General features: G+C 59.5%; 53 protein-coding genes, 4 tRNA genes and 1 riboswitch (2 of these 58 cut by a window edge). Of the genes, 25 read left to right on the top strand and 32 right to left on the bottom strand.

Annotated elements, in window-relative coordinates; translation table 11 throughout:
- On the top strand, positions 1–126 hold the end of the coding sequence (locus V3W39_RS12430; RefSeq protein WP_177042923.1) for a flagella synthesis protein FlgN. The gene continues 342 nt to the left of window position 1, outside the view; the window shows 126 of its 468 coding nt (coding positions 343–468); its start codon lies off the left edge, out of view; the stop codon is at positions 124–126.
- Positions 127–221: 95 nt separating this feature from the next.
- Positions 222–971, top strand: a complete 750-nt coding sequence (locus V3W39_RS12435) for a flagellar brake protein (protein WP_177042922.1) — start codon at positions 222–224, stop codon at positions 969–971.
- A gap of 60 nt (positions 972–1031) precedes the next feature.
- Here V3W39_RS12435 and V3W39_RS12440 read toward each other — a convergent pair whose 3' ends face one another.
- Both V3W39_RS12440 and V3W39_RS12445 read right to left on the bottom strand, forming a co-directional pair.
- A complete protein-coding gene (locus V3W39_RS12440; RefSeq protein ID WP_177042921.1) occupies positions 1032–2420 on the bottom strand; it encodes an MFS transporter in 1389 nt (462 codons plus the stop codon).
- 342 nt (positions 2421–2762) lie between these two features.
- Positions 2763–2839: transfer RNA gene (locus tag V3W39_RS12445), tRNA-Arg, on the bottom strand.
- Positions 2840–3176: 337 nt separating this feature from the next.
- Here V3W39_RS12445 and V3W39_RS12450 point away from each other — a divergent pair.
- From V3W39_RS12450 to V3W39_RS12460, 3 genes are all read left to right on the top strand, one after another.
- The gene (locus V3W39_RS12450; protein WP_177043106.1) at positions 3177–3404 is read left to right on the top strand and encodes a hypothetical protein; all 228 of its coding nucleotides are present in this window, start codon (positions 3177–3179) and stop codon (positions 3402–3404) included.
- Between the two features lie 20 nt (positions 3405–3424).
- Positions 3425–3604, top strand: a complete 180-nt coding sequence (locus tag V3W39_RS12455; protein WP_330212697.1) for a PA3371 family protein — start codon at positions 3425–3427, stop codon at positions 3602–3604.
- Positions 3605–4038: 434 nt separating this feature from the next.
- Complete coding sequence (locus V3W39_RS12460; protein ID WP_003175643.1) at positions 4039–4365, top strand: Arc family DNA-binding protein; 327 nt, start codon at positions 4039–4041, stop codon at positions 4363–4365.
- A gap of 107 nt (positions 4366–4472) precedes the next feature.
- Here V3W39_RS12460 and mgtE read toward each other — a convergent pair whose 3' ends face one another.
- The 8 genes from mgtE to ltaE form a co-directional block, all read right to left on the bottom strand.
- On the bottom strand, positions 4473–5915 hold the full coding sequence (gene mgtE / locus V3W39_RS12465; RefSeq protein ID WP_177042907.1) for a magnesium transporter: 1443 nt from the start codon (positions 5913–5915) through the stop codon (positions 4473–4475).
- 339 nt (positions 5916–6254) lie between these two features.
- Positions 6255–6331 (bottom strand) — tRNA-Arg (locus tag V3W39_RS12470).
- Positions 6332–6403: 72 nt separating this feature from the next.
- A tRNA-Arg gene (locus tag V3W39_RS12475) sits at positions 6404–6480 on the bottom strand.
- Between the two features lie 108 nt (positions 6481–6588).
- Positions 6589–6679, bottom strand: a tRNA-Ser gene (locus tag V3W39_RS12480).
- A 62-nt stretch (positions 6680–6741) separates the two neighbouring features.
- A complete protein-coding gene (gene csrA, locus V3W39_RS12485) occupies positions 6742–6930 on the bottom strand; it encodes a carbon storage regulator CsrA (protein ID WP_002554426.1) in 189 nt (62 codons plus the stop codon).
- 186 nt (positions 6931–7116) lie between these two features.
- Entirely contained in the window at positions 7117–8358 is a 1242-nt protein-coding gene (locus V3W39_RS12490) for an aspartate kinase (RefSeq protein WP_010165647.1), read from the bottom strand.
- Between the two features lie 95 nt (positions 8359–8453).
- Entirely contained in the window at positions 8454–11072 is a 2619-nt protein-coding gene (gene alaS / locus V3W39_RS12495) for an alanine--tRNA ligase (protein ID WP_177042906.1), read from the bottom strand.
- A 146-nt stretch (positions 11073–11218) separates the two neighbouring features.
- On the bottom strand, positions 11219–12223 hold the full coding sequence (ltaE, locus tag V3W39_RS12500) for a low-specificity L-threonine aldolase (RefSeq protein ID WP_330212698.1): 1005 nt from the start codon (positions 12221–12223) through the stop codon (positions 11219–11221).
- Positions 12224–12413: 190 nt separating this feature from the next.
- A riboswitch (FMN riboswitch) is annotated at positions 12414–12583 on the top strand.
- A gap of 113 nt (positions 12584–12696) precedes the next feature.
- Here ltaE and V3W39_RS12505 point away from each other — a divergent pair.
- Entirely contained in the window at positions 12697–13206 is a 510-nt protein-coding gene (locus V3W39_RS12505; RefSeq protein WP_076015023.1) for a 6,7-dimethyl-8-ribityllumazine synthase, read from the top strand.
- 128 nt (positions 13207–13334) lie between these two features.
- Here the strand turns inward: V3W39_RS12505 and astE are convergent, their stop codons facing one another.
- The 7 genes from astE to V3W39_RS12540 all read right to left on the bottom strand — a co-directional run bounded on the left by astE (position 13335) and on the right by V3W39_RS12540 (position 21225).
- Positions 13335–14339, bottom strand: a complete 1005-nt coding sequence (astE, locus tag V3W39_RS12510; RefSeq protein ID WP_177042904.1) for a succinylglutamate desuccinylase — start codon at positions 14337–14339, stop codon at positions 13335–13337.
- Positions 14340–14350: 11 nt separating this feature from the next.
- A complete protein-coding gene (locus V3W39_RS12515; RefSeq protein WP_003214319.1) occupies positions 14351–14641 on the bottom strand; it encodes a hypothetical protein in 291 nt (96 codons plus the stop codon).
- A 23-nt stretch (positions 14642–14664) separates the two neighbouring features.
- A complete protein-coding gene (astB, locus tag V3W39_RS12520) occupies positions 14665–16011 on the bottom strand; it encodes an N-succinylarginine dihydrolase (RefSeq protein WP_177042903.1) in 1347 nt (448 codons plus the stop codon).
- A gap of 176 nt (positions 16012–16187) precedes the next feature.
- Entirely contained in the window at positions 16188–17657 is a 1470-nt protein-coding gene (astD, locus tag V3W39_RS12525) for a succinylglutamate-semialdehyde dehydrogenase (protein ID WP_177077415.1), read from the bottom strand.
- Positions 17654–18679, bottom strand: coding sequence for an arginine N-succinyltransferase (gene astA, locus V3W39_RS12530; RefSeq protein ID WP_003214325.1), 1026 nt, complete (start codon positions 18677–18679; stop codon positions 17654–17656). Before astA ends, astD begins: the two co-directional genes overlap by 4 nt.
- 49 nt (positions 18680–18728) lie before the next feature.
- A complete protein-coding gene (aruF, locus tag V3W39_RS12535) occupies positions 18729–19748 on the bottom strand; it encodes an arginine/ornithine succinyltransferase subunit alpha (protein WP_177042902.1) in 1020 nt (339 codons plus the stop codon).
- A gap of 256 nt (positions 19749–20004) precedes the next feature.
- Positions 20005–21225 (bottom strand): aspartate aminotransferase family protein, encoded by a 1221-nt coding sequence (locus V3W39_RS12540; RefSeq protein WP_177077400.1) that lies wholly within the window; start codon positions 21223–21225, stop codon positions 20005–20007.
- 299 nt (positions 21226–21524) lie between these two features.
- Between V3W39_RS12540 and V3W39_RS12545 the strand changes: the two genes are divergently transcribed.
- Positions 21525–26480 (top strand): dermonecrotic toxin domain-containing protein, encoded by a 4956-nt coding sequence (locus V3W39_RS12545; protein WP_330212699.1) that lies wholly within the window; start codon positions 21525–21527, stop codon positions 26478–26480.
- A gap of 1 nt (position 26481) precedes the next feature.
- Here V3W39_RS12545 and V3W39_RS12550 read toward each other — a convergent pair whose 3' ends face one another.
- From V3W39_RS12550 to acs, 7 genes are all read right to left on the bottom strand, one after another.
- A complete protein-coding gene (locus tag V3W39_RS12550) occupies positions 26482–27462 on the bottom strand; it encodes a GlxA family transcriptional regulator (protein WP_008435259.1) in 981 nt (326 codons plus the stop codon).
- Between the two features lie 246 nt (positions 27463–27708).
- Entirely contained in the window at positions 27709–28473 is a 765-nt protein-coding gene (locus tag V3W39_RS12555) for an ABC transporter ATP-binding protein (RefSeq protein WP_003214336.1), read from the bottom strand.
- Positions 28474–28500: 27 nt separating this feature from the next.
- On the bottom strand, positions 28501–29613 hold the full coding sequence (locus tag V3W39_RS12560; protein WP_330212700.1) for a succinylglutamate desuccinylase/aspartoacylase family protein: 1113 nt from the start codon (positions 29611–29613) through the stop codon (positions 28501–28503).
- 1 nt (position 29614) lies between these two features.
- Positions 29615–30313 carry an ABC transporter permease gene (locus V3W39_RS12565; RefSeq protein WP_010165618.1) on the bottom strand — a complete coding sequence of 233 codons (699 nt, stop codon included), beginning with the start codon at positions 30311–30313 and terminating at the stop codon, positions 29615–29617.
- Positions 30310–30999, bottom strand: coding sequence for an ABC transporter permease (locus V3W39_RS12570; protein WP_003214341.1), 690 nt, complete (start codon positions 30997–30999; stop codon positions 30310–30312). The genes V3W39_RS12565 and V3W39_RS12570 overlap by 4 nt, the downstream gene beginning before the upstream one ends.
- Positions 31000–31090: 91 nt before the next feature.
- Complete coding sequence (locus tag V3W39_RS12575) at positions 31091–31876, bottom strand: ABC transporter substrate-binding protein (protein WP_017475899.1); 786 nt, start codon at positions 31874–31876, stop codon at positions 31091–31093.
- Positions 31877–32543: 667 nt separating this feature from the next.
- Positions 32544–34499, bottom strand: a complete 1956-nt coding sequence (gene acs, locus V3W39_RS12580) for an acetate--CoA ligase (RefSeq protein ID WP_177042898.1) — start codon at positions 34497–34499, stop codon at positions 32544–32546.
- Between the two features lie 395 nt (positions 34500–34894).
- Here acs and V3W39_RS12585 point away from each other — a divergent pair, with 395 nt between their 5' ends.
- From V3W39_RS12585 to V3W39_RS12605, 5 genes are all read left to right on the top strand, one after another.
- A complete protein-coding gene (locus V3W39_RS12585) occupies positions 34895–35164 on the top strand; it encodes a DUF2790 domain-containing protein (protein WP_177042897.1) in 270 nt (89 codons plus the stop codon).
- A 484-nt stretch (positions 35165–35648) separates the two neighbouring features.
- The gene (locus V3W39_RS12590) at positions 35649–36899 is read left to right on the top strand and encodes a ribonucleotide-diphosphate reductase subunit beta (protein WP_023659243.1); all 1251 of its coding nucleotides are present in this window, start codon (positions 35649–35651) and stop codon (positions 36897–36899) included.
- Between the two features lie 311 nt (positions 36900–37210).
- Complete coding sequence (locus tag V3W39_RS12595; protein WP_330212701.1) at positions 37211–37789, top strand: BRO-N domain-containing protein; 579 nt, start codon at positions 37211–37213, stop codon at positions 37787–37789.
- 99 nt (positions 37790–37888) lie between these two features.
- On the top strand, positions 37889–38602 hold the full coding sequence (locus tag V3W39_RS12600; protein ID WP_177121622.1) for an HNH endonuclease: 714 nt from the start codon (positions 37889–37891) through the stop codon (positions 38600–38602).
- A gap of 73 nt (positions 38603–38675) precedes the next feature.
- Positions 38676–39317 (top strand): HAD-IB family hydrolase, encoded by a 642-nt coding sequence (locus tag V3W39_RS12605; RefSeq protein WP_330212702.1) that lies wholly within the window; start codon positions 38676–38678, stop codon positions 39315–39317.
- 41 nt (positions 39318–39358) lie between these two features.
- Here the strand turns inward: V3W39_RS12605 and vapC are convergent, their stop codons facing one another.
- The 3 genes from vapC to V3W39_RS12620 all read right to left on the bottom strand — a co-directional run bounded on the left by vapC (position 39359) and on the right by V3W39_RS12620 (position 41249).
- On the bottom strand, positions 39359–39763 hold the full coding sequence (gene vapC / locus V3W39_RS12610) for a type II toxin-antitoxin system tRNA(fMet)-specific endonuclease VapC (protein ID WP_330212703.1): 405 nt from the start codon (positions 39761–39763) through the stop codon (positions 39359–39361).
- The gene (vapB, locus tag V3W39_RS12615) at positions 39756–39995 is read right to left on the bottom strand and encodes a type II toxin-antitoxin system VapB family antitoxin (protein ID WP_008432930.1); all 240 of its coding nucleotides are present in this window, start codon (positions 39993–39995) and stop codon (positions 39756–39758) included. The genes vapC and vapB overlap by 8 nt, the downstream gene beginning before the upstream one ends.
- 294 nt (positions 39996–40289) lie before the next feature.
- Positions 40290–41249 carry a LysR family transcriptional regulator gene (locus V3W39_RS12620; protein ID WP_177042893.1) on the bottom strand — a complete coding sequence of 320 codons (960 nt, stop codon included), beginning with the start codon at positions 41247–41249 and terminating at the stop codon, positions 40290–40292.
- A gap of 261 nt (positions 41250–41510) precedes the next feature.
- On the opposite strand from V3W39_RS12620, the gene argH reads away from it, so the two are divergent.
- The 6 genes from argH (at position 41511) to V3W39_RS12650 (ending at position 47919) form a co-directional block, all read left to right on the top strand.
- On the top strand, positions 41511–42938 hold the full coding sequence (gene argH, locus V3W39_RS12625) for an argininosuccinate lyase (RefSeq protein ID WP_330212704.1): 1428 nt from the start codon (positions 41511–41513) through the stop codon (positions 42936–42938).
- 120 nt (positions 42939–43058) lie between these two features.
- The gene (locus V3W39_RS12630) at positions 43059–43937 is read left to right on the top strand and encodes an amino acid ABC transporter permease (RefSeq protein ID WP_003211504.1); all 879 of its coding nucleotides are present in this window, start codon (positions 43059–43061) and stop codon (positions 43935–43937) included.
- 23 nt (positions 43938–43960) lie between these two features.
- Positions 43961–44725 (top strand): amino acid ABC transporter ATP-binding protein, encoded by a 765-nt coding sequence (locus V3W39_RS12635; RefSeq protein WP_003211502.1) that lies wholly within the window; start codon positions 43961–43963, stop codon positions 44723–44725.
- 25 nt (positions 44726–44750) lie between these two features.
- Complete coding sequence (locus tag V3W39_RS12640; protein WP_177042891.1) at positions 44751–45572, top strand: ABC transporter substrate-binding protein; 822 nt, start codon at positions 44751–44753, stop codon at positions 45570–45572.
- Between the two features lie 165 nt (positions 45573–45737).
- A complete protein-coding gene (locus V3W39_RS12645; RefSeq protein ID WP_093207053.1) occupies positions 45738–46907 on the top strand; it encodes an MFS transporter in 1170 nt (389 codons plus the stop codon).
- Positions 46908–46971: 64 nt separating this feature from the next.
- Entirely contained in the window at positions 46972–47919 is a 948-nt protein-coding gene (locus V3W39_RS12650) for a hypothetical protein (RefSeq protein ID WP_330212705.1), read from the top strand.
- Here V3W39_RS12650 and V3W39_RS12655 read toward each other — a convergent pair.
- The gene (locus tag V3W39_RS12655; protein WP_330212706.1) at positions 47916–48722 is read right to left on the bottom strand and encodes a sulfite exporter TauE/SafE family protein; all 807 of its coding nucleotides are present in this window, start codon (positions 48720–48722) and stop codon (positions 47916–47918) included. The genes V3W39_RS12650 and V3W39_RS12655 overlap by 4 nt on opposite strands.
- Positions 48723–48837: 115 nt before the next feature.
- On the opposite strand from V3W39_RS12655, the gene V3W39_RS12660 reads away from it, so the two are divergent.
- From V3W39_RS12660 to V3W39_RS12675, 4 genes are all read left to right on the top strand, one after another.
- The gene (locus tag V3W39_RS12660) at positions 48838–49608 is read left to right on the top strand and encodes an AraC family transcriptional regulator (RefSeq protein ID WP_259200481.1); all 771 of its coding nucleotides are present in this window, start codon (positions 48838–48840) and stop codon (positions 49606–49608) included.
- A 104-nt stretch (positions 49609–49712) separates the two neighbouring features.
- Positions 49713–50033 carry a helix-turn-helix domain-containing protein gene (locus tag V3W39_RS12665; protein ID WP_330212707.1) on the top strand — a complete coding sequence of 107 codons (321 nt, stop codon included), beginning with the start codon at positions 49713–49715 and terminating at the stop codon, positions 50031–50033.
- Between the two features lie 47 nt (positions 50034–50080).
- Entirely contained in the window at positions 50081–50443 is a 363-nt protein-coding gene (locus V3W39_RS12670) for a type II toxin-antitoxin system RelE/ParE family toxin (protein WP_259200510.1), read from the top strand.
- A complete protein-coding gene (locus tag V3W39_RS12675; protein WP_259200513.1) occupies positions 50418–50756 on the top strand; it encodes a helix-turn-helix domain-containing protein in 339 nt (112 codons plus the stop codon). Before V3W39_RS12670 ends, V3W39_RS12675 begins: the two co-directional genes overlap by 26 nt.
- 26 nt (positions 50757–50782) lie before the next feature.
- Here V3W39_RS12675 and V3W39_RS12680 read toward each other — a convergent pair whose 3' ends face one another.
- A complete protein-coding gene (locus V3W39_RS12680) occupies positions 50783–51721 on the bottom strand; it encodes a GlxA family transcriptional regulator (protein ID WP_330212708.1) in 939 nt (312 codons plus the stop codon).
- 115 nt (positions 51722–51836) lie between these two features.
- On the opposite strand from V3W39_RS12680, the gene V3W39_RS12685 reads away from it, so the two are divergent.
- Positions 51837–52631: an SDR family NAD(P)-dependent oxidoreductase gene (locus V3W39_RS12685; protein WP_177042884.1), complete on the top strand. Its 795-nt coding sequence runs from the start codon at positions 51837–51839 to the stop codon at positions 52629–52631.
- On the opposite strand, the gene V3W39_RS12690 is transcribed toward V3W39_RS12685, so the two are convergent.
- From V3W39_RS12690 to V3W39_RS12700, 3 genes are all read right to left on the bottom strand, one after another.
- Positions 52628–54022, bottom strand: a complete 1395-nt coding sequence (locus V3W39_RS12690) for an amidase family protein (RefSeq protein WP_442968401.1) — start codon at positions 54020–54022, stop codon at positions 52628–52630. The genes V3W39_RS12685 and V3W39_RS12690 overlap by 4 nt on opposite strands.
- Before the next feature lie 201 nt (positions 54023–54223).
- Entirely contained in the window at positions 54224–54772 is a 549-nt protein-coding gene (locus tag V3W39_RS12695; RefSeq protein ID WP_330212710.1) for a hypothetical protein, read from the bottom strand.
- A gap of 363 nt (positions 54773–55135) precedes the next feature.
- Positions 55136–56194 (bottom strand): MBL fold metallo-hydrolase, encoded by a 1059-nt coding sequence (locus V3W39_RS12700; protein WP_177121629.1) that lies wholly within the window; start codon positions 56192–56194, stop codon positions 55136–55138.
- Positions 56195–56317: 123 nt separating this feature from the next.
- On the opposite strand from V3W39_RS12700, the gene V3W39_RS12705 reads away from it, so the two are divergent.
- Positions 56318–56938, top strand: a complete 621-nt coding sequence (locus V3W39_RS12705) for a TetR/AcrR family transcriptional regulator (protein ID WP_177042881.1) — start codon at positions 56318–56320, stop codon at positions 56936–56938.
- Positions 56939–57127: 189 nt separating this feature from the next.
- Positions 57128–57671 carry the 5' portion of a diguanylate cyclase gene (locus V3W39_RS12710; protein WP_177078630.1) on the top strand. It continues 515 nt past the right edge of the window, so only the first 544 of its 1059 coding nucleotides appear in the window; the start codon lies at positions 57128–57130; the stop codon falls past the right edge of the window.

The raw sequence follows: 57671 nt of genomic DNA on the forward strand, positions 1-57671 counted from the left end.
CAGCTTCAACAAGCCACGACCGCCAATCAGTTGCGTATCCTCCACGGCGGCGAGCCTCCGGCCCTCTACAACGCTCAAGGCTCCACCTCACGCCTGGCCAAGCCAAGCACCCGCAGCCAAGCCTGAAACCAGTTTGAGCGCGCCCTATCCAAGGCGCGCCACATACTGGCAAAATGACAGCACTTGCGTGTAGTCGTATTTTGTCTGGAGATGGAAGAACCGTGTTCAACACCCTTAACGCGGAAGATGCTCCGCAGCCACCCAAGGTACTCACCACGCCGCTGGAAATCGCGGGCACCTTGCGGATGCTGCAAGAGAGCCACGACCCGCTGATCATCACCTTCCACGAACGCAACCAGCGCTTTCAAAGCTACCTGGTCGAGGTCGACCGGGACAGCAAGTCGCTGGCCCTGGACGAAATGATCCCGCGTGACGGCGAACGCTACCTTGAGAATGGCGAAGCTTTCCGTATCGAAGGTTTTCACGATGGCGTGCGGGTGGCCTGGGAAAGCAACGGCACCCTGACCCTCGACGAAGCCGGCGGCCACCGCATTTACCGCGGCAGCATGCCCGACGAAGTGATCTACCATCAGCGCCGCAATGCATTCCGCGCCGCCCTGAAGCTGGCTCAACTGGTAGGCGTCGAGCTGGGTGGCGATAAACTCAAGGCGCCCATCAGCGGCAAGCTGCTGGATATTTCCGCCACCGGCTGCAAATTGCGCTTCGAAGGGGATATTTCCGAGCGCCTGCAACTGGGCCAGGTCTACGACCGTTTCATCGCGGCGCTGCCGTTTGGCAGCATGACCACGTCGGTGGAACTGCGTTACCTGCACTTTGAAGAAAGGATCAACACCACGTTCGCCGGCGTGCGCTTTCACAACATGAGCGGCCTGGTGCAGCGTCAGGTCGAGCGGTTTGTTTACCAACTGCAGCGTGAAGCGCGCCGGTTTGACAAGGACGACGATCTTTAAGCAGTAAAGGTCGCGACAAAAAAACGGGCAGTTCCTCAAGGGAACTGCCCGTTTTTGCTTTCAGGGGCGCGCCCTGCTCAGGTCATGGGGGTGATCATCCGGGTCGGGATGCTCCGGGGGTTCGGTGACCGGTGCCGGCTCATCCTCCACCGGCTCGGGACCTGCCTCGGGCCCAGGGTCTGGAACGGCGGTCTGCATCTGCTCCTGCACCACCTGCTCGTCCACACGTGGGTCGAGGCACGCCACCAGCGGCGAGCTGGACATGCTGTCGGGCATCGCCACGTGGTGCAGCGGTGCGTCGTCCACCTGATGCAGGTTGGTGACCGCCTTGGGCCGGATGCGCCAGACCAGGATCAACGCACACAGGCTGAAAAACGCATACAGCATGTGACTGCCAAACAGCTTCATCACCACACCGGCCAACAGCGGGCCGATACTGGCGCCAACACCGTAAGTGACCAGCAGCATGGCCGTGAGCGACACCCGGCGATCACCCTCGACGTGGTCGTTGGAAAACGCCACGGCCAACGGATACAGGCAGAACTGCACCAGGGAACACAGAAAGCCGGCAACAAACAGCACTTCCAGCGGCACCTGGCTCATGATCGCTAACGGCAACGCGGCCACCGCCAGGCACAGGGCGAAGCAGCGAATCAACAGCGCGCGGTCATAGCGGTCAGACAACCAGCCCAGCGGCCACTGCACCAGCAGCCCGGCAAAAATGCAGCTACCCATGAACAGACCGACCTGCTCGGTGGTCAGCCCCTGCTGGGACGCGTAGAGCGGCGCCAGACCATAGAACGAACCCACGATCAGCCCGGCGCCCAACACGGTACTGAGGGACTGCGGCACCCGCTTGATAAAGAAGCGCGGCTCCATCGGCGCCGGATGCAAGGGCGCCGGGTGAATGCGACGAGTCATCGCCACCGGCACCAGGCACAGCGCAAAACACAGCGCGACCAGCATCAGCAATTCAAGCCCCAACTGCGGGTGCATCACAAGGATCAACTGGCCCAACACGAGGCCCAGGTAGGAGGCGATCATATAACCGCTGAACACCACGCCCCGCTGCTTGGCGTCTGCCTGCTCGTTAAGCCAGCTCTCGATCACCATGTACTGGCACATCATGCCGAGGCCGACGATCATCCGCAGCACGATCCAGGCCGGCAGCCAATTGATCAGGCCATGCCCGAGCACGGCCGCGCCGACGATCCCGGCGCAGGTGGCATAGGCGCGGATATGCCCGACCCGGGCAATCAGGCGGTGACCGATCTTGCCCCCCAATACCAGGCCAAAATAGTTGGCAGCCATCAACGCACCGACCCACAGGCTGTCGACGTGGTCTGCCGCCAGGCGCAAGGCCAGGTAAGTACTGAGCAGGCCGGAGCCAATCAGCATCATCAGGGAAGCAAAATAAAGGGCTCGAAAAGATTTCCAGATCTGGCGCATCGGCGTTCCGAGCGGCTCCTTGCAGTGGGGGTTCAGGGCTACCGGAATGATAGTCCCGCGTCGTCAGGTCCGGACAGCCAAAACATGCGCTTGCCGGGGATTATTTTGCTCATGCCAATTGGCTACGTGTCAGACGCTCCGCAATGACCTGCGAGGTACACGATGCAGACGAATACTTGCGCCGCCCCGCTCTTGCCTCCCGTGTGAACCTGAAACGCCGGCAAGGTTCGGTTGGTGTTTGAAAAGACGGGTGCGCGCTGGGGCTCGGCCACAAAAAAGCCCCGCCAGATAAATCTGATCGGGGCTTTCTGACGTTTCGGCCGCGAGGCAGCAACGGTTATTTGGTGTCCCAGGGCCGGTTCGAACGGCCAACCTTCCCCTTAGGAGGGGGATGCTCTATCCAATTGAGCTACTGGGACTAATGACAGCCAACCGGCCATGGGCGCGGCGACGGACGGCGTGCATGTTAACGGCGCAGGTGAATTTTGTCATGTCGTCCGTGGGCTTTTTGAGTGTAGGCCTAAGCCCGTGACACCAGGTCGCATCTCACTCAATGATTGCGGGCAGTTCGCGACCATCGTGCAAAATGCACTCCCCCAAAATGCCATCATTGCAAATTGCAACATCGATGCAACTTTGACAGTATTTAACTATTTGATTTTAAAGGATTTATTATCAAATAAAGACTGGCACGACGCCTGCAATCCTTTATCCTACAAATACAGTCCGGCCCAGCCACCTGCGGAGAACATGCCCATGAACAGCGCACTTCTACTAGCCCTCAATACCGTTGCATTGGCTGCGCTGGTGATGTTCCATTTTCAATCCAGCACCTCTGATGACGCGGCGCAGGTCAGCCAGGCGATTCCCCATCACCTGCAGCAACGCCCGCAGCTGGCAGTCATGAAGCCGAACATGCAATCACCGCTGCAACTGACCCAGGGCACCCAAGCCGCCCCTTCGACTGAACACTGGGTTTTCTGAACCGCTTACCGGAGTATTCCATGACCAAGTCTGCCTGGCTGTTTCTGACACTGGCCCTGGCCACCGCCGGCCTCGGCCTGAACGTAGTGTCGCAAGACGCACAGACCGTCGCCTTCGTCGTCGCCGGCGTGTTTGGCAGCCTGTGGGTACTGGCAATCATCATTGGGCGCCGTATCAAATTCGATCCCGTACTGCGCTGAACCCCTCCGTTCGTCCCCCTCCCCAATAGCTGCCACGGCCTGGTTCACTCGTCTGAACAGCAGACCATATGTCGCTCCGACCTCGTAAATTGGCAATTCGCCACTAATCTTAAAGTTGAGGGCAAAAGGCCATATTGCTATAGGATGTGCGCCCGAAAAGCCTTTTGCGCCTCGGGCCCGCGGCCTTGACCCCCGTTTGGGTGCAACCGTAGGAAAGTTTTCCAACCAGTCCGCAAATTTTGAAATGAGTACTGGCATAAAGCCGGTAGCCGGTTCAATATTTGTCACAGAATTGACGCCAAGGAACTGGCAAATCTGAGGCATGATGCGGCCTCTTTGCAATTCAGGTTGAACATTTGGCAGCAAGTCTTGTCCTAACATGCATCTTGCGGCCAATTCCAAAAACCGCTCCCCTGAACTAACCGGTTAAATATATGCGCCCATTGAAACAGGCAATTTATTCCAGCCGTACGGCTGACAAGTTCGTCGTACGTCTGCCAGACGGAATGCGGGAACGCATTGCCGAGGTGGCTCGCAATCATCACCGCAGCATGAACTCCGAAATCATCGCACGCCTGGAACAAAGCCTGATTCAGGAAGGTGCGCTGGGCGACGAGCTGAGCATGCGCCTCGACAGCCCCGAGCTGTCACTGCACGAACGCGAACTGCTGCAGCGTTTTCGTCAGCTCTCCCACCGTCAGCAAAATGCTCTCGTCTCGCTTATCGCCCACGACGTTGAGGCAGCCGCAGAAGCCAACTGATTGGCAACCGAAAGCTGAAAGCCAGCCACGAGCTGGCTTTTTTTTGCCTGGGATTTGGGAAAGGGACATGGATCAAGGGGCTGACGCCCCTCGATCAGAGGAAAGGATCAAAGCAGGAAGATGGTTGCCAAGCCCAGGAAGATGAAGAAACCACCGCTGTCGGTCATCGCAGTGATCATCACGCTGGCACCCATGGCCGGGTCTCGCCCAAGGCGCACCAAGGTCATTGGAATCAGAACACCCATCAGGGCCGCCAGCAGCAGGTTAAGCGTCATGGCCGCGGTCATGACCACCCCGAGGGACCAGCTGCCATACAGCAGGTACGCCACGATACCAATGACGCCACCCCACACCAGGCCGTTGATCAGCGCGACCGCCAGCTCCTTGCGCATCAAACGCTTGCCATGCCCGGTACCCACCTGATCCAGCGCCATGGCGCGTACGATCATGGTGATGGTCTGGTTACCCGAGTTACCGCCAATCCCCGCCACAATCGGCATCAGTGCAGCCAAGGCCACCAGCTTCTCGATGGAGCCTTCAAACAGCCCAATGACCCGTGATGCAATAAACGCGGTGATCAGATTGACCGCCAGCCAGGCCCAGCGGTTACGCAGGGACTTCCAGACCGACGCAAAGATATCCTCTTCTTCTCGCAGACCGGCCATGTTGAGGACTTCGCTTTCGCTCTCCTCACGAATCAGGTCGACCATTTCATCGATGGTCAGGCGACCGATCAGCTTGCCGTTCTTGTCGACCACCGGGGCCGAGATCAAGTCATAACGCTCGAACGCCTGGGCGGCGTCGTAGGCGTCTTCGTCGGGATGGAAACTCACCGGGTCACTGGCCATGACGTCCGCGACTTTCTTCTCCGGGTCATTGACCAGCAGGCGCTTGATCGGCAGCACGCCCTTGAGAATGCCTTCGTAATCCACCACGAACAGTTTGTCGGTATGGCCTGGCAGCTCCTTGAGGCGGCGTAGGTAACGCAAAACCACTTCCAGGCTGACGTCTTCGCGGATGGTGACCATCTCGAAGTCCATCAACGCACCGACCTGCTCCTCGTCGTAGGACAGCGCCGAGCGCACACGCTCACGCTGCTGGCCGTCGAGGGTTTCCATCAGCTCATGGACGACATCACGCGGCAGCTCGGAAGCCAGGTCAGCGAGTTCGTCGGCATCCATGTCCTTGGCGGCAGCCAGGAGTTCATGATCGTCCATGTCGGCGATCAGGGTTTCACGGACCGAGTCGGATACTTCGAGGAGGATGTCGCCGTCGCGATCGGCCTTGACCAACTGCCACAGGGTCAGGCGGTCATCAAGCGGCAACGCTTCGAGGATGTAGGCGACGTCGGCGGAGTGCAGGTCATCGAGCTTGCGTTGCAGCTCGACGAGATTTTGCCGGTGAACCAGGTTCTCGACCCGGTCACGATTAGGGCCGTCCTGGCGGTGCGTCAGGTCTTCGACCACACGCTGGCGCTGCAGCAACTCGACGACTTGGGCCAGGCGATCCTGCAGGCTTTCTTGTGTTTTCTTTACTTCAACTTCGGTCATAGGCGAACTCCACTCCCAGCAGCGGGGCACGCCGGAAGGATCAATCAGTCAATTCATGATTGGTAGAACGGGGTACTGAGTAACTACTGGGTAAGTCCATGGAGGTGTTCCACAAGCCCCGGCGGGGCTGACGGGCGCAATGATACACCGGGCGGCCGCTTTTAACGTCAAAAAACTGGAAAGAACAAGCGCTTGCGACACAAAGCTGAGCATTGGCCGCACCTATGAACTGCGACGACGCAGCGCGAAAGGAAAACACATGGGCGAGAGAAAAAGTCGCCGCGGGAAATAAAAACCCCAGACGGCAAAAAGCCCGCACTAGGCGGGCTTTTTGTTGTTTGGTGCACTCGACAGGATTCGAACCTGTGACCGCTCGGTTCGTAGCCGAGTACTCTATCCAGCTGAGCTACGAGTGCAGATTGTGTTTTTAGACCAGATCACAACTGGTTGAAGCCAAGCTACCTGCATTGCTGCAACTAACTCTTAAATGGTGCACTCGACAGGATTCGAACCTGTGACCGCTCGGTTCGTAGCCGAGTACTCTATCCAGCTGAGCTACGAGTGCATTTGTTGCCGCGCATTATAGGCCGTTCAATCTCTATGTAAAGCTATTTTTTCGTTTAGTTTCAACAACTTAGCGAAAAAACCAGATTGCAACGTACTAAGCAAATAATGGCGGAGAACGGGGGATTCGAACCCCCGACACCCTTTTGAGGTGTACTCCCTTAGCAGGGGAGCGCCTTCGGCCACTCGGCCAGCTCTCCGCAACACGGGGCGTATATTAACCAGCTTCATCCCCGTTTGCAAACATAAAAAACGATAAAAATTAATGGCTTGGTTCTTCGTCCTTCTCTTTCTTGATCCGCAGGTAGATTTCCTCGCGGTGGACAGCCACCTCTTTCGGAGCGTTAACCCCGATACGCACTTGATTGCCTTTGACGCCGAGCACGGTCACGGTGATTTCGCCATCACCAATAATCAGGCTTTCTGCGCATCGACGAGTCAGAATCAGCATACCTTTCTCCTCACGCATTTCATTTCGGGAACAACAGTCTGCAAAAAAAAGGCATTCGACCTACAACCAAACGGCCGTAGCCCTACCCGCCTAAGTATTGTCGAGCACAGGTAAAAGAACAGGTCTTCACCACGCGCCCGACAAAAAAATGAAAGGCGCGGATAACCGCGCCTTCCTGGCAACGCTTCACTCGCCCTGTCGGGCCGGAGCGTCCAGCTCAAAAGCGGTATGCAATGCGCGTACAGCCAGTTCCAGGTACTTCTCTTCGATCACCACCGACACCTTGATTTCCGAGGTGGAGATCATCTGGATGTTGATGCTTTCCTTGGCCAGGGCTTCGAACATGCGACTGGCAACGCCGGCATGGGAACGCATGCCCACGCCCACGATCGACACCTTGGCAATCTTGGTATCGCCTACCACTTCGCGAGCGCCAATCTCGCTCGCCGTGTTCAGGAGCACCTTCTGCGCCGCATCGTACTCGTTGCGGTGCACGGTGAAGGTGAAATCGGTGGTGTTATCGTGCGCAACGTTCTGCACGATCATGTCGACTTCAATGTTTTCGCCGCTGATTGGCCCGAGAATCTTGAAGGCCACGCCCGGGGTGTCTGGCACGCCACGGATGGTCAGCTTGGCTTCATCGCGGTTAAAAGCGATGCCGGAAATGATCGGCTGTTCCATGGATTCCTCTTCATCAATAGTAATGAGGGTGCCCGGACCCTCCTTGAAGCTGTGCAGTACGCGCAGCGGAACGTTGTACTTGCCGGCAAACTCAACGGCACGGATCTGCAACACCTTGGAACCGAGGCTGGCCATTTCCAGCATCTCTTCGAAGGTGATCTTGTCCAGGCGCTGGGCCACGGACACAACCCGCGGGTCGGTGGTATAGACGCCGTCCACATCGGTGTAGATCTGGCATTCATCAGCCTTCAGGGCTGCTGCCAGGGCCACGCCGGTGGTATCGGAACCGCCACGACCGAGGGTAGTAATGTTGCCGTGCTCGTCGACACCCTGGAAACCAGCGACAACCACCACACGACCAGCCTTCAGGTCTGCGCGAATCTTCTGATCATCAATCTGCAGGATGCGGGCTTTAGTGTGCGCGCTATCCGTCAGAATGCGGACCTGATTGCCAGTGTAGGACACCGCCGGCACACCACGCTTGTTCAGCGCCATGGCCAGCAATGCGATGGTCACCTGCTCACCGGTGGAAATGATCACGTCCAGCTCACGGGGAACCGGTTGTTGATCGCCACTGATTTGCTTGGCCAGATCGATCAGGCGATTGGTCTCGCCGCTCATGGCCGACAGCACCACCACCAGGTCATCGCCGGCATCGCGGAATTTCTTAACCTTGTCGGCGACCTGCTCGATTCTTTCGACAGAGCCGACCGAGGTGCCTCCAAATTTCTGTACGATCAAAGCCATTTCTAAGCCGCCTCAGCCCGTAAAGGGGCGCCTATTATTCAATCAACCAGCACTGACCGAGCCCGCGACTAGACCACGGGCTCATTAACAGCGTCTTAAATACCTGCCTCGACAAACGGCACGGTCAGGGCCAGGGCCGCGTCCAGGGCACCGGCGTCTACACCACCGCCTTGCGCCATGTCCGGACGACCACCGCCCTTCCCGCCCACTGCCGCGGCGGCTTGTTTCATCAAATCACCGGCCTTGAGTTGGCCAGTCAGGTCCTTGGTTACACCGGCAACCAGAACGACCTTATCCTCATGGACACTGCCGAGCAGGATCACTGCGCGGCCGAGCTTGTTCTTCAACTGATCGACCAAGGCCAACAGCGCCTTGCCATCCTGACCGTCCAGGCGCACGGCCAGGACCTTCACGCCCTTGACGTCCAACGCGGAAGCCGACAGATCGTCGCCCGCTGCGCTGGCCGCCTTGGCCTGCAACTGCTCCAGTTGTTTCTCCAACTGACGGTTGCGCTCCAGTACGCCGGAAAGCTTGTCGATCAGGTTGTCGCGGCTGCCCTTGACCAGGCTGGCCGCTTCCTTGAGTTGTTCTTCAGCTGCATTGAGGTAGGCCAGGGCCGCGGCACCGGTGACCGCCTCAATACGACGCACGCCGGAAGCCACACCGCCTTCGCTGATGATTTTCAGCAGGCCGATGTCGCCGGTACGGCTGGCGTGGATACCGCCACACAGCTCCACCGAGAAGCTGCCGCCCATGCTCAACACGCGAACTTCGTCACCGTACTTCTCGCCGAACAACGCCATGGCGCCTTTTTGCTTGGCGGTCTCGATGTCGGTTTCTTCGGTTTCCACCGGGGTGTTCTTGCGAATCTCGGCGTTGACGATGTCTTCCAGGGCCTTCAACTGCTCAGGCTTGATCGCCTCGAAATGACTGAAGTCAAAGCGCAGGCGCTGGCTGTCCACCAACGAACCCTTCTGCTGCACATGCTCACCCAATACCTGACGCAACGCAGCGTGCAGCAGGTGAGTGGCCGAATGATTCAAAGCAGTTGCATGCCGTACGTCGGCATCTACCTGAGTGTCCACCGGCGCGCCGACAGTCAGGTTGCCCAGCACCAGCACGCCGTGATGCAGGAAAGCACCACCGGTCTTGGTGGTGTCGCGCACCTCAAAGCGGCCGGACGTCGAGCTCAGGAAACCACAGTCACCGACCTGGCCACCGGATTCGGCGTAGAACGGGGTCTGGTCGAGGACTACAACCGCCTCGTCACCTTCGTTCAGCACGTCGACCGACTTGCCGTCTTTATAGATAGCCACGATCTTGGCCGAGCCAACGGTGGCCTCATAACCAATGAACGAAGTCGCTACATCAACCTTTACCAGGGTGTTGTAGTCCAGGCCAAAGGAGCTGGCGGAACGGGCACGGACGCGCTGGGCTTCCATCTCACGCTCAAAGCCTGCTTCGTCGATGGTCAGCTCGCGTTCGCGGGCGATGTCGGCAGTCAGGTCCATCGGGAATCCGTAGGTGTCGTACAGCTTGAACACCACGTCGCCCGGCACCACGGTGCCTTTAAGCTCTGCCAGGTCCTGTTCCAGGATCTTCAGGCCGTGCTCCAGAGTCTTGGAGAACTGCTCTTCTTCCGCCTTGAGCACGCGCTCGATGTTGGCTTGCTGCTGCTTGAGTTCCGGGAAGGCATCGCCCATCTCGGCCACCAGCGCGGCAACGATCTTGTAGAAGAAGCTGCCGGTAGCGCCCAGCTTGTTACCGTGACGGCAGGCGCGACGGATGATGCGGCGCAGCACATAGCCACGGCCTTCGTTCGACGGCAGCACGCCGTCGGCGATCAGGAAGCCGCAGGAACGGATGTGGTCCGACACGACCTTGAGCGACGACTGATTGTCGTTGGCGCAGCCAATGGCCGCAGCCGAAGCGCTCAGCAGGTTGGTGAACAGGTCGATTTCGTAGTTGGAATGAACGTGCTGCATCACCGCACTGATCCGCTCCAGGCCCATGCCGGTGTCTACCGACGGCGCTGGCAACGGATGCAACACGCCGTCGGCGGTGCGGTTGAACTGCATGAACACGTTGTTCCAGATTTCGATGTAGCGGTCGCCGTCTTCTTCCGGCGAGCCCGGTGGGCCGCCCCAGATGTCGGCGCCGTGATCGTAGAAAATCTCGGTGCATGGGCCGCACGGGCCGGTATCGCCCATGGTCCAGAAGTTGTCGGAGGCGTAAGGCGCGCCCTTGTTGTCGCCGATGCGAATCATGCGCTCGACCGGCACACCGATCTGCTGGGTCCAGATGTCGTAGGCTTCGTCATCGGTGGCGTAGACGGTGACCCAGAGTTTTTCCTTCGGCAGCTTCAGCACGCCGGTCAGGAAGGTCCAGGCGAAGGTGATCGCATCTTTCTTGAAATAGTCGCCGAAGCTGAAGTTGCCCAGCATTTCGAAGAACGTGTGGTGGCGGGCGGTGTAACCCACGTTTTCCAGGTCACTGTTCTTGCCGCCGGCGCGTACGCACTTCTGGCTGCTGGTGGCGCGGGTGTAGGCGCGCTTTTCCTGGCCCAGGAAGCAGTCCTTGAACTGGTTCATCCCCGCGTTAGTGAACAGCAGGGTTGGGTCATTGCCTGGGATCAAGGAGCTGGAGGCGACACGGGTGTGACCTTGCTCTTCGAAGAAGCGAAGGAAGGCTTCACGGATTTCTGCGCTTTTCATTAGGTTCTTCCACGGAGGCTGCGGCCAAAGGCCAGTGCTAAACGTCATCAGACGGAGCGACGGCAAAGGGCCGCATTATATCGGCCCTTTGCCCGTGGTACAGCGTGTTTATGTGATAGAAACAGTCAATTAGACGGTCTGCACTGTCATTTTCGGGAAAACTCGACAAATGTCGCGAGCACTTGCTCGATCTGCGCCCGGCTGACATCCAGGTGAGTGACCATGCGCAGGCGCGGCGCGGCGCTCAACTTGATCCCACGCTCGGCGGCAAACACCTTCAAGGCCTGGGCCCGGTCACCGATATCGACGTAGACCATGTTGGTCTGCACCGGCTCCACCGTGTAACCCGCCTTGCGCAGTTCGTCCCCCAGCCAATGGGCGTTGGCGTGGTCCTCGGCCAGGCGCTGCACCTGGTGATCCAGGGCATACAGCCCTGCCGCCGCCAGCGAACCGGCCTGGCGCATGCCGCCACCGACCATCTTGCGCAAACGTCGCGCCTTGGCGATCAATGCCGTGGAGCCGCACAGCACCGAGCCGATCGGCGCGCCCAGGCCCTTGGACAGGCACACCGACACCGAATCAAAATGCTGGGCAATTTCCCGGGCATCTACCCCCAGTTTGACCGCCGCGTTGTAGAGCCGCGCGCCGTCCAGGTGCAAGGCCAGGTCGTGCTCACGGGTAAATGCTCGCGCGGCGGCCAGGTATTCCAACGGCAACACTTTGCCTTGCATGGTGTTTTCCAGCGCCAGCAAGCGGGTACGGGCGAAGTGGAAGTCGTCCGGCTTGATCGCCGCCAATACGTGCTCCAGGTTCAACGAACCATCGGCCTGCACTTCCAGCGGCTGAGGCTGGATCGAGCCGAGTACTGCCGCGCCGCCGCCTTCGTATTTGTAGGTGTGGGCCTGCTGGCCGACGATGTATTCCTCGCCTCGCTCGCAGTGCGCCATCAACGCCAGCAGGTTGCTCATGGTGCCGGTGGGCACGAACAAAGCGGCGGCAAACCCCAGGCGCTTGGCCAGTTCGGCCTCCAGGCGATTGACGCTCGGGTCTTCACCGTAGACGTCGTCGCCGCTGGCGGCAGTCGCCATCGCGTCGAGCATGCCGGGGGTCGGTTGGGTCACTGTGTCGCTGCGCAGGTCAATCACGGTCATCAAACTAGCCTCTAGCGGATTGGAGCATTCCTTGTGTTAACGATTACTGCGGGCAAACCCGCGGAATATCAAGCCCCGTGCTTGCACAATCGAATACCAACCAAACAAACCGATATAGGTTATCGATAAACCAACCGTGCAGTTTCTGAAAAACCATGATAAAAACTCTCCGCCGCCAGGGTTCTGGCGGCAACGTTCTCAGGGCGGGGTGTAATTCCCCACCGGCGGTAATTGCACGCAACGTGCATAGCCCGCGAGCGCTTGGCGCCTCGAACTGCCTCGGCAGGACGGCGACAAGGTCAGCAGACCCGGTGTGATCCCGGGGCCGACGGTCATAGTCCGGATGAAGAGAGAACGGGATTAGCACCTAAGGGCCGAACGCTGACGTCATGTTTGCATGAGCAGGCTGTCCGTACCCTTAAATCCCATTCGATTCATAACGCCCTGTTTTTTTCTTAAACAGGAGTCAGAACATGCAACCCACCGCAATCGACAGCAAAAGCAAAAACCACCACGGCGAGCGCGTCGCGTTTATCCAGGCCTGCTGGCACAAGGATATTGTCGACCAATCCCGCAAAGGCTTCCTCGCCGAAATGATCGCCCAGGGCTACCAGGAATCGGACATCGATTTCTTTGAAGTCGGCGGCGCCTTTGAAATGCCCCTGCACGCCAAGCTGCTGGCCAAGTCCGGCCGTTATGCCGGCATCGTCGCGGCCGCACTGGTGGTGGACGGTGGCATCTACCGTCACGAGTTCGTTGCCCAGTCGGTGGTCAGCGGCCTGATGCAGGTTCAGTTGGAAACCGAAGTGCCGGTGTTCTCGGTATCCCTGACCCCGCACCACTTCCACGCCGGCAGCGAGCACCACACATTCTTTTATGAGCACTTCGTGCACAAGGGCCAGGAAGCGGCACGTACCTGCGCCGACACCCTGCACAAGGTTCGCGCACTGCGCCGCAACGAACCACGGGCGGTAGCGGTTTAAGCAGCACTGCAAACCACTGTAGGAGCTGGCTTGCCTGCGATGGCATCACCTCGGTCTGTCAGGTGCACCGAGGTGATGCCATCGCAGGTAAGCCAGCTCCTACATTTTGACCGAGTCAGTCTCGGGATTCAGGCCAGGCCCGCATCCGTGGTCGGCACAATCAATATCCCCGCTCGCAAGCCATTCTTGACCTTCGGGTTCGGGAAGATGATGCGTGCGCCCTCCTCCTCGATCACCCAGCGGGTCTTGGCAATGTCCTCGGCCAGCAGATAACCCAGCTCCAACTCCGAAAAGTTTTCCACGTCGGCCGGCAAATGCAGGACGAAGGTGTCGCTGTGCTTGATGACTTCCCGGGAGACGCTGAACAGCTTCAGGCCATCAAGGCTCTCGGTGGCCGGCTCGTTGCCTTCGATGATCTGCTTGAGGCGGGTTTCCAGGCGGGACACGTCCACGCCCTGGTTCTGCCCGAACGGCCGGGCCTTGCCCAATTCCAGGGTGAAGGACTCGGCCTCCAGTTGCTCATAGGTAAACGCGGTAAAGGTGATGGAGGTCTTGTTCTGCAACAGCACCGCTTCCATGCCGGCGGCTCGCAGGCGCGCCAGTTCACGGCGTGAATGCTGGCGACCGTCCTTCCACGGGTACAGCGCGAACTGCTCGATCTTCGAGCCACGGATGGCGGTGTGCAGGTCGTAATGCAGGCGGCTACGCCCAGGCACGCTGAAGAACGTGCGGGCCAACTGTTCAAGCTCGGCGGCACGCATGGCTTCGGGGCCGATGTTTTGTTCGTGACGGCCGTTGAACAGCCGGTTGACGTCCAGTTCGAGATAACGCTCGCCGCGGCGCATGGCCTCGGGGTTACCGAACAGGAACAGAATACGGGTACGGGGCTTGATCTCCCCGCGGGCAATGCCCTGCAGCAAGCGGTCGGCCAATTCGATCGGCGCGGTTTCGTTGCCGTGGATGCCGGACGACAGCAGCACGTCGCAGCCGTTGTCCCGCGCTTCAGGAGGCCGCACTTCCAGCGCGCCCTCACTGAGCCAGCGCAGTTGCACGCCGTCGACAGTCAGTTGAATTTTTTGCGCCGGTTCGCGACCGGCGAGGGTCAGTTCAAGCAGTTTGCCGAGGGCGAGCATACGCAGCTTCCTTAGTGGTTGCAGCCTGGGCCGTGGACGTGATCGTCGTCATCACCTTCAACGTCGGCCGGTTCCATTTCCAGTTGCAGGCTCATCAGGTTGGTGGCCAATGGGCGCATCAGCAGGTTGGCGTATTCCGCGTCGCCTTCTTCCACGTCCACGCCGATCAGCAGTTGGCCGCGGCCGTCGTGCTGGATCCAGATCTCCTTGCCCTGCCAGACCACGGCGACGCGGGTGCAGGAAGTTTCCAGCTGGGTGCCGTCGGTGTCTTCAAGGATCAGTTTCAGGGTGTCGGTGGTCATAAATAGTTCTCAGCCGTGCGGCGTTAATTGATCTGGAAAGGATAAACCGAGCCCAGTTTAAGGATTTGCGTCAGTTCATCCAGTGCCGTCCGGCACTCAAGCAGCAATTGCGGGTCAGCCAGGTCGGTTTCCCGCAGGCTGTCGCGGTAGTGCTTGTCGACCCATTGGGTGAGCGTGTCGTACAACGGCGCCGTCATGATAACCCCTGGGTTGACCGCCGCCAGTTCGGTTTCATTCAGCGCGACGCGCAAGCGCAGGCACGCCGGGCCACCGCCGTTCTGCATGCTTTGCTTGAGGTCGAAGACGTTGACTTCGCGGATCAGCCCACCCGAAGACGTCAGGCCTTGCAGGTACTGCCAGACGCGCTCGTTGGCGCGGCATTCTTCCGGCACGATCAGCAGCATCGAGCCGTCGGCGCGAGTCAGCAACTGGCTGTTGAACAGGTAGGAACGCACCGCGTCCTCAACGCTGACCTGGGCCCGGGGCACGCAGATCGACTGGAAATTGCCGCCGAGTTTGCCGAGCTTGCCCTGCAATTCGCCGAGCATCTGTTCGGTATTGAGAAACGCATCCTCGTGATAGAACAGCACTTCGCCGTTGCCCACCGCGATCACGTCGTTGTGGAACACACCAGCATCGATCACCGCCGGGTTCTGCTGGGCGAAGACCACGCCGTCATCCCGCAGGCCGTGCAAGCGAGCGACCGCCTGGGAGGCTTCGAGGGTCTGGCGCGCCGGGTACTTTTGCGGCGCCGGGTAGCGAGTGTCGAACGCGCTGCGGCCGAACACGAAAAACTCTACGCCCGCCTCGCCGTAGTCACGGCAGAAACGGGTGTGGTTGGCCGCGCCTTCGTCACCGAACTGCGCCACGGCCGGCAACGCGGCGTGGTGGGCGAAGTGTTTCCCATCGGCAAACATCGCCCCCAGCACGCGGCTGGTGGTCGGGTGTTCGATGCTGCGGTGGTATTTGCAGTTGAGGTTGGCGGCGGTGAAATGCACGCGGCCATCGGCGGTGTCGGCGCTCGGGCTGACGGTGGCCGCGTTGGCCACCCACATGCTCGACGCCGAGCAACTGGCTACCAACAATGGCATGGCTTGCTTGGCGGCTTGCTGAATGACTTGGGCGTCGGTGCCGGCAAAGCCGAGGCTGCGCAAGGCGGCCACATCAGGGCGTTCCTGGGGCGCCAGCACACCTTGCACGAAGCCCATTTCCATCAGGGCTTTCATCTTCGCCAGGCCTTGCAGCGCGGCTTCCTTCGGGTTGGAGGACTGCTGGCTGTTGCTCTGGGACGCGACGTTGCCGTAGGACAAACCGCCGTAGTTATGGGTCGGCCCCACGAGACCGTCAAAATTGACTTCACAGGATTTCATCGGCGAGGCTCCACGAACATCTGTATTTTTATAGGCATCAAGTGCAGATCTGTATCTGTTAACCCGATCAAGTGTAGGAGCTGGCTTGCCTGCGATGCGGGCAACTCGGTCATTCAGATACCCCGAGGTGATGCCATCGCAGGCAAGCCAGCTCCCACATTAGATCAGTGTCACTTTCACTTAAGCGTTACGCCTGGGGTCAGCGACGCTGGCAACACCAGGCTCGGGGTCTCAAGCGAGGCCACCGGGTACGCGCAATAATCCGCCGCGTAATAGGCGCTGGCGCGATGGTTGCCCGAAGCGCCCACGCCGCCAAACGGCGCGCTGCTCGCAGCGCCCGTCAGCTGTTTGTTCCAGTTGACGATCCCGGCACGGCTCTCCAGCCAGAACTGCTGGTAACGCGCTTCGGAATCCGACAGCAAACCGGCCGCCAGGCCGTATTGGGTGTTGTTGGCCTCGGCAATCGCCGCCGCGAAATCAGCGTAGCGGATCACTTGCAGCAGCGGGCCGAACAGCTCTTCATCCGCGCGATCCGTAACCTCGGTCACATCGATAATGCCCGGCGTCAGCAGCGCGGCCTGGGCCTGTGGCTGGGTCATTTCCAGCAGCGCCACGGCGCCATTGGCCAGCAGCAATTCCTGGGCATCCATCAACGCCTTGGCGGCGCCGAGGGAAATCACCGAGCCCATGAATGGCGCGGGCTGCTGGTCGAATGCGCCGACCTCGATTGTCGAGCTCACCGCCACCAGGCGAGCGAGCAACGCATCGCCCCAGGCGCCTTCCGGCACCAGCAAGCGACGGGCACAGGTGCAGCGCTGGCCGGCCGAGATAAACGCCGACTGGATGATGGTATAGACGGCAGCATCCACATCGGCCACTTCGTCCACCACCAGCGGGTTGTTGCCGCCCATTTCCAGGGCGAGGATCTTGTCCGGGCGCCCGGCGAATTGCTGGTGCAGATGGTTGCCGGTGCGGCTGGAACCGGTGAAGAACAAGCCGTCGATGCCCGGGTTGGCCGCCAGGGCGATCCCGGTTTCCCGCGCGCCTTGCAGCAGGTTCAATACGCCCGCCGGCAGGCCGGCGTCGATCCAGCATTGCACGGTCAGCTCGGCGACTTTCGGGGTCAGCTCGCTGGGCTTGAACAGTACGGTGTTACCCGCCAGCAAGGCCGGCACGATGTGGCCGTTAGGCAGGTGACCCGGGAAGTTGTAAGGGCCGAATACCGCCACCACGCCGTGAGGCTTGTGGCGCAATACGGCAGTGGCGTCGCCCAACGGGCCGCTCTTCTCGCCGGTACGCTCGCGGTAGCTTTGCACCGAGATCGCGACCTTGTTGACCATGCTGGTGACTTCAGTCGCCGATTCCCACAAAGGCTTGCCGGTTTCCTCACCAATACAGCGGGCGAGTTCGTCGGCACGGCTTTTCAGGTTGGCGGCGAAGGCTTCCAGCACGCTCAGGCGCTCTTCCAGGGAACGCTTGGCCCAGGCGGGAAACGCCTGGCGCGCAGCCTGAACGGCGGACTCGACCTGCTCGACGGTGGCGCTGTTACCCGACCACACCACCTGCTGGGTCACCGGGTTCAGCGACTCAACCACTTCACCCTGGCCAGCCAGCCAGCTACCAGCGATATACAACGAATTCATTATTTCGACTCCCGGGCAGCGGACAACGGTACGGCACGCACTTGATCACCGGCGATCAGTTGCAGGCGCTTGGCGGTCTGTTGATCGACCACCAGGGTGCCCGCAGCCAACCGCGCCGGCGCTGCGGTAATGCGGCAATCTTCGCGTTTGCGGTTATGGATCAGGAACGGCGTGGCGTCGTCGCCCGGCGTGCCAATCGCCAATACCAGCGCTTCGCTGTCGCGTACCGCGCGGATCTTGGTGGTTTCACACTCAACCGCCGGGCCCGCGTCGAAGATATCGACGTAACCCTGGTAGCTGAAGCCTTCGCTCTTGAGCATGCTCAGGGCCGGCTCGGTGTCGGTGTGGACCTTGCCGATCACGTTGCGCGCGTCTTCGGACAGGAAGCAGGTGTACAGCGGAAACTTCGGCATCAGTTCGGCGATAAACGCCTTGTTGCCCACACCAGTGAGGTAGTCCGCCTGGCTGAATTCCATCTTGAAGAAGTGCCTGCCCAGGCTTTCCCAGAACGGCGAGCGCCCGGCTTCGTCGGACATGCCGCGCATCTCGGCAATGATCTTGTTGCCGAACAGCTGCGGGAATTCCGCGATAAACAGCATGCGCGCCTTGGCCAGCATGCGGCCGTTGAGGCCGTTGCGGTAATCGGCGTGCAGGAACAGCGAGCACAGCTCGGAGTTGCCGGTCAGGTCGTTGGCCAGAAACAGCGTCGGGATTTCGCGGTAGATGTTCAGTTCCTGGGAAGCGCTGACCGTCAGGCCGACCCGGAAGTTGTACCAGGGCTCGCGCAGGCCGACGGCACCGGCGATGGCGGAAATCCCCACCACGCGGCCTTCATCGTTTTCCAGCACGAACAGGTAATCCGCATCACCGCGCCCGGCTTCGCCGCGAAAGGTCTTTTCAGCCCAGCCGACCCGGTGGGTCAGGCGCTCTTCGTTGGCCGGCAAGGTGGTGAGGCCGGTGCCGGTGCTGCGCGCCAGATCAATCAGGGCCGGTAAATCGCTGCTGCGTACGGGACGAACGATCATGCTATCTCCTCAAACGGGCCGCTGTTGTCAGCCACCCGCGAAACTCTGTTTATACCGCTACCAGGCGCACGCTCGCGCCTTCGCCTACGCCCAGGGCCTCGGCGGCTTCCAGGTCCAGGGTCACTGGCTTGCCCGGCGCGTAGTCCAGCTCCAGCATCACCGCGCGGTAATCCTGCAACTGGCCGTTGCTGACCAGGTACTGGCGGCCGACACCCTTGGCCATCTCGCCGATCTTCACCGGCACCACGCGGCTCTGGGCGATCGAACGAATACCCGACACCCGCGCGTGCAGCGTTGGGCCGCCGTCGAAGATGTCGATGTAATGGTCGGTCTCGAAGCCTTCGCGCATCAGGATGTCGAAGGTGATCTGCGCTCGCGGGTGCACCTGGCCCATGGCTTCCTGGGCGGCGTCCGGCAACAGCGGCACGTAGATCGGGTAATGCGGCATCAGTTCGGCGAGGAAGGTCCGGCTCTTCAACCCGCACAGGCGCTCGGCGGCGGCGTAGTTGAGGTCGAAGAAGTTGCGGCCAATCGCATCCCAGAACGGCGAATCACCGTTCTCGTCGCTGTAGCCCACAATCTCGGTCACCACCGAATCCGCAAAACGCTCCGGGTGACCGGCCACGAACAGCAGGCGGCCACGGGAGTTGAGTTCCGACCACGGCGAACCCACCAGCTCCGGCACCACGTAGAAACTGGTCAGCAAACTGTTGCCGGTCAGGTCATGGCACTGCGAGAGCACGTGGATCTTGTTGTGGATCTTCAGCTCGCGGGAGGCGTGCACAAAGGTTTCGTTACGGAAGCTGTAGAACGGTTCCGAGTAGCCGGCGGACGCGACGATGGCCGAACAGCCCACCAGCTTGCCGCCGTCGGTGTCTTCAAGGACGAAGAAATAGCTTTCTTCACCGTTGAAGCTGACCTCGGCGGCGAAGGACGCTTCGCTTGCGGCGATCTTGTCGCTCAGGCGTTCGACATCATCCGGCAAGGAGGTGACACCAATCGGGCTGTCCGCAGCCAGACGCTGTACCTCGCCCAGATCAGCCATTTGCGCGGGGCGCATCACCAGCATGGTGTCACTCCTTAACTCGAAAAACTCACAGAGGGAAAAATGCCGGGCACGGGACCTGAATTCAAACAGATCCAATGTGGGGAGTCTTTTGTGGGAGCTGGCTTGCCTGCGACAGCATCAACTCGGTGCAACAGATAAACCGGGTCGTCTGCATCGCAGGCAAGCCAGCTCCCACAAAAGCCAGCGCCCACATTGACCGAGCCCGGCATACAAAATTTGTGTTCGGCGCCCGATCACTCAAGCGCCGAACGGTCCATCAGGCTTGCGTCAGCGTTTTCACCGCACGTTCGAAGCGGTCCAGGCCTTCCTGGATATCGGCATCTTCCACCACCAGGCTCGGGGCGAAGCGCACCACATCCGGGCCGGCTTGCAGGATCATCAGGCCTTCGCGTTCGGCGGCGTTGAAGATGTCCTTGGCACGGCCTTTCCAGGCATCGCTCAGCACGCAACCGAGCAGCAGGCCCAGGCCGCGCACTTCGGTGAAGATGCCGTATTGCTGGCCGATCTTCTCCAGGCGGGAAACGAACAGGTCATGCTTGGCTTTAACGCCGGCCAGCACTTCTGGCGTGTTGATCACGTCGATCACCGCTTCCGCCACCGCGCACGCCAGCGGGTTGCCGCCGTAGGTGGTGCCGTGGGTACCGACCACCAGATGCTTGGCCAGGTCTTCGCGCGTCAGCATGGCTGCGATCGGGAAACCACCGCCCAGGCTCTTGGCGCTGGTGAGGATGTCAGGCACGACGCCGTAATGCTGGTAGGCGAACAGCTCGCCGCTGCGGCCCATGCCGGTTTGCACTTCGTCGAACACCAGCAGCGCGTTGTTCGCGTCGCACAGGTCGCGGGCGCCTTGCAGGTAAGCCAGCTCAGCCGGCAGCACGCCGCCTTCACCCTGGATCGGCTCCAGCACCACGGCGCAGGTCTTGTCCGAAACGGCGGCTTTCAGCGCCTCCAGATCGTTGTAAGGCACGTGGGTGATGCCGACGATTTTCGGACCGAAGCCGTCGGAATACTTCGACTGGCCACCCACGTTCACGGTGAACAGGGTGCGGCCGTGGAAGCTGTTCAGCGCGGCGATGATTTCGTATTTCTCGGTGCCGAAACGGTCGAACGCGACACGACGGGCCAGCTTGAAGGCGGCCTCGTTGGCTTCGGCGCCGGAGTTGCAGAAGAACACACGCTCGGCAAAGGTGGCGTCGATCAACTTGTGGGCCAGGCGCAGGGCCGGCTCGTTAGTGAAGACGTTGGACACGTGCCACAGCTTGTTGGCCTGTTCGGTCAGTGCCCCGACCAGCGCCGGGTGGGCGTGGCCCAATACGTTGACCGCGATGCCGCCGGCAAAGTCGATCAGCTCTCGGCCCGCCTGGTCCCACACGCGGGAACCTGCGCCACGCACGGGGATGAAAGCGGCAGGTGCGTAGTTGGGAACCATGACCTGGTCGAAATCGGCACGTTGCACCGGGGCTTGCTCAACGGACATCGGAGTCTCCTGAAGAGGAACGCCTGCCTGAAACTGGCGGGCGATGCAGGGATTGTAAGGACAGTTTTCAGTGCGGCCTTGCCGCCAAGCGACAACTTCTTATAGCGCCAACCCGTGATTTTCGCGGGTTTACGCCAATGCGACAAATAGCATCGCAATGGCGCAGTTTAAACGCTGGCGCGGGGTTTGCGGCATCGGCAAGACGATTTGTGTATAGCCGGGTAAAAACCATCTATGCACCGCCTGTGCCTTGACGCGCTTTGGTCCCATTGGCCTTCATCCCATTTGGAACCGCTGCCATGAGCGACCGCACTTCAAGCCCTCACTATCAACAACTGATCAAGGCAGTCCCCCCGTGGCTGGGCAACGCCAGCCCCGAAAGGCACCGTCAACTCAAAGGCACCGCGCCGACAATCCCGGCCTGGTACGGCCGCGCCTCAGACACCGATCACCGCACCCTCAAAGCCCTCATTGGCCACGCCTGGGACGCACAGAACCCGGTGGACCAGGCGCTGGCCAACGTGCTGAACATCAACGACTTCGCCCGCCCGATGCTGCAAAAGGCCCTCAAGGACCAGTTCGCCCTGGAGCCCGATGTGGAGAAGACTCTGATCCGCCTCTACATTCCCGCCAGTATCCCCTGGTTTCCCATCCGCTCCGGCGCCGCCCGCACCTGGACCGTGTCATTGCTGGAAGCCGCCCTGCACAATTTCGAACCCGACGAGACCCAGGCCAACGCCCATGAAAGCGCGTCGTCCTACGTGCAGGAAACGGCCACTGCGGGGCAACTCGAAATCCTCGACACCCTCGAACAGCGCATGAGCATCCAGGCCTTTATAAAGCTGTGCCGCACCCTGGATATCGGTGGCCACTATCAGACTTATCTGGCGCAGCAGCTGCTGGAACCCGTAACTTCAGCCGTGCTGCAACTGAAAGTCGACGCAGCCCGCAAAGCCATGCTCAAGGCCGCCCTGCACATGGCGGTGTTGAAGCAGGACCTGGGCAGCCCCTCGCAACGCCTGATTGAAGGCATCGTCGACGGCCTGCAAGGCATGCGCCTGGACGGCAAACTCTGGCAGGCCCACGACTTGACGATGATGTCAGCCAGATTGACCGGCATTGTGCTGTTTGCCCCGGACCTTGAGCGCTACCTGCAAGCGGTGCCCGTCGTCGCCTATATTCCGGATGATCCCGAGTCGCCGATCAAGCAATACGCCTCCTCCGCCGCGTTTATGCTGGACCTCACGCAAAAACTGCGCGGCCGGCCATACCAGGAGTTTTTCAGCCGCTTTGTGGCCCATGAGGATCGCGCCTATTTCTTCGCCGACCTGCACCAACGCCTGAGCCGCGTGACCTGGCACCAGCATGTGGCGACCGACCCAATGCCCACCTGGCGTGACACACCGGTCAGCAAACCCAACCTGCAATTTGCCGTGAAAAAAATCAGTGGCGACGTACTGACCCATCTGTACCAGCAGACACTCAACAAGATCATCAATGACGCCGCCGTCACTGCCGTCTCCACCGCCAGTGCCAACCGCAAGGCCCGCTGGCAGCGCTGGGACGCCCTGCAAAAAGTCGCCACCACGTTGCTGGAGATCGCCGCGTTTGTCGCCGCGCCGTTTTTTCCGCCACTGGGGGCGCTGATGATCGGCTACACCCTGTATCAGGTGCTGGATGAGACCTTCGAGTCGATCATCGACTGGGCCGAGGGCCTGACAAACGAGGCCCTGAGCCACTTCATGACGTTGCTGGAGACCCTCGTTCAATTGGGCATGTTCGCCGTAGGCGCACCGATTGCAGAACAGGTATTGCGCAAAGCACTGCCCCAGGAACTATGGGATTTCATCGACGGCCTCAAACCGGTGCAGCTTCCCGATGGCCAGCAGCGCCTCTGGCATCCCGACCTGAAACCTTACGCTCGCAAGACACCGCTGCCCGGCGCTTCAATTGCCGACGAACAAGGCGTCCATCAGCATCTCGACCAAGCCGCGGTACCCATCGACAACACGCCCTATTCACTCAATAGACTACCGGGCAAAGACGCCTTCAGCATCACCCACCCCAGCCGCCCCAATGCCTACCAACCCAAGGTCTGGCATAACGGCAACGGTGCCTGGTACAGCGAGCTGGACCAGCCTCTGTATTGGGACAACAGCACCCTGCTTCGCAGACTGGGCCACCCCGCCGAGCCCTTCAGCACCGCCGAGCTGGAGCACATCCAACACGTCAGTGGCATTAATGAAAGCACCCTGCGCGCAATGCACGTCCAGCATCAGCCGCCCCCACCGGCGCTGGCCGACACCTTGAAACGCTTCAAGATCGAGCGGGACATCAACACCTTCATCCGCCAAATGAGCAGCGATGATCCGGCGCAATACCGCCAGGCTTCAACCATGACCCAACTGCAATTGCTCTGCACCCCCGAGGCATGGCCACAGACCCGTACGCTGCGCGTGGTCGACAGCCAGGGGAAAACGTTATGGCACTACGCACCGACCCCGCGTGCACCACAGGTGGTCATCAACCAAGGCCAACTGAAAAACGGTGACCTGCTCAATACGATCCTGCTGGCACTGAACGAGAACGAGATCAAAACCCTGCTGGGTGAAGAGTTTGGCCAGCCACCCCGCGCACTGGAGGTGCGCGCTCGAACGTTAAGACAACAACTCGCAAAGGCCGCCCAAGCACAAAAGAACAGCGTGTTTGAATCCCATTACCGCGCCGTGAACCGCCCTGCAACAGCACAAGCGCAACACCTGATGGACAACGCTCCAGGCCTGCCGGCGACGATGGCTGACATCCTGGCATCCCAAGCCACCCCCGCAGAACGCCTTGAACTCAACACCGACCGGGTGCCAAAGCGCCTGCAAGACCTGGCACGCTGGGCCCGCCAGGAAACGCGCCTGAACCGCGCCTATGAAGGCCTGTACCTGCACACCCCCGACAATCCGGACAGCCACACATTGGCACTACACTCACTGCCCAGGCTGCCAGGCTGGTCCGGCAAGGTACGCCTGGAGGTCCGTGAACACACCTTTGAAGGCCCGCTGAGCGACCACATCAGCGGCGCCCCCGACACACCACGCAAGGTATTGGTACACGAAGAGGGTCATTACCAGGCGTATGACAGTGACGGCCAACACCTGCACGGCAGCACCGACTTCTACAACGCGGTACTCCAGGCCCTGCCGGATAGCGAACGCAACAGCCTGAACCTGCACATACGGCAAGGAACGCAACTGCGCGAAGGGATTGCCAAGGTGGTGCTGCCCAGAGATCGGCTGCGGCCACTCCTGGAAAAACGCCCGGTTCGTCCGCCTGCAGCAAAAACCATCCAGCGTTTGCTTGGAGGCAACAACGGCTACCCGGCCCCGGCGCACCCCACGCCGATACCGGGCACCCCACGCTCGCTGGAACAACGAGCTCAGGAGCTCTACCCCAGCCACAGCGCCGAACAAATCCGAGAGCGGATCCGCGAGCTCAACCGCCAGCCCGGCGGTGCACGGTCGGGGCTGCTCCAGTTAGGGGCCGAATACGGGCAATTGAGCCAGGACCTATCAACCTGGGTCGCTGAAACACCTCGCTCGCACCCGCAAACCCGGGCCCCGCTACCACTCGCCGTACAGGCATACGAACAGCAAAAGCGCGGCGCCTTCGCTGACGAAATCCAACGCTGCTGGCGCAGGGAGACCGCCCGCAGTGAGTTGGAGGAAGACGCCGGCAACGACTACAGCCTGATATATGAAGAGCCCATTTTGGGACAGTTGCCAACCTTGACCGCCCGGTTCGACCATGTCGCCTCACTCGGCCTGGCAGGCGACGAAGGCAGCATGGGCGTTCATGGGTTTATCCGTCACTTCCCTCAGGTACGCCAACTGGAACTGCGCAATTTCCCACTCGGCACCCTTCCCGACGGGCTGGCGGACCTACCTCGCCTGACTGACTTGATCCTCGACAGTTGCAGCATTCGCCTGACCCCACAGAACCACACATTGCTGGCGTCTATGTCACGCCTTGTCTCGCTGGATCTCTACAGCAACCCGTTGGGCATCACCCCCGACGTCACCGCTATGGCTCACCTCAAGCATCTGGACCTGTCGTCCACCGGTATCGACCAGTTGCCCGCAGGCCTACTGACCCGCCCCCAGCTGGAAAGCGCAATCCTCAGCAACAACCGAATCACCGAGCTTCCCGATGCGTTTTTTGACCTGCCGGAGGAGGTCAGTGCAGGGTTTGACCTGGGGGAAAACCCCTTCCCCGAAGCCACCATCGAGCGCGTAAAAATGCACTTCCAGCAAACAGGCGAACGCTGGGAAGTCAGCGCACCACCAGTCGATATCGAGCGACTCAAGCTGCTCTACCCCACCTTCAGCACCAACGATTGCAACCTCTACTACTTCGGCATGCCGGGCGACCTGAGACTGGCGCGGGTGGAGCTGACTCGCCTGGAGGCTGAATACGACAAACTCACGGCCGATCTTGAGGAATGGCGAATCGATGTACCCACACAGCACCCCACACTGGAATTTGAGTTGAGTGAAGACCGGCGCGCCCGTGAGCAGGTAAAACGCTACAGGCTCAAGGAGCGGCTCCAAGCGTGTTGGCGCCGGGAAACCACCATCGACACGTTGAACAATAGCCCACACATCACTCACGAATTGATGTTCGAAGACACCCTGTTGGGAGACTTGCCGACCCTGAGCGCAAATTTCGATCACGTCTCGTTACTGGCGCTGGTGGGTGAAGGCGCTACCTCGGACATCAGCCGGTTCCTTGACGCGTTCCCCAAGCTGCGAAGCCTGTCGATTCAAGGCTACCGACTGCAGCAGATCCCCCGCCAAGTGTTCCAGATGCCCGAGTTGCAGGAGCTGGTCCTGCCACAGTGCGACATTCAACTGACGCCCGTGGGCGCTGAAGAACTCGCCAGTTTGAACCTGCTTACCTACCTGGACTTGAGCGACAACCTGCTGGGCACCACCCCGAGGGTTGGCAATATGCAACACCTTACAGTCCTGGACTTGCAAAGCACCGGCATCCGGGAAATACCGCCCGGACTGCTGTCCTTGAGACGGCTTTCCGACGCGGACTTGCGCGACAACGCCATCCGTAATATCGGCTCCGAGTTGCTCGAAGTGCCATCGGAAATCTTTATCGCACTCCAATTGGACGGCAACCCTCTGTCCAACCATGCCAGGCGCGTAATCAGCCGTTATCGACAACGAGCCCGCATAACCGCCCGACCCGAAAGTTGACTTAACCGCGCTCGGAAGGCACCGACGACAATTCAAACGGGCTGCTGCTGCGGCGCTGGTTACGGTCTTCACGGGGGGTGGCGCCGAAGAAGTTGCGGTAGGCGCTGGAGAAGTGCGGCCCCGAGGAGAAGCCGCACGACAGGCCGATCTGGATGATCGACTTGCTGGTTTGCATGAGCATCTGGCGGGCCTTGTTCAGGCGCAGTTCCAGGTAGTACTGGCTGGGGACGCGATTGAGGTATTGCTTGAAGATGCGCTCGAGCTGTCGTCGGGACACGCACACGTGCTGGGCGATTTCGTCGGTGGTCAGCGGCTCTTCGATGTTGGCTTCCATCAGCAACACGGCCTGGGTCAGCTTTGGATGGCTGGAGCCCAAACGGTTTTGCAATGGAATGCGCTGGCGCTCGCCGCCTTCACGGATGCGCTCCACCACCAGCTCCTCGGAGACGGCGCCCGCCAGTTCGGCGCCGTGATCACGGGCCAATACTGCCAGCAGCAAATCGAGTACCGACATACCACCGCAGGCAGTCAGGCGATCACGGTCCCAGTCGAACAGATGGCTGGTGGCGATGACCTTGGGGAAGCGCTCGGCAAAATCGTCCTGCCAGCGCCAGTGCACGGCGGCGCGGTAACCGTCGAGCAAACCCAGCTGGGCCAACGGGTATACGCCGGCCGACAAACCGCCAATCACGCAGCCGGCACGCACCAGTTGCTTGAGGGCGGTGCTCAGTTGGGAAGCGATGACAGTCGGTGGCTCATCGGCCAGCAGGAACAGCTTTTGAAAGCCTTCCAGCTTGCCGGCCCAAGGTTCGCCCGGCAGTTGCCAGGCGCCATCCATCGGCGGCTCGGCCTGCAAGAACGAGAGTTCGTACACCACGTCCGGATGCACCCGCTGAGCAACGCGCAAGGCCTCCTCAGCCAGCGCAAGCGTCAGTGCTTTAGTGCTGGGCCAAATCAGGAAACCAATTCGATGGGCAGTCATGGAGTGCTATCCGAAGCGAAAAACAGTAATGAAGACAAAGGCCAATGCTAGCCCGTAAACCAACACAAATCTCAAAACATATAGAGATCTAATGTGGGAGCTGGCTTGCCTGCGATAGCGGTGGGCCAGCTTGCACCTCTGGCACAGACACATCGCCATCGCGGGCAAGCCAGCTCCTACAGGGGATCGGGGCCAGCCTTAAAGCTGTGAAGCTTGCACTAATTCAGTGCATAACAGCAGCCCTGTTTACTTCAAGCTACCGGAAAGAAACTGCTGCAAACGCTCGGACTGCGGGTTCACCAGCACTTCGCGCGGGTTGCCACGCTCCTCAACGATGCCTTTGTGCAGGAACACCAACTGGTTGGAGACTTCACGGGCAAAGCCCATTTCGTGAGTCACCACCACCATGGTCCGACCTTCCTGGGCCAGGTCCTGCATCACTTTGAGCACTTCACCCACCAGCTCCGGGTCGAGGGCCGAGGTAGGTTCGTCGAACAGCATCACCTCAGGTTCCATCGCCAACGCACGGGCAATCGCCACACGCTGCTGCTCGCCGCCGGACATGTGGCCGGGGAATGCATCCTTACGATGACCCACACCCACTTTAGCCAGGTAGTGCTCGGCCTTTTCCCGGGCGTCTTTTTTCGACATGCCCAGGACATGCACCGGCGCTTCCATGACGTTTTCCAGGGCGGTCATGTGGGACCACAGGTTGAAATGCTGGAACACCATCGACAGTCGCGAACGCATGCGCTGCAGCTGCTTCGGGTCCGCCGCCTTCATTGCGCCGTCCTTGTTGGCCACCAGTTTCAGCTCTTCGTTATTGAGCAGAATCTTGCCGGCGTGGGGTTGCTCCAGCAGGTTGATGCAGCGCAAAAAGGTACTTTTGCCCGAGCCACTGGACCCGATGATGCTGATCACATCACCGGCCGCGGCGGCCAGGGACACACCTTTGAGCACTTCATGACTGCCATAGCGTTTATGCAGGTCTTGGACTTCAAGTTTGTACATGCGGTCGGTTCTCACAAAAACAGTTGGTCAGTCGTTGAGCAAGCGCCCGTGCCGCAGCGCTTCGCGCCCCGCCACCTTGGCCAGCCAGAAACCCGCTTGGGCATAACGCAGCCGTTCAACGGCAAACAACACCCCAGGCGTACCCGCGCAAACAATGCTGACGCGGTCGGACAAGGGATCGATCACTTCAAATATCGGGTCGCCGGCTTCCACCACATCCCCGGCTTTACGCAGGTAACTGATCACGCCGGCGTGGGGCGCGAACAACAACTCGGTGCCTTCGAAGGGCAGGCCCTCGCAGGGTTTGTGGGCGGCTGTCGGCCACTCCCCGGTTATCAAACCTTGCTCGGCAAGGAACGCCAGGATGCCTTCGGCGTGGAAAATCGCTTCGTCACGGCCGGTATCGGCCTGGCCGCCCAACTCCAATGTCGTCGCCAGGCAGGCCAACGGAATCTGCGCCTCGGGGAACGCCCGGGCCAAACGCAGCCACGGCAGCGAACAGGCTTCGTCAAACGAGCTGCCGCCGGAATCTTCCGCCAGCAGGCCGACCTTCACATTCAAATGCGCCGACAGCGAACGCCACTGCGGCCAGTGCTGCGGCAGCGCGTACATGTGCAGCGCGGCTTCGGCATCGCAATGCAAGTCGAGCACCACATCGGCGGTGCAGGCATGACTCAGCAGGATGCGCTGCATGCCTTGCAGCTGGCTGCTCGGCTCGGGCAATGCATTGAGTGCATCACTCATGGCCTGGCGGATCATGCGCACGTTGGCGTGGGGATCATCACCCAATTTGCCTTCGAGCAACGCGGCAACCGGCGCGCTCAACTCAACAAAATCGCGGTTGAAATTCTTGCCGCTGCCGATCTCGAAACGCCCTTGGTGGCTGCCTTGCAGCAACTGCCCCAGGCCCATCGGATTGGCCACCGGCACCAGCTCGATCACGCCGTTGAGGGCGCCTTGCTGTTCCAGTTCGGCCAGGCGCTTTTTCAGCTCCCAGGCGGCCCGCATGCCGGGCAACTCATCGGCGTGCAGGCTGGCCTGGATATAGGCCTTGCGCTCGCCGCTGCCGAAACGGAACACCGTCAGCTGACGTTCGCAGCCCAGATGACCCCAGGGCAACAGGTGATCGATACGTTCCATATCAATGCTTCCGTGGAGCCAGGTAGCTGAGCCAGCGGCCTTCGGCCAACTTGAACAGGCGCACCAGGATGAAAGTCAGGCACAGGTAGAACGCGCCGGCGGTGATATAGGCTTCGAACGGCAAGTAGTACTGGGCGTTTACCGTGCGCGCGGCACCGGTGATGTCGATCAGGGTGACGATGGAGGCCAGGCTGGTGGTCTGGAGCATCATGATCACTTCGTTGCTGTATTGCGGCAGCGCCCGGCGCAGGGCCGATGGCAGCAGGATCCGGCGATACAGCTTGTAGCGCGACATGCCCATGGCCTTGGCCGCTTCGATCTCGCCATGGGGCGTGGCCTTGAGGCTGCCGGCGATGATTTCGGCGGTGTAGGCGCTGGTGTTCACCGCGAAGGCCAGGCATGCGCAGAAGGTCGCGCTGGACAGCAGTGGCCACAGGAAGCTTTCACGCACCGCTTCAAACTGGGCCAGGCCGTAGTAGATCAAGAACAGCTGCACCAGCATCGGCGTGCCGCGAATCACGTAGGTGTACAGCCAGGCCACGCCGTTGACGATCGGCTGCTTTGACACGCGCATCAGGCCCAGGGGCAAGGCTGCGAGCAAGCCGAAGAACAGCGAAATGGCCAGCAGTTTCAGGGTGGTCAGCAAGCCGCCGAGGTACAGCGGCATGGCCTCCCAGATGACGTTGTAGTCGAAGATCATAGATCAGCCGCCTTTACGCCTACCGAGTAGCGCTTCTCAAGATGACGCAGGGCCAGCAACGACACGCTGGTGATCACCAGGTACATCGCCGCCACTGCGAGGAAGAAGGTAAAAGGTTCGCGGGTAGCGTCTGCCGCCTGCTTGGCCTTGAACATCATGTCTTGCAGGCCCACCACCGAAATCAGTGCGGTGGCCTTGGTCAGTACCAGCCAGTTGTTGGTAAACCCGGGGATCGCCAGCCGAATCATCTGCGGCACCATCACCCGGAAAAACACCTGGAACGGGCTCATGCCATAAGCAAGGCCGGCTTCGGCCTGGCCCTTGGGAATGGCCATGAAGGCGCCACGGAAGGTTTCCGAGAGATAGGCGCCAAAGATGAAACCCAGGGTGCCGATGCCAGCGGCCAAGGGGTTCAAGTCAATGTAGTCGTTGTAGCCGAGCAGCGGCGCAACGCGGTTAAGCAGGTCCTGACCGCCGTAGAAAATCAGCAGGATCAGCACCAGGTCGGGGATCCCGCGGATCACCGTGGAGTACAGGTCGCCCAGCCAGGCCAACCAGCGCACCGGCGACAGGCGCAACGCGACCCCGATCAGACCCAGAACAATGGCCAAGGCCATGGACGACAAGGCGAGCTGAAGCGTCAACCATGCGCCATCGAGGATGACGGCCCCGTAGCCTTTCAACATGATTCAGGTCCTCGAAAAGGGGGATGAAAAAATGGCGCAAACTTCAGAGACCCTGTTGCTTGCGCCATTGCGGACAGACAGCTGCGACGGTTTACTTGGCTTCTGGGCCGTAAATGTCGAAGTTGAAGTACTTGTCCTGGATTGCCTTGTACTTGCCGTTGGCACGGATCGCGGCGATTGCAGCGTTGATGCGGTCCAGGTTTTCCTTGTCGCCTTTACGCACGGCGATGCCGATGCCGTCGCCGAAGTATTTGGCGTCGGTGAAGGCCGGGCCGGTGAACGCGTAGCCTTTACCGGCTGGCGTGTCGAGGAAGCCTTCCTGCAGCAGGGTGGCGTCGGCCACGGTGCCATCAAGGCGACCGGCTTCTACGTCCAGGTAGATTTCGTTCTGCGAGCTGTAAGGAACAATGGTGGCGCCTTTGGGAGCCAGCACTTCCTTGGCGAAACGGTCGTGGATCGAACCGCGTTGCACGCCGATCTTCTTGCCTTTCAGTTCATCCAGGCTGTCGCTGACCGCAGTGCCTTCCTTCAACACCAGGCGAGCCGGGGTCAGGTAGTAACGGTTGGTGAAGTCCACGGACTTCTTGCGGTCTTCAGTGATGGACATCGAGGACAGGATGGCGTCGATCTTGCGCACTTTCAGCGCCGGGATCAGGCCGTCGAATTCCTGCTCGACCCAGGTGCACTTGACCTGCATCTGCTCGCACAGGGCGTTGCCGATGTCGTAGTCAAAACCGACGATGCTGCCGTCCGGTGCCTTGGAGGCAAACGGAGGGTAAGCCGCTTCAATACCAATCTTCAGGGGCTTGCCTTCGGCGAAAGCCTGCATGGACAGCACGGACAGCGCCAGGGCGCCCAACAGCACGAGTTTCTTCATCTTGGGACTCCATCGGTATAGGGCAAAACAGCAGTATGAGCCAGAGCCCACGATGCGACTGAGTGAAACCGAATAGCGTTGCTGCGTCCTACGCCAGTTCAACATCGGCGACGACGAGCGAGTGATCGGCATTCTAACGACAGGCCGGAAGCCGATATTTCCTCAATGCGACAACAATTTACAGAAGCACCGAGAAAGCGGTTCCAGCACATTGACAGCCCCTGGATTTTATGCAGAGGCAAAAGATATTAAACCTGTTAACGCTGCAAATTGCGGGCCTATTATTCGCAAACCCTTCTAGCACGGCAAGTGTAGCGTTGGATCTAATTTTACAGGGCGTCTAAAACGCGGGTTTTCGGGGCACGGGCGTAGCACTTTGCCTCATGTTTGGGCGTGGGGTTACACATTTGCGGGGCTCGGTAACATTCAGAAACTTCCTACGATGAAAACCGATATTTATTGGTGTGCGAGTTGGAATGCGATTCACTGTGGGAGCTGGCTTGCCTGCGATAGCGGTGGGCCAGCCAACACAGTGGGGTCTGATACGCCGCCATCGCAGGCAAGCCAGCTCCCACATTAATCCGGTCTTGGCAGTGGCATTTGCCGCTCCTCACAAAAAAGCCCCACCCGGCCTACGCCGAATGGGGCTTTGCCCTACAACCCCGCCTTACGCGACGTTCATGGTCTTGTGCGTCTCGATCAACTGCGCCACCACCCCCGGGTCCGCCAGGGTGGAGATATCCCCCAACCCGTCGTACTCAGCCGTCGCAATCTTGCGCAGAATCCGGCGCATGATTTTCCCCGAACGGGTCTTCGGCAAGCCCGGCGCCCACTGGATCACATCCGGCGAAGCAATCGGCCCGATCTCTTTGCGCACCCAGTTTTTCAACTCCAGGCGCAGCGCTTCATTCGGCTCTTCGCCGTTTTTCAGCGTGACATATACATAGATGCCCTGGCCCTTGATGTCGTGAGGCACACCCACCACCGCCGCTTCCGCGACTTTCGGGTGGGCAACCATCGCGCTTTCAATTTCGGCAGTGCCCATGCGGTGGCCGGACACGTTGAGCACGTCGTCCACCCGACCGGTGATCCAGTAGTAGCCATCCTCATCACGACGCGCACCGTCACCGGTGAAATACATGCCGCGGAAGGTCTTGAAGTAGGTGTCCACAAACCGGTCATGGTCGCCATACAGCGTACGTGCCTGGCCCGGCCACGAATCGAGAATCACCAGGTTACCCTCGGCCACGCCTTCGATCAGGTTGCCCAGGTTATCCACCAGCGCCGGCACCACACCAAAGAACGGACGTGCCGCCGAACCCGGCTTGAGCGCATGGGCGCCCGGCAGAGGGCTCATCATGTTGCCGCCGGTTTCGGTCTGCCACCAGGTGTCCACGATCGGGCAACGGGATTGGCCGACGTTCTTGTAGTACCAGTCCCACGCTTCCGGGTTAATCGGCTCACCCACCGAACCCAGCAGGCGCAAGCTGCTGCCATCGGCGCCTTCGCAGGCGGCGGTGCCGGAAGCCATCATGGCGCGGATCGCGGTTGGTGCGGTGTAGAGGATGTTGACCTGGTGCTTGTCGACGATCTTCGCCACCCGGGTGATGTCCGGGTAGTTCGGCACGCCTTCGAACATCAGCGTGGTCGCGCCGTTGGCCAGCGGGCCATAGACGATATAGGTGTGGCCGGTGACCCAGCCGACGTCGGCGGTACACCAGTAGATTTCGCCCGGGCGGTAGTCGAACACGCGCTCGTGGGTCAGGGCTGCATACAACAGATAGCCGCCGGTGGTGTGCTGCACGCCCTTCGGCTTGCCGGTGGAACCCGAGGTGTAAAGGATGAACAGTGCTTCTTCGGCACCCATTTCTTTCGGCGCGCACACGGTGCCCGCCACTTTCATCAGGTCTTCGTACCAGATGTCGCGATGCTGGTTCCACTTGATGTTGCCGCCCGTGCGCTTGCACACGATGACTTTCTGGATGCTGCTGGTTTCCGGGTTGGTCAGGGCGTCGTCGACGTTGGCCTTCAGGGAAATTTTCTTGCCGGCACGAATGCCTTCGTCGGCGGTGATCACCACCTTGGATTTGCAGTCGATGATCCGACCGGCCAGGGCCTCTGGCGAGAACCCGCCAAACACCACCGAGTGAATCGCACCGATCCGGGCACAGGCCAGCATGGCGACCGCAGCTTCGGGAATCATCGGCATATAGATAGTCACCACGTCGCCGCGATGCACATCCTGGCCGCGCAGGGCGTTGGCGAACTTGCAGACTTCTTCATGCAGCTCGCGGTAGGTGATGGTGCGGCTTTCGGCCGGGTCATCGCCCTCCCAGATGATTGCCGCCTGATCGCCGCGCTCGGCGAGATGACGGTCCAGGCAGTTGTAGGAAACGTTGAGGGTGCCGTCGGCAAACCACTTGATGTCGACATGGTGATCGTCGAAGGAGGTCTGCTTCACCGTGGTGAAAGGCTTGATCCAGTCAAGGCGCTTGGCTTGCTCGCGCCAGAAACCGTCGGGGTTGACCACCGACTGCTGGTACATGGCCTTGTAGGTCGCCTCATCGGTCAGCGTGTTGGCTGCTACTTCGGGGCGAACGGGGTACAGAGAAGCCGCACTCATCTTTCTTACCTCGGTGACATAGTTGTTGTTGTATGGCCCTGTTGTAGCCGGGCCGAGCCTATAGAACCATTCGACGATGGTAGTAACAAGCCCCTACAAATTGCCCACCTATACCCTGGCGGCGCTCTGGCCCGCGGCCTGTGGCGCTTTGCAGGTTTCTGAAAAAACCTTCATTTCGCGATTGTTACAAAAACCGCCAATAGTGTTTATCAAAAGCACGGGTATATGAATATAAGCGAGGCGCCTAAAATCAACTCCGCCAACCAAGGCACCGTGATTAACCAAGTTACAGCCCCCACAAAGGCACGTTAATCCGAACTTACCAACTCTAGTTACACACGTGGCCTCACAAGGGCCCCGTGACCCCTTTCGACCGCCAAAAGGTAAATAGTCAAATGAAAGCGTTATTAGTTATGGCCCTTAGCAGCTTGTGCGCCACTGCCGCCCTGGCCGACGAAGCCCCGACTGACGTAGCCAGCCAGAGCACTCCGATTGTTGAAGACTACACCTACAGCACCCACCTGGACGTTGCCAAAGTATTGTCCATGAGTGAAGTTCCGAATGTATGCCAAGTTGTACCGGTAAAAATGGAGTATGAAGACTCACAAGGTCAGCGTCATATTCTTCAATACCAAGTGATGGGTAACGGTTGCTCTAACGGATAATAACTTCGTTAGTTTTAACTGAACCTGAACTTATTCGCCGCAAGAAATCGTTCTTGCGGCAAAGAGCCGGCCCCACCATCGCCCCGCTTCACCCCCTCGAAAAAAATCCTACCGCTCGTCCTTCCAGCCAACCCCAACAAACCCGCGCTCTGGCTCGAAAAGCAGGCTTTTTGTCTGCGATCCGTGGCCATCCGGCGCAACACAAAGCCGAATTTTTCCCTATAATGCGCGAGTAAATCGGGCCTGCAATATCCCTTTACACTGGGATGAAGAGCCAGACCTGAGGCCCCCGCTGGAGCTCGCAAGCACTGCTCCGCCCCTCAAGCCTCAAGCAGAACACCCGTAACCCTGATTCCGTTTAATGCGTGCGCTAGCTGCAACAAACGATTCCTTAAGATCCACCGCGGCCTTTGGGCCGTGTGAACACCCAACCATCCGGTTTCACACGGGCACCTTAGAGCCCTCACGCAGGAGACGACACGTCATGCTGAGCTGGGACGAGTTCGACAAAGAAGAAGACGGCGAAGTAGTTGCCAAAGGCGCCAACGCCGGCCACGCCACCGAAGCCAACATGGACCGCCTCGACGGTGCCGGCGCTGCTGCCGCCATCGAAGCCCGCGCCGTCACCGCCGCTGACTCCGCCGCCATCGTGCGCGCCAAGGCTGCACTCGACAAACTCGACGTCGCCGAAGGCCTCGCCGAGCTCGAAGGCTCCGCCGCCCGCGTCGCCGTTGACGAAAAGCGCATGATCAACTGCCGCGCCGACCTCAACCAACTCGTGCCTTTCAAGTACGACTGGGCCTGGCAGAAATACCTCGACGGCTGCGCCAACCACTGGATGCCGCAAGAGGTCAACATGACCGCCGACATCGCCCTGTGGAAAAACCCCGAAGGCCTGACCGACGACGAGCGCCGCATCGTGATGCGCAACCTCGGCTTCTTCTCCACCGCCGACTCGTTGGTCGCGAACAACCTGGTACTGGCTGTTTACCGCCTGATCACCAACCCGGAGTGCCGCCAGTACATCCTGCGCCAAGCCTTCGAAGAAGCGATCCACACCCACGCCTACCAGTACTGCATCGAATCCCTGGCCATGGATGAAGGCGAGATCTTCAACATGTACCACGAGATTCCATCGGTCGCCAAAAAGGCTGCCTGGGGCTTGAAGTACACCCGCTCGATCTCCGATCCGAAGTTCGAAACCGGTACCGTCGAGACTGACAAAGAGCTGCTGCGTAACCTGGTGGCGTACTACTGCGTACTGGAAGGCATCTTCTTCTATTGCGGCTTCACCCAGATCCTGTCCATGGGCCGTCGCAACAAAATGACCGGCGTGGCGGAACAGTTCCAGTACATCCTGCGGGATGAGTCGATGCACCTGAACTTCGGTATCGATGTGATCAACCAGATCAAAATCGAAAACCCGCATTTGTGGGATGCCGAGATGAAGGAAGAAGCGACCCAGATGATCCTGCAAGGGACTCAACTGGAGATTGAATACGCGCGGGATACCATGCCGCGTGGGGTGCTGGGGATGAATGCGGCGATGATGGAGGATTACCTCAAGTTCATCGCGAACCGTCGTCTGTCGCAGATTGGTTTGAAGGAAGAGTATCCAGGGACGACGAATCCGTTCCCGTGGATGAGCGAGATCATGGACTTGAAGAAAGAGAAGAATTTCTTTGAGACCCGTGTGATCGAGTACCAGACTGGTGGTGCGCTGAGCTGGGATTGATTCCTGAGCCAAGTGAGATTAAAAAGCCCTGACTTGTTCAGGGCTTTTTTGTGCTCGTTGATCTGAACAAGATTCTTCTTACGCGAAGATCATCCACAGAATGATTGATGCGAATTTCGATACTGATAGTCTCGTCCGCCGGTGCCTAAGAAACGCCCAACGTAGAAGCCAGCCTCACCCATACAGTCAAAAATCCGCCTGAACTCATGCGGAATTAATGCTGTATTGAGGCCACGCAAGTTGGAGTTTCTTAAATCCGCTCTCTACGTTGGGCTATCGCCCTCCCGAAAATCACGTAGAGGTCATAGCAAATGCCTAGCCAATATCTGCTCGACTTATCGGCGGCTAAGAAAGTAGCCACGCCCGAGCCTTCTATTGCCATCGTCTTCACTCGCCATAATCTTCACCTTCATGCCCTTCTTTTAGAAAACCAACCCTGGTTCTGTGCCCGCGATCTTGGGCGGCTGATGGGGCTATATCTGGATGAGCGAACCACCCGCAAGCTTGATCAGGATCAGCGGCAAAGTCTGCGATTGCTGTTCCACGGTCAACCGGAAGAAATGCTTATGATCAGCGAGTCCGGCGCGTATGCGTTGTTGGTCTATCACTACGCGCCGGAGAACAGACTGCTACGTAGCTGGCTCACTCATGAAGTTATCCCAACTTTGCGAGACGAGCGTCAGCCAAGAACAATGGAGCGGCCCTTGCTAAGCATGCTTGATTGGCCGGAGATGTCATTAAACCTGCTGCATTGGCAAGATGAAGGCTGGATACGGCTTAGGGATATGCCGTATCTGTTGGTAAACAGAACCTACCGAAGGAAGCCAGTAAGGGCGTCTTGGTGGCGGAAACTCACTCAGGCTTTCCGAATGAAGCAGCGAATGTCCTGATATAGACGATCGACAAATCCTACTTATCCGTAGGAAATTTCATAGACGTAATAATGGCCACTCAGTATCGTCCGAGGGTTTTCTACCCTCGGCAGCTGTATGGATATTACGAAAGACAAAACGGACTGGAACGACTCGGAATTGGCTGCGGCGGTCGAGGCCTATTTGAAGATGTTGGCGTGGGAAAAAAACGGCCAACCTTTCAACAAAGCACTCGAAAACCGTCTGCTACGTGAAGGCCCGGTGGTAGGCCGCGCGAAGGGCTCCATCGAGTTCCGCATGCAAAACATCTCCACTATTCTCGTGCGTATGGGCTGGGACCGTATCGAGGGCTATAAGCCTGCGAAGAACGTGGGCTCAGGCGTAGAGCAACGCATCCGCCAAGCGCTTGCGGCGCACGGTGTATTCGAATCCGAAGACGCTGCCCAAACGGCAGACGAGCAAACGCTTATCCGCCGCGCATCCAAACTGCAGCAGCAACCTTTCCATAAGTTACCGGATGGCATTGCCCAGCCGCAGAAAGTGTCGACCGTCAGCACCGCCTTCGTTCGCGACCCGAAGGTGCGCGCCTGGGTACTGAAAGAAGCCAATGGCATTTGCGAAGGCTGCGGCTCAAACGCGCCGTTCGAGGTCGATGGCCAGCCATTTCTTGAAGTACATCACGTCAAGCACCTCGCCCAGAAGGGTTCGGATCGCATCACCAATGCTGTAGCCTTGTGCCCCAATTGCCATCAGCGGTGTCACCGGTCGAGCGACCGGGATGTTTTCACCAAAGGGCTTTACTCCAAAATCAACAGATTGATACCGGAGTAAACTCTTGCTGTCAGAGCAGATGCACCTTCCAAAAAATAGTAGATAGGACCGAGACCCGCCCGTGAACCCAGACATGCTCGAATCCGGCCCCTTGGATGCCAAAGTACTTTCCGTCTTTGACTTCGACGGCACCCTGACCCACCACGACAGCTTCGTGCCGTTCCTGAAGTTCGCCTTTGGTAAAGGCGAATTCGTGCGCAGGATGGTGAAGCTGGCCGTGCCTGGCGCACAGTTTCTGTTGCGCGCCATCAGCCGTGATGAGCTCAAGGCGCAGTTGATCCGCACCTTTATGACCGGCGTGGACAAGGCGTGGGTTCAGCAGAAAGCTGAGGAATATTGCCAGGCGTATTGGAACAAGTTGATGCGCCCAACAGGGCTGCAATCGGTGGCCGATGAGCTGAAGTCCGGGGCGGTGGTGACGCTGTGTTCGGCGTCGCCGGCGTTGGTGCTGCAGCCGTTTGCGGATCGGCTTGGGATCAGGTTGATTGGCACTGAGCTGGAAGTGGTTGACGGTGTGTTGACTGGCAAGCTCACGGGGAATAATTGCCGGTGTGAGAATAAGGTGCTTCGGCTTGAGGCGGTTTATGGGGATCTGGGGGAGTATCGGCTCAGGGCCTGGGGTGATACGCGCGGGGATCGGGAGTTGTTGGCGGCGGCGCAGGATGCGCATTTTCGGCATTTTCATGCGAAGAAGAAACGAATCAAGCAACGCTGAATCGCCTGGACAACCTATCTGTGTGCCCTGGATTGACTGCCCTAGGCGGCGATCCAGTTTTCCACGATCAAGCCATTCACTCGCTTGAACTCACCTTCGTTGTTAGTCACCAGGACCAATCCTGAGCTTCTGGCGTGGCCCGCAATGTGCAGGTCATTTACGCCGATTGGAGTGCCCTTCTTTTCGAGATCGGAACGGATCGAGCCGTAGTGAAAAGCGGCCTTGTCATCGTAGTGAATGACGTCAAGCCGGGAGATGAAGTCTTCCACCGCTCGAGTATTTTTCTCAACAAAATGGCTCTTTTCGGCACCGTGCATCAATTCTGCGAGGGTGATCGAAGAGATCACCATACGACCTACATTCGCATTGAATTTTTCCAGTATTTCCATAGGCCGACGCTTGATGATGTAGATCACGATGTTCGTATCAAGCATGTACTTAATCATCAAAGGACTCTCGCTCTTGCTGGGTTTGGTCGGCGCGCTCCTCCATAAAGTCATCAGATACCGATTCGCTTGCAAGGAAAAAGCTGTCCCAAGTGTTTTCAACCGGCGAAATAATCAGTTCGCGCCCCACGGCACGCACCTCTACGGTTTTCACCCCAGCGGGAAAACGCATGTCAGCAGGGATACGGATATTTTGTGTACGGTTATTGGTGAAGATCGTTCCAGTAGACATAAGGAACACCTCTCAAGGCAGGGGAAGACAGGTAAGAATGATAGTTTGCAGGTGCTCTATTGCATAGCTCTATAGCAGCTACCCGACGAGCGTAGCCGAACAGGCAGCTGTTGGTGGCGGCGCAGGATGCGCATTTTCGGCATTTTCATTCGAAGAAGAAGTTGGGCAAGTTGCAGCGGTGATGCGGGTGGGTGGTGTCTGCAGGTAGACCGAGGTGATCCCATCGCAGCCTCGCTGGGGCTCGACAGCTCCCACAGGTGATCTTTGTACATCCTTAGGGTTGGTGGGAGTTCGTTAGATTGGCGCTTTGAGATCCACACCCAGTGCCGTTGCGAAGGCTTTTACCAGTGGGCTGCGCGGGGTGTTGTGCTTGAGGATGACGTTGAACGGCGTGCTCAGGTGGATCTGTTCCGGGCATAACACGCGCAGGCGCCCTTCCTTCACCAGCGGCGTGGCGTAGTGGTCGGGGAGGAAGCCCAGGAAGCGGCCGGTGAGGATGAGGATGGCCACGGCTTCAACTTGTGAGGCCGAGGCGGACTGGCTGTCGTAGCTGACGAAGTTGGCTTTGTCGCTGTGGATCGCGTACCGATGGTTGACCACTTCATGCTGGCGCAACACATCTGCATTGATGTCACTCGCTTCAAACAGCGGATGCCCGACGGCGCAGTACGCGTGGGACTTTTCTTCGTACAGCGGAAAATAATCGAATTCTTCCCGGCGCTGGTACACCGGCACGATGCCGACAATCAGCCGCCCCTCCACCACGCCCCGTTCAACTTCGTCCAGTTGCGAGGCATGTAGACGCAATCTTATCTTTGGCGATTCTGTATGTAATTTTCCCAGCGCTTTAATCAACGGCGAATTAACGTCCGATACGGTGTTATCAATAACGCCCACACTAAGGTCGCCGATCAGTTCATTCTGTGCCGAACTAAGCTTGTCTCTGAAACTGTCCACCGAGGCAAATAATTCGATGGACGCTTGATAGACTAATTTGCCCTCTTCGGTCAGGCCAAACCCTTCCCGGCCTCGCGTACACAGGCGCATGCCGATGCGAATTTCCAGGTCGGAAATCTGTTTGCTGATCGCCGCCAGGCCCACATTCAGCTCGTTCTGCGCCGCGCTGAAGCCGCCCGCTTCGACCACAGCCTTGAACACCCGCAACAATTTGAAGTCCAGGCCGCTGAGTTGCAGCGGAGGTCTTGTGCCGGGTTTTGGCGGTATGTTTCCAGAATTGGAAAGTGGGGTTTCCATAATACGTGTTGACCTCAAGTGCCATATTCAACAGGCTTTGACCTACTCCATGAACATCGCCGGGCGGCAATAATGAACATACTTAACCGCCCTTGGCAACCTTGAATATAGCGGGTTGAACAGCTTTTACCGGCTGATTTAACGCCCTGAGAACCTGACACTTCGATCAGGACTTTTTGTTTTGTTACTGCCCTCCGAATCCATAAGGCCAAGCTACATCCATCGGGCTTGTCACTTCTAAAAACAAGCGTGAGGAACACCATGTCTCAGCCCACCGATCGCCTCTGGGGTGCTCGTTTCAAGTCCGGCCCGTCTGCTGCTTTGGCGGCGCTGTCGCGTTGCCCTGAGCGCTATTTTCGTCTGACGCCCTACGACCTAGCCGGCTCTCGAGCCCATGCTCGTGAGTTGCAGCGTGCCGGGTTGCTGGATGAGTCGGAAACCTTGCGCACCCTGGAAGCGCTGGACCGAATTGGTGAGGACTTTGCCGCTGGCCGCCTGCACCCGACGCTGGATGACGAGGATGTGCACACCTTCATCGAGCGGGTGTTGACCGAGCGTTTGGGCGCCCTGGGCGGCAAGTTGCGCGCCGGGCGTTCGCGTAACGACCAGACGGCCAACGATCTGCGCCTGTTCCTGCGGGACCACGCGCGCACCATCACCACCGAGGTGCTGGGTTTGCAGCAGGCGCTGGTGGACCAGGCCGAGCAGCATATCGAGAGTATTTGCCCGGGCTTCACCCACTTGCAGCAAGCGCAACCGATCGTGTTCGCCCATCACTTGCTGGCCCATGCGCAATCGATGCTGCGGGATGTGCAGCGCCTGGTGGATTGGGATGCGCGTACGGCGTTGTCGCCGTTGGGTGCAGCAGCAATGGCAGGTTCGGCGATTGCTCGCCAGCCAGAGCATTCGGCCAAGGAGATGGGTTACACCGGGCCGTGCGAAAACTCTATCGACGCTGTAGCCAGTCGTGACCATGTGGCGGAGTTTCTGTTTGTGGCGGGCATGCTCGGGGTGAATATTTCGCGGCTGTCGGAGGAGTTTTGCCTGTGGTCGTCGCGCCAGTTTCGCTGGGTGCAGTTGGACGATGCCTACGCCACCGGTAGCTCGATCATGCCGCAGAAGAAGAACCCGGACATTGCCGAACTGGCGCGGGGTAAAGCGGGACGTTTGATTGGCAACCTGACCGGTTTGATGTCGACGCTCAAGTCCTTGCCGCTCTCGTACAACCGCGATTTGAGTGAAGACAAGCACAGCGTGTTGGACAGCGTGGATACGTTGCTGCTGGTGCTGCCTGCGATGGCCGGGATGGTCGCGACGATGAAGGTACAGGTGGAAGAGCTGCGGCGCCAGGCGCCGATGGGATTCACCCTGGCGACTGAGGTGGCGGATTGGCTGGCTACCCGTGGTGTGCCGTTCAAGGAGGCCCATGAGATTACCGGCGCCTTGGTGCAGGCCTGTGAGAAGCATGAGATTGAATTGTGGGAAGCCTCGCCGGCGCTGTTGGCGGAGGTGGATACCCGCCTGACACCTGAGGTGCGTGAGTGCCTGACCCTGGAAGCGGCGATTGCGGCGCGCAGTGGTTGGGGTGGGACGGCACCGGAGCGGGTGAGGGAGCAGATTGGGCGGTTGAAGGTGGCTCTGGCAGGCCAGCAGCAATGGGCAGAGAGTCACACCGGCTTTCGAATTTAGCGCCCACCTTGTAGGAGCCCGGCTTGCCGGCGATGGCGTTCTTGAGAGCGCAATCGCCGGCAAGCCGGGCTCCTACAAGGATGTTGGTATCCAGTTAGATCGTTGTTTTGGAGAGTCACCATGAAACAAACCCCGGCAGAGCGCTTGCAAGCCGAGCGCCAGCAGACCGAGAACCAGTTCGATATCACCCAGTACGAGCACGTGCCACGTCGATATTACGGGCGGATGTTTTTCGCCACGTTGATCGTGATCGCCCTGGCCGCCTTACTGCGTGCGTTCGCCAACGGTCAGATCGAATGGTCCTACATCGGTCAGTTCCTCACGTCCGAGGCGATCATCTGGGGCCTGGTGAACACCATCATCATGTCGATTTTGGCGATGGCGCTGGGCGTGGTGATCGGGGTGATTACCGCGATCATGCGCATGTCGGCCAACCCGATCCTGCGTTACGTGGCCATCACCTACACCTGGCTGTTTCGTGGCACGCCCCTGATCCTGCAACTGCTGTTGTGGTTCAACCTGGCGCTGATTTTCCCGGTGATCGCGATTCCCGGCCTGTTCAGTATCGACACCGTGGACCTGATGACGCCGTTCGTGGCCGCCCTCCTCGGCCTGAGTATCAACCAGGGCGCCTACACCGCCGAAGTGGTGCGCGCCGGCCTGTTGTCGGTGGACACCGGCCAGTACGAAGCCGCCAAGTCCATCGGCATGCCGAGCCTTCAGGCGCTGCGTAGGGTGATTCTGCCCCAGGCGATGCGGGTGATCATTCCGCCTGTAGGCAACGAGTTCATCAGCATGGTGAAAATGACCAGCCTGGCGAGTGTGATCCAGTACTCGGAGCTGCTGCACAACGCGCAAAACATCTACTACGCCAACGCCCGGGTCATGGAGTTGCTGATTGTTGCCGGCATCTGGTACCTGGCGGTGGTGACTGTTCTTTCATTCGGTCAGAGCCGCCTTGAGCGTCGTTTTGCCCGCGGCGCCGGCAAGCGTTCGTAAGCCCTGACTGAGGAGATTTGCCCATGAGAAGCATCGTCAAGGCCGTGAACCTGAACAAGTATTACGACCAGTATCACGCGCTGCAGGACATCAACCTGGAAGTCGAGCAAGGCGAAGTGCTGTGCATTATCGGCCCGTCCGGTTCCGGCAAAAGTACCCTGCTGCGCTGCGTCAATCAGCTGGAAAAAATCGACAAGGGCGGCCTGTGGGTCGACGGCGAACTGGTGGGTTACCGGGTCGTCGGCAACAAGCTGCATGAGTTGAATGAATCGCAGATCGCCCGTCAGCGTTTGGCCACCGGCATGGTGTTTCAGCGCTTCAATTTGTTCCCGCACATGACCGTGTTGCAGAACATCATCGAAGGCCCGTGCCAGGTGCTCAAGCGCTCGCCCAAGGAAGCCACCGAGGACGCACTGGAGTTGCTGGCCCGGGTTGGCCTGGCGGACAAGCGCAATGCCTACCCGGTGGAATTGTCTGGTGGGCAGCAACAGCGTGTGGCGATTGCCCGTGCGTTGGCGATGCGCCCCAAGCTGATGTTGTTTGACGAACCCACGTCAGCTCTCGACCCGGAGCTGGTAGGAGAAGTGCTGTCGGTGATGCGCGATTTGGCCACCACCGGCATGACCATGATTGTGGTCACCCATGAGCTGGGCTTCGCCCGCGAAGTGTCCAACCGCATGGTGTTTATGGATGCCGGCCAGATTGTGGAAGCCGGCAGCCCTGAAGAAATTCTAATAAGCCCACAAAACCCGCGTACCCAAAGCTTTATTTCTGCCGTTCGCACTTAACTAAAAAACTAACGAGAACGCCCCCATGAAAAATCTGTTTCTTCCAAGTTTGCTCGTAGGCCTGATGGCCTCCACTTCGGTTTTGGCGGCATTGCCGGCAGCGATCAAGGACAAGGGTGAGATCAGCGCGGCCATCGTGCCGAACTACCCGCCGATGGATTTCAAGGACACCGCCACCAACAAACTCACCGGCCTGGACTTTGACCTGGGCAACGCCCTGGCCGAGCGCCTGGGTGTGAAGATCAAGTGGCAGGAAACCGGCTTCGAACAAATGCTCAGCGGCCTGACCACCAAGCGCGTGGACATCGTGCTGTCGGGCATGAGCGACACCGCCGAGCGCCAGAAGGCGGTGACCTTTATCGATTATTTCACCAGTGGCCCGCAGTTCTACACCCTGGCCAAGCGTGAAGACCTCAAGGAATTGACTGACCTGTGCGGTAAGAAAGTCGGCACCAGCCGACGTACTACCTGGCCGTCGGAAATTGCCGCGTGGAGCAAGGAAAACTGCGAAAAGGCCGGTAAGCCAGCCATCGTGGTGATTGGCACTGAAGGTTCGGCGGATGCCCGGGCTCAGTTGCAACAGAACCGTCTGGATGCGGCGATGCAGGGCAGCGAAACCATTCCTTACCTGATGTCGCTGGACAAGGGTAAGTACAAGCCGGTGGGCCTGGCGATTTCCAAGCAGTTCACGGGGCTTGGGATTGAGAAGAGCAATACCGAGTTGGTCACGGCCATCAGCGAAGCGCTGCAGGGCATGATTGATGACGGGACGTACGGCAAGATTCTGAAGAAGTGGGATCTGGAGCAGGGTGCGGTTCAGAAGATCAGCATCAACGCCGGCCAGTAACAACACATAACCCTGTGGGAGTCGGGCTTGCCCGCGATTGCGGTGTGTCAGTCACCAGAAATATTGACTGACACACCGCAATCGCGGGCAAGCCCGACTCCCACAGGGAACAACTGTGTATGAAAGATAGTAACCAGCCCCAAGAATAAGGACATCCGCCCCACCGTGGCCACGTACTCCCTGGTAATCCGCCGCCTGATGATCTGCTCGGTGACCATCGTCGTCAGCCGCGCCATGACCAGTCCGCTACTCGCGCTGTTGCTCAGCACCCGCCTGGGCCTCAACCAGCAAGACATCGGCTTGCTGATGGGCATCGCGGTGTTCATCGCCACCCTGCTGGGCCTCTACGGCGGCTACATCATCGACCGCCTGGAAAAGCGCAAGCTGCTGATCCTGGCGATGCTCTCCAGCTCCATCGGTTTTCTGTTACTGACCTTTGCCAGCAACCTGTACCTGACCACCCTGACCCTGGTGATCACCGAAGCCGCGTCGGCGCTGTTCCTGATCGGCTCCAAGGCGATCATCAGCGAGAACCTGCCGGTGGGCCAGCGCGCCAAGGTGTTTTCCCTGCGCTACACCCTGACCAATGTCGGCTACGCCACCGGCCCGATGCTCGGTGTGGTGATTGCCGGCCAGATGCCCCTGGCGCCGTTCCTGATCGCCAGCGCGATTGCCTTTGGCAGCCTGTTCCTGATGATCGGCATCCCGCCAACCCAGCGCGACGACAGCAACAAACCCTTGAGTTTTCTCAGCACCCTGAGGACGCTGCGCAGCGATCGCACCTTGATCCTGTTCACCAGTGGCAGCCTGTTGAGCACCATTGTCCACGGGCGCTACACCCTGTATCTGTCGCAGTTTCTGCTGGTGGCCTACAAGCCGGAGAGCGCGCTGAAAATTCTCTCTGCCGTGCTGGCGTGCAACGCCATCACGGTGATCTTGATGCAGTACCAGATCGGCCGGTTCCTCAAGCGTGAACAGCTGCGCTACTGGATCGTGCTCGGCACCTCGCTGTTCATTGCCGGGTTGATCGGTTTCAGCATGGCGGACGGCCTGGTGTCGTGGTGTGTCGCGATGTTTGTGTTCACCCTCGGGGAGATGATCATCTACCCGTCCGAATTCCTGTTTATCGACACCATCGCCCCGGATGCCCTGCGCGGCAGTTATTACGGGGCGCAAAACCTGGCGGCATTTGGTGGCGCATTGAGCCCGGTGATCTGCGGCTACCTGCTGATCAATGCATCGCCCGCTTCGATGTTCTATGTACTGAGCGGGCTGACGGCGGTGGGCGGCACCTTGTGCTTCCTGAGTGGCCGACGTGTGGTGGTCCGTGCGTAATTTCTACTGATATTTGCGCGATATCCCGCTATTAATAGCGAAATATCTCACGGACCCGAGCCCCATGAAATTCGACACGGCCTACAGCCTGAGTCTCGACGACAAGCTGTCGATCTATGACGTGCGCGACCTGAATTTCGACGAAACCGCCGCCTTCGACTCCGACAAGGACAGCTTCCTGTGCCCCAACGATGAATGCCGGGCGGCGTTTGCGGCGGGGAATGTGCTGGGCACGTTCAACGCGAAAAACGTCAATTACCTGCGCACACCGCACTTCAAGAATATCCCCAGCACCCGGCATATCGACGGCTGCCGCTACGCCAGCCGCCACGCCGAAAAAGGTGAAGCGGAGGATGGGCCGGAAGAAAACTTCCCGTCGGAATTTGTCCTGACCCGACGCCAATACGAACGCAAGACACCGGTGATCGGTGCCGAGGGCCGCACCCCACAAGAGCCACCGAAAGCGCCGGCAACCCGCAGCCCTCCGTCTGACAGCTCAAGCGACACCACCCCGGACAAGACCAGCGTCTTCGCCCACCCGGTGGAATGCTACGTGTCCAATATCGGCGACAAGGACAAGCTTAAAAGCATGCCCTTGAAGGTCGGCGATCACACCGCGACCTACTGGACGTTTTTCAAGAAGATCGAATACCTGCAAGACAACAAAGGCCTGATCTACTGGGGCAAGATCAAGGAGATCAAGGACTACACCAGCAGCTTTCGCATCGACTTCGAAAAGAAGGCCTGGCTCGACAAGAAGCCCTACTCCATCAACGTTTACCTGAGCAAAAAACTGATCGAGAACTACCGCAAGCGCAAAGTGTTCCTGGAACAGATCAAGGCGGCGGTAGACAGTGAGCGGCCGTTGTATTGCTTCTTTTATGGGGTAACGCCGGAGCTCAAGCAGGTGCCGAGCAAGAAGAACCCCGAGCAAACGTTCGGGGTGTTCAGTGCGAATATCGAAAACCTGGACCACCTGATTATTCGCGAGGCGCCGGGGTTTGAAAGCTAGAGCAGCATGCTCACCATCACCGCGCCCAACAACCCGACATACACCCGCGCATGCAGCGCGTCCGGGATGCGGCCGATCCACGGGGTGGCCAGGCGAATGCCCAGCAGCGAGCCCAGCGTGAGGATGGCAAACGCCAGCAAGTCGACATAGCCGACAAACCACGCGCCCAATTCCACCTTGGCAAATCCCGCCATGACCATGTAGGTAAACGTACCGGCTAGCGCCACCGGTATGCTCAACGGGTTGGCCATGGACGTGGCCTGGGACATGCTCAAGCCGCAACGGCGCAACAGTGGCACCGTCATTACGCTGCCGCCCACCCCGAGAAATGTCGCGATCACTCCAATGGCGATGCCGCCGCCCATCACTTCAGTACCGCCCAGGCGCCGGGGCTGGAGTGTGTTGTCGTGGCTGAGAAAGCCTCGGCGCAACAGGCAATCGGCGATGGTGAGCGCCAGGTAAGCGATAAAGGCGTAGCGCATGAAATTGCCGCTGGCGAACATGGCGGCACCCGCCCCCAGCACCGCGCCGATCGCGATAAACCCGCCCAACGGCCACAGGTAATGACGAATCAGATTACCTTTGCGCCGATGTTTTCCCGTGGCGATCAGCGCATTGACGATCATTACGCAGGTGGAGGTAGCGACAGCGACATGCATCGCCGATTCACTCACGCCCGCGTCATGGCTGAGCTGGAGCATGCCGTACAGCAACGGCACCACCACGAACCCGCCACCGAACCCGAATAGCACCGCGGTCACGCCGGTCATGCAGCCGAACAGCGCCAGTAATAGATAGAACATCGAGTATCGCCTTCAGCATCGGGGTGAGCTGATGACGATAGAGACTCAAGACTTGGCCCGCTTGCGCAGGTCGGCCAATAATGTGTGAGATATTGCCACTCTCGGAGTCAGCCACATGCGCAACGTTTCCATCGCTCAACTGGACCTGACGCCCCGCACCGTAGTGGCGATCGGCACCGATTATCCCCACGGCTACCTGCTCAAGCGCCACAGCCATCGACGCGGACAGTTGCTGTATGGCGCCACCGGAGTGATGCAAGTCAGCACCCAGGAAGGCAATTGGGTGGTGCCGCCCCAGCGCGCCGTGTGGATTCCCGCCCAGGTGCCCCATGAAGTGCTGATGCTCGGGGTGTCGACGCGCAGCCTGTATATCGAACCGCACGCCGTCACCGACCTGGGGCCCCACTGCCACGTCATCAGCATTTCGCCATTGATGCGCCAGCTATTGATGGAAGCGGTGGAGATGCCCCTTGAGTACGACGAAACCGGGCGCGACGGTGCGCTGGTCAGCCTGCTATTGCATGAACTGGCCCGCGCCACGCACTTGCCGCTGCATATTCCGCTGCCCGAAGAGCCTCGCTTGCTTGCCTTGTGCCTGGCGTTTCTGCAGCGGCCGGACGTGCACCAGTCACCGGTTCAATGGGCCGAACACTCGCACCTTAGCCTGCGCACCTTCAGTCGGCATTTTCGCCAACAAACCGGCTTGAGCTTCGTGCAGTGGCGCCAGCGCGCCTGCGTGGTGCAGGCCCTGGCGCGACTGGCCAGCGGCGAGACTGTCACCCGGATCGCCCTGGACCTGGGCTATGAAAACCCGGCGGCGTTTTCCAGCATGTTCCGGCGGGTGCTCGGTCATGCACCGAGTAACTATCTGGAAGGAGCCAAATAGAGCGGCGGCAACCCTATCGAAAAAATCCAGTTGATGAGCGGTCAAAACAACTGTACAAAAACACAGTATAGTTTGCCCTCCCCCGTCGAACCTGGAGAAAGCCCATGTCCTCTCTGGCAATGAGCAGCACCGTAGAACAGCAGATCGTCCTTCACCAATTCACCCCACGCCACAGCGTGCAGGCCCGCCTGATGCTGGGCTGGAGCCGGGAAGACCTGGCCCGGGAGGCGGATGTGGACGTGGATGCCCTCCAGCGCTTTGAGAGCCATGGCGATGCGGAGGATGAAGTCCGCCTGAGCGTGGCGTTTCGCCTGGAGGCTGAAGGGTTGGTGTTTTTCCCGGGGTTTGCGCCGGGGTGGGGGATGAGTGTGCGGGGCTCTTTGCCCCTGTCCTCAGAACACTCGGCGTTTGAAACGGCTGAGTAAGATTTTTCTTTGCACTGACGTTTATCCCTATTTAGGTATATCCTCTCATGAGTTCATGGAAGCCACTCCTGTGGGTGGGCGGTAGTAAGAAAGATCTGCAGCAAATGCCCGGGGCTGTTCAGGATGTGTTTGGCTTTGCGCTTCACCTCGCTCAGGGAGGAAGCAAGCACTCACAGGCCAAGGCATTAAAAGGGTTTGGCGGTAACGCAGTGCTTGAGGTCGTCGAGGATTTCGACAGCAACACTTATCGTGGTGTGTATACCGTCCGTTTCGACTCAGCTGTTTATGTCCTTCATTGCTTCCAGAAGAAGTCGACAAAAGGCATCGCTACAGCACAGCACGACATACAACTGATCAAACAGCGACTCAAGGCGGCGCAGGATCATGCACAAGCATCACAACGCGATTGAGATCGAAGAAAGCAGCGGCAATGTCTATGAAGACATCGGGCAACCCGACGCCAGTGAAATGCAGGTCAAGGCTCAACTGGCGGCGAAGATCGGGGAGATTCTCAAGACACGAAACCTCACTCAGGCACAAGCTTCAGTCATCCTTGGGTTATCGCAACCCAAGGTGTCTGAAATGCTGCGTGGCAGGTTTCGGGGTATCAGTGAAGCCAAGATGCTTGAATGTTTGTCCCGTCTGGGGCGCGACGTGCAAATCGTCATCAAGGCTGCGCCCGCATCACGTACTCAAGGGCTTATTGAAGTCTTATTCACCTAAGACAAAGGGTTCTGGCCACCATGCACTCACGCCTGCAACTGCAACGCCCGGCGGATCATTTGTGGCGGCTGGCCAAACGCCCGTAAAAAAGCCCGACGCATGCGCTCCGGGTCACCGAAACCCGTCTCCCGGGCAACGACGTCGATGGAGTGGCTGCCGGATTCAAGCATCAACCGCGCCGCTTCAATACGCAGGTGTTCGACCGCCTTGGCCGGCGATTGGCCAGTTTCGGCGCGAAACAGTCGGCTGAACTGGCGCGGGCTGAGGTGTGCGGCTTCGGCCAGTTGCTCTACCGAGAGGTCCTCCTGCAGGTGCCCTTTGGCCCAGGCCAGGGCGGTTTGCACGCGGTCGGATTTGGGGTCCAGTTCCAGCAGCGCCGAAAACTGCGACTGGCCACCGGCACGGCGATGGTAGACCACCAGTTTCTTCGCCACATCGCGGGCCACTTCCACGCCCAGGTCATGCTCTACCAAGGCCAGGGCCAGGTCGATGCAGGCGGTCATGCCAGCGGATGTCCAGAGCGGGCCGTCGACGGTGAAGATCCGGTCTTCCTCCAGCTTCACGTTGGGGTAGCGCTGGCGAAACGTCATGGCGTGGTACCAATGGGTGGTTGCCTTGCGCCCTTCCAACAGCCCGGCCGCGGCCAGGTGGAACGAACCGGTACAGGCTGACGTGACCCGCCGCGACGCCGTCAATGACGCCTGCAAATAAGCCACCATGCCAAGTGTGGGCTCCAGTAATTCGTTGTCCCCCAACACAACGATCGTGTCATAGGCCTGCTGCCCAAACGCCAGGCTATCAATGGCAAAGCCCATGGAGCTTTTGATCGGCCCGCCGTGCTCCGAGAGCAAGTCCACGCGATAGAACGGTCGACCCACCACGAAGTTGGCAAATTCGAACACGCTGCTGGTGGACAGGCTGAGCACCTGAAAGCCGGGAAACAGCAAGATACCGACGGACACCATGGTCAAACCTCATGTCTCTAAAGGTGGGATATATGACATTGCAGCCACCACATTACACCCATAATCTTGATTCCAACAAGGCCGATCCTCTCCCCGGCCATTTGGAGCAACTGCCATGTCACACCATAAAGGTTATGCCCTGATCACCGGTGCTTCGTCCGGCATAGGCGCGGTGTATGCCGACCGCCTGGCCCACGCGGGCTACGATCTGATTCTGGTGGCCCGCAATCAGCAACGCCTGGAGCAACTGGCGACCCGCCTGAAGGCCAGCACTCAGCGTAACGTCGAGGTGATAGCCGCCGACCTGAATCTGCCAGCCGACCTCGCACGTATCGCCCAGGTCGTACACGAAGACAGCCGTATCAGCCTGCTGGTCAATAACGCCGGCGTGGGCGCCACGGCTTCGCTGCTGGACTCCGACGCCGACAAGATGGACGCGATGATCCTGCTTAACGTGCTGGCGCTGACCCGCCTGGCCAAGGCGGCCGCGACCAACTTTGTCGCCCAGGGTCGCGGCACGATCATCAACATTGGCTCGATTGTCGCCCTCGCCCCCAAGCTATTGAACGGCGTATACGGCGGCACCAAGGCCTTCGTGCAGGCCTTCAGCGAATCGTTGCAGCATGAGCTGGCCGACAAGGGCGTGGTGGTGCAAGTCGTGCTGCCGGGCGCAACCGCCACCGAGTTCTGGGACATTGCCGGCCTGCCGGTGAACAACCTGCCGGAAACCATGGTGATGACCACGGAAAACCTGGTGGACGCTGCCCTCGCCGGCCTGGCCCAAGGTGAAGCCGTAACGATCCCTTCACTCTCGGACAACGCCGATTGGGAGGCTTACGAAAGCGCACGGCTGGCACTGGGCCCGAACCTGTCGCACCGCAAACCCGCCGCACGCTATGGGTTGAACTAGCCCGGCCCGGGAATAAACGCAGGCTCCCTGATTGCCAGGGAGGCCTGCTCATAGCCGTAGGCAACCGAAAGCAATGTGGGTTCGCTCAAGCTCGCGCCGTAGAAGTGAAGCGCCGTCGGCATACCGTCATCGTCCATGCCCGAGGGCACGGATATTCCGGGGTAACCGGCCGCCGCTGCGTAGTAGTAACTGCCCGAAAGGAAGTTCGACACGATTGCATCGAGCTTGTGCTCGGTCAGTGGGGTCTTGAGGGCGCCCTCGAAAATCGGACCGATAGCGGCCCATAACCCTTCCCGCACTTCATCACTGATATCCAGGTCGTTGATCATGGTCAGCAGCCCCTGGTCGGGAACTCCCGGCCCATTGTTGCGCTCGTTGAATTCAATCAGCTCGGACAGGGATTTCACCGGCAAACCTTCGCGCCCGGCCAGGTAAGCCTCAAGTTTTTGCTTAACGTCGGCGTAGAGGGCGAGGCTGTAACTGGCATGGATATCGCCGGATAAGCCTGCGGCCAGCCGCCCCACTGGCACCAATATCGCACCCTTGGCCTGCAGCAATTTGAGAGCGTCGGCAAAATGCTGCCGGTCGGCTTTTATGTCTGGGTCTTCTGCGTCATCTGCCGATAGCTCAGGCAACGGTGTGTAACCAATGCGTTTGCCCTTCAAGGCATCATCACTGAGCCCGGCGGTGTAACGGTCCGTTTCGGTCATGGCATCCAGTGCCTGCGCAGCATCTCGTACATTGCGGGTGAAGGTCCCCACCGTGTCCTGGCGGGAGCTGGTCATTACCCCTTCAGTACTCACCAGCCCCACAGTGGGTTTGAAACCAATCACACCGTTATAGGCCGCCGGCGCGATGATCGAACCATTGGTCTCGACGCCCAGTGCCAAAGGCACCATCCCCTGGGCCACCGCCACGGCCGAGCCCGTGCTTGACCCCGCCGGCTGGCCATTCAATCGATGAGGATTGAGCGTTTGGCCACCCCTGGAACTCCAGCCACTGGTCGATATGTCAGAGCGAAAATTGGACAACTCGCTCATGTTGGTTTTGCCAATAATCACCACACCGGCCTTCAGCAGGTTGTCCACCACCCTCGCATTTTTTGAAGCGGGCTTGCCCACCAGCGCCATTGAGCCACCACTGGTCTGCATCTTGTCGCCTGTTTCGAAAACATCCTTGAGCGCTATCGGCACGCCATGCAATGGCCCGCGTACCTTGCCAACTGCACGCTCCTGATCAAGTGCACGGGCGTTCTCAAGGGCATCCGGATTGATTTCAATAAACGCGTTGCCGCCCTGCAAGCCCTTGTCCACGTTGGCGATTAACTTCAGCGAATCCCTCACCAGCGAAGCCGAACCGGGCCCGTCGGGCCTGGCCATGTCCGCCGCCAGTTCGTCGGCACTCCGATAGGCCTGCGGTGGGTTAACCACCGCCTCGAAAAGACCTGCTCCCCATACCGCGCCCAAACCTGGTCCGATCATAAACAGCTCCCCTGCCTGTCTGAATGTTGGGGATACCTGTAGATATCCCGCCCTCAGTCTAAGAAGTGAATCACTCAATGACTCGGGGGTAACTCTTACCGCCGCGTACGATCACTCGCGATACGGAGTAGGCATTTCAAGGTGCTCCAAAACCTGTCGGCAACCTCGTACCAACGCGGCCAGGCGATCACCCGCCCAGTGCGCGCCATAAAACCAGACAACCCTCGCAACCCCTTCGGCGTCCATCCCGGCGGGCACGCAAAAGCTTGGGTTGCCCGCGGCGGATGCCTGCTCAAAAGTGGCACTGTGCGCATCCGCCACCACCCCATCCAGACGATTTTCCGTGACCCGATCATTAATTTCGTTGCCCGGGTCCAGGGTGAAATGGCGCGTGTCGTCCGCCACCCGTGCAGTCACGGCCACCAACTGCGCACCGGCGGCGCGCAGTGCGTTCAGTACCAGGACAAAGTGCGCGCTGTGCCTGATCGTTTCCCGAACACCACCCGCAACATACTCGCTGGCAAAGCCAATACGGCTGCCTGCCAACGACGGTGTATGTCTCAGATGACCGGCGTCGGCGACCGGCGGGATCTCCACCATCACTGGCCCCTGGGGATCGACGCCGCTGAGGGCGATCAGTGATAACGAGGCATCGCGCACGGTGTGCATCATGGGACCGGGGATGTCGAACCTTGGGCCGTACCCACTGGAGATGCCAAACTCCAGGCCGCCCTGGGGAGGGGACGAGTCGGTAATCGCACCCGCCGCCTTACCGCCAAACACAACGCCCTTGCCAGCGGTTGGTGCGCAGGACGGGGGACCAGGACTCTCCCCCGAGACGGGCTGCTTGAACAGGCACGGCGCGCCCGATGCCGTGACCTTCCTACTCTTGTCGTCCATACACTCCCACGCCTCGAATTGGGTTTTCGAGGCGTGATTGCATCCCTTTAACGGGGTGGGTGTCTGTCGGAAATGGCTGGCACTGGCTCGTTTTAAAACCCTGGCATCAGGATCAAACGGCCATTACCCGCTGACGCGCTCTTCGCTGCCTTGATGCTCGACTTCCAACCACCACGCCTGCCCGCGTTCCGGTTGATTGAGCATGAACGCCTGGCCCATCGGCGGCGTGGTGATCGACACGTTACGCTCCCAGGCCAGTGCCATGATGCGGTCGAAGGGTTCATGCCATGCGTGAAACGCCAGGTCGAACGTACCGTTGTGGATCGGCAGCAGCCAGCGGCCTTTCAAGTCGATGTGCGCCTGCAGCGTTTCTTCCGGCTGCATGTGAACGTGGGGCCAGTCGACGTTGTAGGCACCGGTTTCCATCAGCGTCAGATCGAACGGGCCGTACTGCTCGCCAATGCGCTTGAAGCCGTCGAAATAACCAGTATCACCGCTGAAGAAAATCCGCCGTGGGCCATCGATCATCACCCACGAACACCACAGCGTCTGGTTACCATCGAACAGGCCGCGCCCGGAGAAGTGCTGGGCCGGTGTTGCGACAAAACGAATCCCGTCGACTTCGGTGCCCTGCCACCAGTCCAGTTGCCGCACCTTGCCGGCGTCCACACCCCACTTGACCAGCGTATCGCCCACACCCAGTGGCGCGAGGAAGTAGCGGGTCTTGTCCGCCAGTTGCACCACCGCCTTGTGGTCCAGGTGGTCGTAGTGATTGTGGGAAAGGATCACCGCCTCGATCGGCGGCAGCTCCTCCAGGCTGATCGGTGGCTGATGGAAACGCTTGGGGCCGGCCCAACTGAACGGCGATGCGCGCTCGGCGAACACCGGGTCGGTCAGCCAGAACTTGCCGCGCATTTTCAGCAGCACAGTGGAGTGCCCGAGGCGGAAAACGCTGTGGTCGGGGGCGGCAAACAGTTGCTCGCGGGTCAGCGGCTGCACCGGGATCTCACCCACCGGCCGCGTGCTGCGAGGCTTCTGGAAGAGCATCTTCCACATGATGCCCAAGGTCTTGCCCAAGCCGCCATGCTGGATGGGCTTCTGGTTGGTGAAGTGACCTTGATGCTGTTCGGAAGACTTGGGCGCTGTAGAAGAACTGTCGAGACGGGTTGAGATCGTGGCCATTACCGAGGAACTCCTGCAGACTGCTCTAAAAATTACACTGCACAGTGTAGTTTCTAGATTGCAACAAAACCGGGAGCAAGTAAACTACCGAGTGTAAGTTTCCCTTCAGAGCCGAATCCTCCCATGACTGTACCCCTGCGCCTCACCGACCGTAAACGCGAAGCCATCGTGGCAGCCGCCATCGCCGAGTTTCGCGACAACGGTTTCGAGGTCACCAGCATGGACAAGATCGCTGCCACCGCCGGAGTTTCCAAGCGCACGGTGTACAACCACTTCCCGAGCAAGGAAGAGCTGTTCGCCGAAATCCTGCATCAACTGTGGGCCAGCAGCGTTGCGCAACTGGACGTCAGCTACGCCAGTGACCGCCCGCTGCGTGAGCAACTGCGCGGGCTGCTGCAAGCCAAGATGACCATGATGTCGGACGCCAACTTCCTCGACCTGGCCCGGGTGGCGATTGCCGCCACCATCCACTCGCCGGAACGCGCCCAGGACATGGTCAACCGCCTGAGCATGCGTGAAGAAGGCTTCACCCAGTGGGTACGCGCCGCCCAGGAAGACGGCCGGCTCAGTTGCACCGACCCGTGCTTCGCCGCTCATCAGGTGCAAAGCCTGCTCAAGGCCTTCGCCTTCTGGCCACAGATCACCCTGGGCCAGCCCACCCTGGATGCCGATGCCCAGGCGAACGTTATTGAGTCGGCCATCGACCTGTTCCTGGCGGGCTATGAGGTCGTGCCGCAGCACTGACCTGTTGCAGGAACGACATCCCAGGTCGTTTTTTGACGGATTTGCCGTGTGTCCTTTGCAAATGGCCTCGAAGGACACTGATTATTCCTACGCGAATAACTGACAATATTCACACGTATTATCCGACCAGTGGTTTTCTCGATCACGTGTGCTGCCGTACCTGCAAAAGAAAAATCGACCCAGGAATTTATGGAAAACCAACCAGGCAAAGGGCTGTCATTTGCCAGACGTATCTACAGGCCAAGGATCATCGGCCTGGGCATCGGCTGCATCAGTGTCATCGCTGCGCTTTACCCACTGCACATGCCAGGCTGGGTGTGGGCGTTGCTGCTGTTCAATGGTTTTGGCTGGGCGCACCTGGCGTATCAACTCTCCTCTCGCTCCGACTTCCCCTACAAGGCTGAACGAAGAAACCTGCTGTACGACTCGCTGCTCGGCGGGTTCTGGGCGGCCACCACCCAGTTCACGCCCCTGACGGCCGTGACCATCCTGTCGATGATGACCATGAACAACGTCGCCGCCGGCGGCAAACGCCTGTTCCTCCATGGCGTCGTGGCGCAAGGGGTGGGCGTCGGCGTGTCCTGGCTGTTGTTCGGGATCACCTTCAACCCCGACGTCAGCCTGGTTCAGGTCTACGCCTGCCTGCCGATGCTGACCCTGTATCCCATGGCCCTGGGCATGGTCTGCTACCGCCTGGCGATCAAACTGTCGGAACACAAACGCGCCCTGAGTG

Origin of the sequence: Pseudomonas sp. Z18(2022) (genome assembly GCF_036346535.1) — a bacterium.
GTDB lineage: Bacteria > Pseudomonadota > Gammaproteobacteria > Pseudomonadales > Pseudomonadaceae > Aquipseudomonas > Aquipseudomonas yamanorum_A.

Bases quoted from the DNA above. Each gene is read 5' to 3' on its own strand.
- V3W39_RS12630 (WP_003211504.1), top strand. From the start codon at position 43,059: ATGAAACAAACCCCGGCAGAGCGCTTGCAAGCCGAGCGCCAGCAGACC.
- astE (WP_177042904.1), bottom strand. From the start codon at position 14,339: ATGCTCGCCCTCGGCAAACTGCTTGAACTGACCCTCGCCGGTCGCGAA.
- ltaE (WP_330212698.1), bottom strand. From the start codon at position 12,223: ATGACCGTGATTGACCTGCGCAGCGACACAGTGACCCAACCGACCCCC.
- V3W39_RS12670 (WP_259200510.1), top strand. From the start codon at position 50,081: ATGAGTTCATGGAAGCCACTCCTGTGGGTGGGCGGTAGTAAGAAAGAT.
- V3W39_RS12450 (WP_177043106.1), top strand. From the start codon at position 3,177: ATGAACAGCGCACTTCTACTAGCCCTCAATACCGTTGCATTGGCTGCG.
- V3W39_RS12550 (WP_008435259.1), bottom strand. From the start codon at position 27,462: ATGACTGCCCATCGAATTGGTTTCCTGATTTGGCCCAGCACTAAAGCA.
- V3W39_RS12490 (WP_010165647.1), bottom strand. From the start codon at position 8,358: ATGGCTTTGATCGTACAGAAATTTGGAGGCACCTCGGTCGGCTCTGTC.
- argH (WP_330212704.1), top strand. From the start codon at position 41,511: ATGTCTCAGCCCACCGATCGCCTCTGGGGTGCTCGTTTCAAGTCCGGC.
- astB (WP_177042903.1), bottom strand. From the start codon at position 16,011: ATGAAATCCTGTGAAGTCAATTTTGACGGTCTCGTGGGGCCGACCCAT.
- V3W39_RS12655 (WP_330212706.1), bottom strand. From the start codon at position 48,722: ATGTTCTATCTATTACTGGCGCTGTTCGGCTGCATGACCGGCGTGACC.
- V3W39_RS12675 (WP_259200513.1), top strand. From the start codon at position 50,418: ATGCACAAGCATCACAACGCGATTGAGATCGAAGAAAGCAGCGGCAAT.
- V3W39_RS12570 (WP_003214341.1), bottom strand. From the start codon at position 30,999: ATGTTGAAAGGCTACGGGGCCGTCATCCTCGATGGCGCATGGTTGACG.
- V3W39_RS12515 (WP_003214319.1), bottom strand. From the start codon at position 14,641: ATGACCACCGACACCCTGAAACTGATCCTTGAAGACACCGACGGCACC.
- astA (WP_003214325.1), bottom strand. From the start codon at position 18,679: ATGATCGTTCGTCCCGTACGCAGCAGCGATTTACCGGCCCTGATTGAT.
- V3W39_RS12440 (WP_177042921.1), bottom strand. From the start codon at position 2,420: ATGCGCCAGATCTGGAAATCTTTTCGAGCCCTTTATTTTGCTTCCCTG.
- V3W39_RS12680 (WP_330212708.1), bottom strand. From the start codon at position 51,721: ATGGTGTCCGTCGGTATCTTGCTGTTTCCCGGCTTTCAGGTGCTCAGC.
- V3W39_RS12560 (WP_330212700.1), bottom strand. From the start codon at position 29,613: ATGGAACGTATCGATCACCTGTTGCCCTGGGGTCATCTGGGCTGCGAA.
- V3W39_RS12590 (WP_023659243.1), top strand. From the start codon at position 35,649: ATGCTGAGCTGGGACGAGTTCGACAAAGAAGAAGACGGCGAAGTAGTT.
- V3W39_RS12505 (WP_076015023.1), top strand. From the start codon at position 12,697: ATGCAACCCACCGCAATCGACAGCAAAAGCAAAAACCACCACGGCGAG.
- vapB (WP_008432930.1), bottom strand. From the start codon at position 39,995: ATGTCTACTGGAACGATCTTCACCAATAACCGTACACAAAATATCCGT.
- V3W39_RS12705 (WP_177042881.1), top strand. From the start codon at position 56,318: ATGACTGTACCCCTGCGCCTCACCGACCGTAAACGCGAAGCCATCGTG.
- V3W39_RS12595 (WP_330212701.1), top strand. From the start codon at position 37,211: ATGCCTAGCCAATATCTGCTCGACTTATCGGCGGCTAAGAAAGTAGCC.
- V3W39_RS12565 (WP_010165618.1), bottom strand. From the start codon at position 30,313: ATGATCTTCGACTACAACGTCATCTGGGAGGCCATGCCGCTGTACCTC.
- V3W39_RS12545 (WP_330212699.1), top strand. From the start codon at position 21,525: ATGAGCGACCGCACTTCAAGCCCTCACTATCAACAACTGATCAAGGCA.
- V3W39_RS12660 (WP_259200481.1), top strand. From the start codon at position 48,838: ATGCGCAACGTTTCCATCGCTCAACTGGACCTGACGCCCCGCACCGTA.
- V3W39_RS12575 (WP_017475899.1), bottom strand. From the start codon at position 31,876: ATGAAGAAACTCGTGCTGTTGGGCGCCCTGGCGCTGTCCGTGCTGTCC.
- alaS (WP_177042906.1), bottom strand. From the start codon at position 11,072: ATGAAAAGCGCAGAAATCCGTGAAGCCTTCCTTCGCTTCTTCGAAGAG.
- V3W39_RS12685 (WP_177042884.1), top strand. From the start codon at position 51,837: ATGTCACACCATAAAGGTTATGCCCTGATCACCGGTGCTTCGTCCGGC.
- csrA (WP_002554426.1), bottom strand. From the start codon at position 6,930: ATGCTGATTCTGACTCGTCGATGCGCAGAAAGCCTGATTATTGGTGAT.
- V3W39_RS12605 (WP_330212702.1), top strand. From the start codon at position 38,676: ATGCTCGAATCCGGCCCCTTGGATGCCAAAGTACTTTCCGTCTTTGAC.
- V3W39_RS12640 (WP_177042891.1), top strand. From the start codon at position 44,751: ATGAAAAATCTGTTTCTTCCAAGTTTGCTCGTAGGCCTGATGGCCTCC.
- mgtE (WP_177042907.1), bottom strand. From the start codon at position 5,915: ATGACCGAAGTTGAAGTAAAGAAAACACAAGAAAGCCTGCAGGATCGC.
- V3W39_RS12460 (WP_003175643.1), top strand. From the start codon at position 4,039: ATGCGCCCATTGAAACAGGCAATTTATTCCAGCCGTACGGCTGACAAG.
- V3W39_RS12540 (WP_177077400.1), bottom strand. From the start codon at position 21,225: ATGTCCGTTGAGCAAGCCCCGGTGCAACGTGCCGATTTCGACCAGGTC.
- V3W39_RS12585 (WP_177042897.1), top strand. From the start codon at position 34,895: ATGAAAGCGTTATTAGTTATGGCCCTTAGCAGCTTGTGCGCCACTGCC.
- V3W39_RS12665 (WP_330212707.1), top strand. From the start codon at position 49,713: ATGTCCTCTCTGGCAATGAGCAGCACCGTAGAACAGCAGATCGTCCTT.
- aruF (WP_177042902.1), bottom strand. From the start codon at position 19,748: ATGCTGGTGATGCGCCCCGCGCAAATGGCTGATCTGGGCGAGGTACAG.
- V3W39_RS12700 (WP_177121629.1), bottom strand. From the start codon at position 56,194: ATGGCCACGATCTCAACCCGTCTCGACAGTTCTTCTACAGCGCCCAAG.
- acs (WP_177042898.1), bottom strand. From the start codon at position 34,499: ATGAGTGCGGCTTCTCTGTACCCCGTTCGCCCCGAAGTAGCAGCCAAC.
- V3W39_RS12635 (WP_003211502.1), top strand. From the start codon at position 43,961: ATGAGAAGCATCGTCAAGGCCGTGAACCTGAACAAGTATTACGACCAG.
- V3W39_RS12650 (WP_330212705.1), top strand. From the start codon at position 46,972: ATGAAATTCGACACGGCCTACAGCCTGAGTCTCGACGACAAGCTGTCG.
- V3W39_RS12555 (WP_003214336.1), bottom strand. From the start codon at position 28,473: ATGTACAAACTTGAAGTCCAAGACCTGCATAAACGCTATGGCAGTCAT.
- V3W39_RS12600 (WP_177121622.1), top strand. From the start codon at position 37,889: ATGGATATTACGAAAGACAAAACGGACTGGAACGACTCGGAATTGGCT.
- V3W39_RS12620 (WP_177042893.1), bottom strand. From the start codon at position 41,249: ATGGAAACCCCACTTTCCAATTCTGGAAACATACCGCCAAAACCCGGC.
- vapC (WP_330212703.1), bottom strand. From the start codon at position 39,763: ATGATTAAGTACATGCTTGATACGAACATCGTGATCTACATCATCAAG.
- V3W39_RS12455 (WP_330212697.1), top strand. From the start codon at position 3,425: ATGACCAAGTCTGCCTGGCTGTTTCTGACACTGGCCCTGGCCACCGCC.